The 52,638-nt window shown below is 61.8% G+C and carries 35 protein-coding genes; 9 read left to right on the top strand and 26 right to left on the bottom strand.

Features of this window, described 5'->3' with window-relative positions; all coding sequences use genetic code 11:
* From HU811_RS05095 to HU811_RS05110, 4 genes are all read left to right on the top strand, one after another.
* On the top strand, positions 1-1,870 hold a 1,870-nt coding region (locus HU811_RS05095), incomplete at its 5' end, for a condensation domain-containing protein (protein WP_225248389.1).
* Between the two features lie 93 nt (positions 1,871-1,963).
* On the top strand, positions 1,964-12,175 hold the full coding sequence (locus HU811_RS05100) for a non-ribosomal peptide synthetase (RefSeq protein ID WP_186654440.1): 10,212 nt from the start codon (positions 1,964-1,966) through the stop codon (positions 12,173-12,175).
* On the top strand, positions 12,172-16,014 hold the full coding sequence (locus tag HU811_RS05105; RefSeq protein ID WP_186654442.1) for a non-ribosomal peptide synthetase: 3,843 nt from the start codon (positions 12,172-12,174) through the stop codon (positions 16,012-16,014). Before HU811_RS05100 ends, HU811_RS05105 begins: the two co-directional genes overlap by 4 nt.
* 1 nt (position 16,015) lies before the next feature.
* On the top strand, positions 16,016-17,665 hold the full coding sequence (locus HU811_RS05110) for a cyclic peptide export ABC transporter (RefSeq protein WP_186654444.1): 1,650 nt from the start codon (positions 16,016-16,018) through the stop codon (positions 17,663-17,665).
* Between the two features lie 211 nt (positions 17,666-17,876).
* On the opposite strand, the gene fhuF is transcribed toward HU811_RS05110, so the two are convergent.
* Positions 17,877-18,566, bottom strand: coding sequence for a siderophore-iron reductase FhuF (gene fhuF / locus HU811_RS05115; protein ID WP_186654445.1), 690 nt, complete (start codon positions 18,564-18,566; stop codon positions 17,877-17,879).
* Between the two features lie 199 nt (positions 18,567-18,765).
* Between fhuF and HU811_RS05120 the strand changes: the two genes are divergently transcribed.
* Positions 18,766-20,469, top strand: coding sequence for an ABC transporter ATP-binding protein/permease (locus tag HU811_RS05120; RefSeq protein WP_186654447.1), 1,704 nt, complete (start codon positions 18,766-18,768; stop codon positions 20,467-20,469).
* 79 nt (positions 20,470-20,548) lie between these two features.
* On the opposite strand, the gene HU811_RS05125 is transcribed toward HU811_RS05120, so the two are convergent.
* From HU811_RS05125 to HU811_RS05140, 4 genes are read right to left on the bottom strand one after another with little or no spacing between them, the layout of a single operon-like run.
* The gene (locus HU811_RS05125) at positions 20,549-21,838 is read right to left on the bottom strand and encodes an NAD(P)/FAD-dependent oxidoreductase (RefSeq protein ID WP_186654448.1); all 1,290 of its coding nucleotides are present in this window, start codon (positions 21,836-21,838) and stop codon (positions 20,549-20,551) included.
* A complete protein-coding gene (locus tag HU811_RS05130; RefSeq protein WP_186654449.1) occupies positions 21,835-22,581 on the bottom strand; it encodes an amino acid ABC transporter ATP-binding protein in 747 nt (248 codons plus the stop codon). The genes HU811_RS05125 and HU811_RS05130 overlap by 4 nt, the downstream gene beginning before the upstream one ends.
* Positions 22,578-23,234 (bottom strand): amino acid ABC transporter permease, encoded by a 657-nt coding sequence (locus HU811_RS05135; protein ID WP_092396295.1) that lies wholly within the window; start codon positions 23,232-23,234, stop codon positions 22,578-22,580. The genes HU811_RS05130 and HU811_RS05135 overlap by 4 nt, the downstream gene beginning before the upstream one ends.
* Before the next feature lie 60 nt (positions 23,235-23,294).
* On the bottom strand, positions 23,295-24,053 hold the full coding sequence (locus HU811_RS05140) for an ABC transporter substrate-binding protein (protein WP_186654450.1): 759 nt from the start codon (positions 24,051-24,053) through the stop codon (positions 23,295-23,297).
* A 164-nt stretch (positions 24,054-24,217) separates the two neighbouring features.
* Between HU811_RS05140 and HU811_RS05145 the strand changes: the two genes are divergently transcribed.
* Together HU811_RS05145 and HU811_RS05150 are read left to right on the top strand one after the other, a co-directional pair.
* Positions 24,218-24,994, top strand: coding sequence for an IclR family transcriptional regulator (locus HU811_RS05145; RefSeq protein WP_186654451.1), 777 nt, complete (start codon positions 24,218-24,220; stop codon positions 24,992-24,994).
* A gap of 220 nt (positions 24,995-25,214) precedes the next feature.
* Complete coding sequence (locus tag HU811_RS05150) at positions 25,215-25,826, top strand: TetR/AcrR family transcriptional regulator (protein ID WP_092396289.1); 612 nt, start codon at positions 25,215-25,217, stop codon at positions 25,824-25,826.
* Between the two features lie 85 nt (positions 25,827-25,911).
* Here the strand turns inward: HU811_RS05150 and HU811_RS05155 are convergent, their stop codons facing one another.
* From HU811_RS05155 to HU811_RS05180, 6 genes are all read right to left on the bottom strand, one after another.
* Positions 25,912-27,015, bottom strand: a complete 1,104-nt coding sequence (locus HU811_RS05155; RefSeq protein ID WP_186654453.1) for a polyamine ABC transporter substrate-binding protein — start codon at positions 27,013-27,015, stop codon at positions 25,912-25,914.
* 39 nt (positions 27,016-27,054) lie between these two features.
* Positions 27,055-28,392, bottom strand: a complete 1,338-nt coding sequence (locus HU811_RS05160) for an alginate export family protein (protein WP_092396285.1) — start codon at positions 28,390-28,392, stop codon at positions 27,055-27,057.
* A gap of 120 nt (positions 28,393-28,512) precedes the next feature.
* Positions 28,513-29,775 (bottom strand): serine hydrolase domain-containing protein, encoded by a 1,263-nt coding sequence (locus HU811_RS05165; protein WP_186654454.1) that lies wholly within the window; start codon positions 29,773-29,775, stop codon positions 28,513-28,515.
* Between the two features lie 205 nt (positions 29,776-29,980).
* Complete coding sequence (gene fabF, locus HU811_RS05170; protein ID WP_186654457.1) at positions 29,981-31,273, bottom strand: beta-ketoacyl-ACP synthase II; 1,293 nt, start codon at positions 31,271-31,273, stop codon at positions 29,981-29,983.
* A gap of 56 nt (positions 31,274-31,329) precedes the next feature.
* Positions 31,330-34,410, bottom strand: a complete 3,081-nt coding sequence (locus tag HU811_RS05175; RefSeq protein WP_186654458.1) for an efflux RND transporter permease subunit — start codon at positions 34,408-34,410, stop codon at positions 31,330-31,332.
* Complete coding sequence (locus HU811_RS05180) at positions 34,407-35,516, bottom strand: efflux RND transporter periplasmic adaptor subunit (protein ID WP_186654461.1); 1,110 nt, start codon at positions 35,514-35,516, stop codon at positions 34,407-34,409. The genes HU811_RS05175 and HU811_RS05180 overlap by 4 nt, the downstream gene beginning before the upstream one ends.
* Positions 35,517-35,737: 221 nt before the next feature.
* Here HU811_RS05180 and HU811_RS05185 point away from each other — a divergent pair, with 221 nt between their 5' ends.
* Positions 35,738-37,198: an efflux transporter outer membrane subunit gene (locus HU811_RS05185; RefSeq protein ID WP_186654463.1), complete on the top strand. Its 1,461-nt coding sequence runs from the start codon at positions 35,738-35,740 to the stop codon at positions 37,196-37,198.
* Positions 37,199-37,267: 69 nt separating this feature from the next.
* On the top strand, positions 37,268-38,053 hold the full coding sequence (locus HU811_RS05190; protein WP_186654465.1) for an SDR family NAD(P)-dependent oxidoreductase: 786 nt from the start codon (positions 37,268-37,270) through the stop codon (positions 38,051-38,053).
* 102 nt (positions 38,054-38,155) lie between these two features.
* Here HU811_RS05190 and HU811_RS05195 read toward each other — a convergent pair whose 3' ends face one another.
* From HU811_RS05195 to HU811_RS05265, 15 genes are all read right to left on the bottom strand, one after another.
* Complete coding sequence (locus HU811_RS05195) at positions 38,156-39,427, bottom strand: OmpP1/FadL family transporter (protein ID WP_186654467.1); 1,272 nt, start codon at positions 39,425-39,427, stop codon at positions 38,156-38,158.
* A gap of 50 nt (positions 39,428-39,477) precedes the next feature.
* Positions 39,478-40,257 (bottom strand): thioesterase family protein, encoded by a 780-nt coding sequence (locus tag HU811_RS05200; protein WP_092454822.1) that lies wholly within the window; start codon positions 40,255-40,257, stop codon positions 39,478-39,480.
* 299 nt (positions 40,258-40,556) lie between these two features.
* On the bottom strand, positions 40,557-41,171 hold the full coding sequence (locus HU811_RS05205; RefSeq protein WP_092454824.1) for a TetR/AcrR family transcriptional regulator: 615 nt from the start codon (positions 41,169-41,171) through the stop codon (positions 40,557-40,559).
* A gap of 245 nt (positions 41,172-41,416) precedes the next feature.
* Positions 41,417-44,335, bottom strand: coding sequence for a type III effector HrpK domain-containing protein (locus HU811_RS05210; RefSeq protein WP_186654468.1), 2,919 nt, complete (start codon positions 44,333-44,335; stop codon positions 41,417-41,419).
* A 195-nt stretch (positions 44,336-44,530) separates the two neighbouring features.
* Positions 44,531-45,577 (bottom strand): EscU/YscU/HrcU family type III secretion system export apparatus switch protein, encoded by a 1,047-nt coding sequence (locus HU811_RS05215; protein ID WP_186654469.1) that lies wholly within the window; start codon positions 45,575-45,577, stop codon positions 44,531-44,533.
* On the bottom strand, positions 45,567-46,415 hold the full coding sequence (gene sctT, locus HU811_RS05220) for a type III secretion system export apparatus subunit SctT (RefSeq protein ID WP_186654470.1): 849 nt from the start codon (positions 46,413-46,415) through the stop codon (positions 45,567-45,569). Before sctT ends, HU811_RS05215 begins: the two co-directional genes overlap by 11 nt.
* Positions 46,416-46,420: 5 nt before the next feature.
* Entirely contained in the window at positions 46,421-46,690 is a 270-nt protein-coding gene (sctS, locus tag HU811_RS05225) for a type III secretion system export apparatus subunit SctS (protein ID WP_186654472.1), read from the bottom strand.
* Positions 46,690-47,349 (bottom strand): type III secretion system export apparatus subunit SctR, encoded by a 660-nt coding sequence (gene sctR / locus HU811_RS05230; protein WP_186654473.1) that lies wholly within the window; start codon positions 47,347-47,349, stop codon positions 46,690-46,692. Before sctR ends, sctS begins: the two co-directional genes overlap by 1 nt.
* Positions 47,346-48,404 (bottom strand): type III secretion system cytoplasmic ring protein SctQ, encoded by a 1,059-nt coding sequence (gene sctQ / locus HU811_RS05235; protein ID WP_367616231.1) that lies wholly within the window; start codon positions 48,402-48,404, stop codon positions 47,346-47,348. Before sctQ ends, sctR begins: the two co-directional genes overlap by 4 nt.
* Positions 48,401-48,877 carry a YscO family type III secretion system apparatus protein gene (locus HU811_RS05240; protein ID WP_186654475.1) on the bottom strand — a complete coding sequence of 159 codons (477 nt, stop codon included), beginning with the start codon at positions 48,875-48,877 and terminating at the stop codon, positions 48,401-48,403. Before HU811_RS05240 ends, sctQ begins: the two co-directional genes overlap by 4 nt.
* Positions 48,878-48,893: 16 nt before the next feature.
* Positions 48,894-50,207, bottom strand: coding sequence for a FliI/YscN family ATPase (locus HU811_RS05245; protein WP_431191929.1), 1,314 nt, complete (start codon positions 50,205-50,207; stop codon positions 48,894-48,896).
* Positions 50,208-50,212: 5 nt separating this feature from the next.
* A complete protein-coding gene (sctL, locus tag HU811_RS05250) occupies positions 50,213-50,806 on the bottom strand; it encodes a type III secretion system stator protein SctL (protein ID WP_186654480.1) in 594 nt (197 codons plus the stop codon).
* Entirely contained in the window at positions 50,803-51,444 is a 642-nt protein-coding gene (locus HU811_RS05255) for a type III secretion protein (RefSeq protein ID WP_186654482.1), read from the bottom strand. The genes sctL and HU811_RS05255 overlap by 4 nt, the downstream gene beginning before the upstream one ends.
* Positions 51,441-52,223 carry a type III secretion system inner membrane ring lipoprotein SctJ gene (gene sctJ, locus HU811_RS05260; protein ID WP_186654484.1) on the bottom strand — a complete coding sequence of 261 codons (783 nt, stop codon included), beginning with the start codon at positions 52,221-52,223 and terminating at the stop codon, positions 51,441-51,443. The genes HU811_RS05255 and sctJ overlap by 4 nt, the downstream gene beginning before the upstream one ends.
* Before the next feature lie 4 nt (positions 52,224-52,227).
* Positions 52,228-52,587: a hypothetical protein gene (locus tag HU811_RS05265; RefSeq protein ID WP_186654488.1), complete on the bottom strand. Its 360-nt coding sequence runs from the start codon at positions 52,585-52,587 to the stop codon at positions 52,228-52,230.
* Between the last annotated feature and the right edge of the window lie 51 nt (positions 52,588-52,638).

Consider the following 52,638-nt stretch of genomic DNA (forward strand, 5'->3'; position numbering starts at 1 on the left):
CCATCAGGTGAAGTTGCGCGGCCAGCGCATCGAACTGGGGGAAATCGACTCAGCGCTGCTGAACCTGCCGGCCATCACCGGCGCCTGCACGCTGGTCATCGACAACCGCCTGGTAGCGTTCTACAGCAGTAGCACCGCGCAGTCGGACCTCGACAGCCAGCTCGCGGCCGAACTGCCGGCCTACATGGTGCCGGCGGTATGGGTGCAAATCCCGGCCCTGCCCCTGAGCACCAACGGCAAGATCGACCGCAAGGCCCTGGCCGCCCTGCCCTTGCCAAACACCCAGAAAGACTACGCGGCACCGCGCAACGAGCTGGAACGCCTGCTCTGCCAGATGTTCGGCGAACTGCTCGGCGACACCTTGACCGGCGGCCGTGAAGTCGGCACCTCGGACAGTTTCTTTGCCCTGGGTGGTGACTCGATCCTCGGCCTGAAACTGATCTCGCGCCTGCGTGAACAGGGCTATTCGCTCACGCCACGGGACCTGTTCCGTTCGCCGACCCCGGCGGCGCTGGCCCACGTGACCACGACACTGTTGACCCAGGCCGAGCAAGGCGACGTGACCGGGCCAATGCCGCTGATGCCGTTGCACCAGTGGTTCTTCGACCAGCAGCAGGTCCAGGCCGCACACTGGAACCAATCGGTGCTGGCCGACAGCGACCGTCGCCTGGAACCAGTCATCGTGCAAGCCACGCTGGACCGGCTGGTGGCCCACCACGACGCCCTGCGCTTGCGTTTCACCAACATCGACGGGCAATGGCAGGCGCACATCGCGCTGGTGGCCCCGGCCCAACTGACCCGCTGCGAACACCCGGAACAATTGCTGCACGTCGCGCAAAGCCTGGACCTGCAACACGGCCCGCTGTTCGCCGCGGCCCTGCTGGAGGGCACGCCGCAGCGCCTGTACCTGGTGGCCCATCACCTGGTGGTCGATGCGGTGTCCTGGACGCCGCTGCTGGAAGACTTCCAACAGCTGTACGCCGCCCTGGAGCGTGGCGAGCAGCCGACGTTGCCGGCAAAAACCACCTCGTATCGTCAATGGGCCGAGCACCTGCAAGCCCATGCCGTGAAGGCTGCTACCGAGCATCGCTACTGGACTGCCCAGACCTCTGCGAACCCACCGCCCATGGCCACGGTCGCCGAGCGCCAGACACTGGCGGCCCGCTGGGAGGCCAGCCGCACGCAGCAATGGCTGACCGAGTCCCACGCGGCCTACCGCACGCAACCGGAGGAACTGCTGATCGCCGCCCTCGCCGCGACCCTGGCCGAGGTCGAACAGCGCGGCGATATCGTGGTGGACCTTGAGCGCCACGGACGTGACGCACCGTTTGCCGGGCTGGACGTCGGCCGCACCGTCGGCTGGTTCACCACGCTGTACCCACTGCGAGTGAACGCCCGCGGTGCCGCGGGCGAGCAGGTGCGCAACGCCAAGCAAGCCTTGCGTGACGTACCCGGCCAAGGCCTTGGCTACGGCTTGCTGCGTCAGCGCGGCGAGTTGCCGGCCAGCCACGGCGATGTGCTGTTCAACTACCTGGGGCATGAGCAAACGCCAGCGGGCTGGTTGCGCGCCAGCAGCCTGACCCCGCCGCCGGAGGTGGCCCCGGTGAACCGAGTGACCCATGCCCGTGAAGTGGTGGCCTGGCTGGAGGACGGCGTGTTGCGTGTCGAATGGCACAGCGTCACGCCGAACGCCGACAGCCGTTTGCCCGCTCGTCTGCTGGAACATTTGCAGGCGCTGGTCGAGCACTGCCTCGACCCGCAGGCCGGTTCGCTGATGCCAGCGGATTTCCCGCTGGCCAAGGCGCTGAACCAGAAGTCCCTGGACAAGCTGCTGGGCAAACTCAAGACCAAACCCAATTCCCAAAGCTAGCGAGCGACGCCGCGCCCGCGCAGGTCTCGGACCGGCGCGGCGCCCTGATCGACTCACTTGAGTTTTCAAGACTTTGAAATGGACCAAACAAGCATGAACAACATCGAAGACATCTACTCCCTTTCGCCGACCCAGCACGGCCTGTTGTTCCACAGCGTCTACGAACCGGATTCGCGGGTGTATTACCAGCAGTTGAGCCTGGACATGAACGGCCCGCTGCAATTGAGCGCTTTTCGTGGTGCCTGGCAGGCGCTGATGCAGCGTCACGCGGTGCTGCGCAGTGCGTTTCTCTGGGAAGAACTGGACGATGCCTATCAGGTGGTGCAACAGGACGTTGAGTTGCCCTTGACTGAACTGGACTGGCAGGACCGCGCCGAGCCCCAGGCCGCACTCGAACAGTTGGCACTGGAACAGCGGGCGCAGCCTCTGGAGCTCAATGACTCACCGCTGATGCGCGTATGCCTGGTGCGTCTGGCACCTGAGCGCTGGCACCTGATCTGGACCTTCCATCACATCCTCATGGACGGTTGGAGCGTCGGTATCGCCGTGCAGGAGTGGCTGGCGCTGTACTACGAACTCGCCCATGGCCGCCCCGCCAACCTGGCGCCTACCCGCCCTTATCGGGACTACATCGCCTGGCTGGCGGAACAGGACATGGCCGCCACCGAAAGCTTCTGGCGCGAACAGTTGCAGGACGTGAGCGAGCCGACCCCACTGCCCACCTTCGCCGTACGCCAGCCAGCGCCTGCCGGGGCACCGTTCGCCGAACGGGAAAGCCTGCTGAGCGCCAGCGAAACCGAGCAACTGGCGCACTTCGCCCGCCAGCATGACCTGACCATCAACACGCTGATCCAGGGCGCTTGGGCGCTGCTGCTGGGCCAACACGCCGGGCGTGACGACGTGGTCTATGGCGTCACCGTCGCCGGACGTCCGGAGAACCTGGCGGCGGTGGACAGCACCGTCGGACTGTTCATCAACACGTTGCCGCTGCGCGTGCAATGGGCCGACGAGCCAACCCTGGTGGACTGGCTGCAACACTTGCAGCAAGCCAACAGCGATCTGCGCCACCACGCCTACCTGCCGCTGGGCAAACTCAAGTCGATGACGCGCATCGCGGCTGAACAGGCGCTGTTCGACTCAATCCTGGTGTTCGAGAACTTCCCGGTCACCGACGCACTGAACCAGGACACCGGAGGCTTGAGTTTCAGTGCCCCGAGCAGCGACCAGCAGGCCGATGGCATTACCCTCACCCAAGGCCGCAACCACTTCCCGTTGGCGCTGATCGTGGTGCCGGACAAACAACTGCACTACCTGATCAGCTACGACCGCAGTCGCTTCAGCGATGCCGAGGTCGCGGTGCTGTCGGCACAATTGCGTGCGATCCTGTTGGCGATGACGGCGCACGCGCAGTGCCGGGTCAGCGAGCTTGAATGGCTGAGCCCTGAAGAACGCCAGCAATTGCTCGTGCAGGGTCGTGGTGTGCAACTGCCGGTGCCCCCTGCGTGTCTGCACCAGCGCTTCGAACAACAGGTGGCCGCCCACCCGCAACAGCTGGCGGTGCGCGACCGTCAGAGCGCCCTGACTTACCGTGAACTGGATCAGCAGGCCAACCGCCTCAGCCAGTACTTGCGTGCCCAGGGCATCGGCCACGACAGCGTGGTGGCACTGGCTCTGGAACGCAGCGCCGAGTTCGTGATCGCCCTGCTGGCCACCCTCAAGGCCGGCGCCGCCTACCTGCCGCTGGACCTCAAGCAGCCTGCCGGGCGCCTGGCGGACGTGCTGGTGGACAGCCGCGCCGCACTGCTGATCGGTGCCGCCGCTTCACCTCTGCTCAAAGGCCTGGTCGAGCACACCCCGACACTCTGGCTGGCGGAACAGGCCGACGCCATCGCCTCCCAGCCAGACACGCCACCTGCCGTGGTCCACAGCCCGACCGATGCTGCCTACGTGATCTACACCTCGGGCTCCACCGGCACCCCCAAGGGCGTGGTGGTCGAGCACCAGTCCATCGTCGATTACCTGACGGCAGTGCACGCAGTGCTCAACCCGCCACCGGCGGCTCGCTACGGCTTGCTGTCCAGCGTCGCCGCCGACCTGGGCCACACCCAACTGTTCGGCGCCCTGTGCAGCGGCGCCAGCTTGTTGCTAGTGGATGAAGACAGCGGTTTCAGCCCTCTGGCACTGGCCGAACTCTTCGTCCAACACCCAGTGGATGTGCTGAAAATCACCCCCAGCCATCTGGCCGGCCTGTTGCAGGCGTTGCCCGATGCCCGCCTGCTGCCCCGCGCCCTGCTGGTCTTCGGTGGCGACGCCCTCAGCCCGGCGCTGCTGGAACAGGTCAACCGCCTGGCGCCAGGGCTCAGGGTGTTCAACCACTATGGGCCGAGCGAAGCGACAGTCGGGGCGATTGCCACCGAGTTGCCGGCGGGCCTGCGCAGCATCGCCCTCGGCCGGCCACTGCCGAACCGTCAACTGCAAGTGGTCGATGCCAACGGCCGCCTGGTGCCCACCGGGGTATCCGGCGAACTGCTGATCAACGGCGCCCTGGCCCGGGGCTACCTGCACCGCCCGGACCTGACCGCCGAACGCTTCCATCTCGACGCCGATCAGCAACGCTGGTACCGCACCGGCGACCGCGTACGCTGGCAAGTGGACGGCCAACTGGCGTTCCTCGGTCGGGTCGACAGTCAGGTCAAAATCCGCGGCAACCGCCTGGAGCTGGGCGAAGTCGAAGCGCAGCTCAAGCGCCTGTCGCCGCTGATCGAACAGGCGCTGGTCCGTGCCGTGGAACTGGACGGCAGTTTGCGCCTGGTGGCCTACCTGGTCGCCAGCCAGTCGCTGTCCGCCACGAAACTGCGCAATGACCTGAGTGCGCGGGTGCCGGACTACATGGTGCCGGCGCACTTCATCACCCTCGACGAACTGCCCCTGACCCGCAACGGCAAGGTCGATGTCCAGCGCTTGCCGCTCCCGCAAAAACCCACAGACGACAGCGCCACCCACGTCGCGCCGCGCAATGAAGTCGAAACGCAGCTGGCCGCCATTTGGCAGGACGTCCTGAAGCTGGAACGTGTCGGCGTGCACGACAACTTCTTCGCCCTGGGCGGCGATTCGATCATCAACTTGCAGATCATCGCCCGCGCCAACCAGCAAGGGCTGAAACTCACGCCCCGCCAGCTCTTCGAGAACCGCACCATCGCCGATATCGCCCGGGTGCTGGGCGCCGATGCCAGCCATGGCGTGGCGCACGCCATCGCCGATGGCTATGAACTGCCGCTGGCCGCCGGGCAACTGGCGCGCCTGCAACAAGGGCCGTTGCACGCCACCTGGCGTTGCGTGGCGCTGACCCAGGCCATCGACAGCGAGCTGCTGAGCCAGGCCATCGCGGCGTTGCAGCAACACCACCAGGCCCTGCGCCTGGCGCTCAAGGCCCTGCCGGAGGGCCAGTGGCAGCAACGGGTGCTGGTCGCGGCCAAGGCCCCGGTCATCGCCACCGAAAAACTGGAGGCCTGCGCCCCGGCGCAACTGCAAGCCCTGGCCCAGGCCGGTGTCGACGCGCTGGAACTGGACGCTGGCCAAACCCTGCATGCCCGCCTGCTGGAGGTGGACGGCAAACACGGCCTGCTGCTGGCCGCTCATCCGCTGTGCCTGGACGAGGCCTCCTGGTCGCTGCTGCTGACCGACCTCAACCTGGCCTTGGCGCAACTGCGCTATCAGCGGCCGGTGCGCCTGTCCTACACCGGCGGCGATTTCACTCAGTGGACGCGGCACCAGCAGGCTCATGCACAGGGCGATGCCCTGGACGACGCCTGGGAACACTGGCTGCAATACGCCGGCGTGGAAACGCTGCAACTGCCTGACAGCCAGCAGCCGGCCAGCGTGGTCGAGCAAGCCTTGCCGGCCGCCACCTCAGGTGAGCTCAAGCGTTTGGGCGAAGTGCTGCAACTAGACTGGCACAGCCTGTTGGCCACTGCCGTGGTCGAACAGTGCCGTGAACTGTGCGGCAATGGCCTGGTTGCGCTGAGCGTGCACGATGCCCGTCCAAGCGCCGAGCGCCTGCCGGTAAATGCGCCGATTGCCGTGGCCGACCTCGACCCGGCACGCATCATGGGGCCATTGGCCCTGGCGGTGCCGTACTTCCTCCAGTCCGAAGGCGACAGCCTGCTGCAACGCTTGCAGGCCCTGACCGCGCAAATGCGCGCCTACCCGCAGCACGGCGTCGACTATGGCGCCCTGCGCTACCTGTCGGACAATACCTACCTGCAAGAACCGCTGCGCGATCTGCCGGCGGCATCGGTGGCCATTCGCTGGCTCGGCAACCTCGACAGCCATCGCGAAGAGCGTGGCATCCTGGCCCAGGTCGAAGCCGCAAGCCCAGCGACAGCTTCGACTTGCCCGCTGACCCTGGACGCCTGGTGGCAGGATGCCTGCCTGCACTTGCGCAGCCAGGGCACCCTCGCCGCCGACTGGGCACCGCGCCTTGCACAACGTTTGAGCGACCTCGCCGGGCTCGCCACCGCAGCCGACCTGCGCCCCGCCAGCCAGGCATTCGCGCTGTGCCACAAGCAAGCGGCAACCCTGGCATCCGAACCGCTGGACTGGTCGAACATCGAAGACGTCTACCCGCTGTCGTCCATGCAACAGGGCATGCTGTTGCACACCCTGTTGCAACCCCACAGCGGCATCTACCTGATGCAGCAACGCTACAGCTGGGACGGGGTCTTGCAGCGCCCGGCAATGGAAGCCGCTTGGCAGCTGTTCCTTGAGCGCCATCCCATGATGCGGACCGCCTTCTGGTGGCAGGACGATCATGAGCCGCTGCAATGCGTGTACCGCCAAACGCCTCGGGCGTTCGACTGGCAGGACCTGCGCCACCTCGATGAAGAACAGCAGCGTCTGGCGATGGACCAGGCCCTCGAAGCACAGCGCCTGCAGGGTTTCGACATGGCCTGTGCGCCGCTGACCCACCTGCGGGTGTTCCAACTCGATGAGCGACGCTTCGCCGTGGTGCGCAGTTTCCACCACATCCTGACCGACGCCTGGTGCTTCGGCCTGCTGATGGAAGACCTGTTGGCGATCTACCAGGCCATCGTGCGCCAGGAGCCTGTGGCCCGTGCGCGCCTGCGCTCGTTCCGCGGCTACATGAGTTGGCTGGAACGCCATGACATGGCCGCCGCCCATGCATTCTGGCAGGCCGAAATGGCCGGTTTCAGCGAACCGACGCCACTGCATGTGGACAGCCCCGTGGCGCGCCCGGAGCAAGCGCCGGAACAGGTCGGCGACGTCGACCAGACCCTGAGCATCGCCCAGACTCAGCGGTTGCAGCAGCTGTGCCAGCAATACCAACTGACCCCCAACACCTGGATCCAGGGCGCCTGGGCGCTGTTGCTGTCGCGCTACAGCGGCAACCGCGATGTGCTGTTCGGCGTGACCGTCGCCGGCCGCCCGACTGACTTGGCCGGTGTCGAAGAAATGGTCGGGTTGTTCATCAACAGCTTGCCACTGCGCATCGATGTCGACCCCGAGGCGCCAGTGGCCGACTGGTTGCAGGCGCTGCTGTCCCACAACGCGCAATTGCGCGAACACGAAAGCGCTTCGCTGGTGGACATCCAGCGTTGCAGCCAAGTGCCGCGCGGCCAGCAGTTGTTCGACAGCCTGGTGGTGTTCGAGAACGCGCCGCTGGACATCAGCAGCGTGAAACTGGATGCCTTCAGCATCGACATCTATGAAGACCGGGTGCACACCAACTTCCCGATGACGGTGGTGCTGTACCCCGGCGACCGCCTGGGCATTCGCCTGTCCTACGACAGCATGCGTTTTTGCACTGACACCGTGCAGCGCATGCTCGGCCATCTGGTGCAGCTGCTTTCGGGCATGCTGGAGACGCCGCAAGCGCCACTGGGCAGCCTGCACATGCTGCCCGAGGCGGAACGCCGGCAGTTGCAGATCGACTGCAACCGCAGCGACGTCGACTTCCCGCTGGAGCGCGGCTATGCGGCGCTGTTCGCCGAACAAGTGCGCAACCGTCCACAACACCTCGCTGCCGTATGCCAGGGGCAATCGCTGACCTACGCCGAACTGGACCGCCGCGCCAACAGCGTCGCCCATGCGCTGCAAGCGGCCGGTGCCGGCCCGGAAACCCTGGTGGCGCTGTTCGCCGAGCGAGGCTTGGCCTTGCTGACGATGATGATCGCCACCCTCAAGGTCGGCGCGGCGTTCCAGGCCCTGGACATCCAACAGCCCCACGCACGCCTGGCGGAGTTGCTGGACCTGGGTGAAGCACCGCTGTTGCTGGTCTGCGAGCACGCGAGCTCGACGCTGGACAAGGTCCTGCCGCAGATGCGCCAGCAACCCACCTGCCTGATCGCCCAGGCGCTCTGGCAAGGCCGCGAACAGCCGCCAGTCACCTATGCGCACAACCCGGATCAACTGGCCTACGTGATCTTCACCTCGGGTTCCACCGGCACGCCAAAAGGGGTCATGGTTGAACAACGCGGGATGCTCAACAACATGTTCGGCAAGGTCCCGAGCCTGGGCCTGGGTGAGCACGACAGGATTGCCCAGACGGCTTCGGCGGCGTTCGATATCAGCGTGTGGCAGTTCCTCGCCGCACCGCTGTTCGGCGCCACCGTGCACATTCTTCCCGATGCCCAGGCCCACGATCCTGTGGCCCTGCTCGATGCGGTTCAAGAGCAGCAACTGACACTGCTGGAAACCGTGCCGGCGCTGATTCGCGGCATGCTCCAGGAAAGCCAGGCGCACCACTCCCTGGCGAGCCTGCGCTGGCTGCTGCCCACCGGTGAGGCATTGCCGCCGGCCCTGGCGCGGGACTGGTTCGCCCGCTTCCCGGCGATCCCGTTGATGAACGCCTACGGTCCCGCCGAATGCTCGGACGACGTCGCCTTCTACCCCATCACCGAAGCTCCTTCCGACGACTGCCTGCACATGCCCATCGGCAAGCCGACCGCCAATAACCAGGTGTTCGTTCTCGATTCGGCGCTGCGCCTGGTCCCTGTCGGTGTACCCGGCGAATTGTGCATCGGTGGTGTCGGCGTCGGTCGCGGTTACCTGCGCGACCCGCAACGCACCCGCGAAGCCTTTGTTGCGCACCCGTTCCAGGCCGATGCGCGCCTGTATCGCAGCGGTGATATCGGCCGGATGCGCGCCGATGGCGTGATCGAATACCTCGGGCGGCGCGACCAGCAAGTGAAGATCCGTGGCCACCGCATCGAACTGGGTGAGATCGAAAATCGCCTGATGCAACACCCGGCGGTGGACAGCGCGGCGGTGCTGGCACTGCCCGACGCACGCGGGGCGTTGCAACTGGTGGCCTGGTATGTGCTCGACGACACGGCCAACCTGGGCGGCGAGTCCGCGCAACAGGTCTTGAGCGCTTACCTGGGCCAGCAACTGGCAAGCTACATGGTTCCGGCCCGTTGGCTGGCCCTTGCGCAGTTGCCGCTGAACACCAATGGCAAGGTCGACCGTCGCGCCCTCGCCGCCCTGGGTGTGCCCCAGGACGAAACGGCGCAGGCGCAATGCCTGGCACCGCGCACGCCGACCGAACAGGTCCTGGCCGAGCTGTGGCAGGAGATTCTCGGCCTGGAGACCGTCGGTGTGCACGACGACTTTTTCGCCATCGGCGGTCACTCGTTGCTGGCCACCCAGGTGTTGTCGAGGATTCGCCGACGGTTGAACGTAAACCTGCCGCTGCGCACGCTGTTCGAGCGTGGCACCTTGGAACAATTGGCCGAAGCGGTCGATCAGCAGCGCGATGCCCAGACCGAGACCGAGACCGACGGCCACAGCGAGATTGCCCTGGCGCCACGCAACCAGCCATTGCCGCTGTCCTACAGTCAGCAACGGTTGTGGTTCCTGGATCGCTTCGAAGGCCCCAGCGCCGCCTACAACATGACCACCACTATCAGGCTGCGTGGTGCGCTGGACATCGCGGCGCTGCAAGGGGCCTTGCAGGCGGTGTTCGAACGCCATGAGTCCTTGCGCACGGCGTTCCATCTCCACGGCGACCAGCCTTGCCAGGTCATCAGCCCGGCACCGCGGGTTGACCTGACACCGACCGAACTGAGTCACCTGGACCACGAGGAACAGGCGCAAACCCTGCAACGCCTGATCGATGAACAGGCGGCACGCCCGTTCGATCTGCAACAGGCGCCGATGTTGCGCGCCAGCCTGCTGCGCCTGGGCACCGACGATCATGTGCTGCAACTGGTGCTGCATCATATCGCCACCGATGCCTGGTCCATGGGCATCCTCATGCAGGAGCTGATCGTCGGGTATCAGGCCCGCACCAGCGGCTCGACACCGGTGCTGCCGGTGTTGCCGATCCAGTTCGCCGACTATGCCTACTGGCAACGCAGCGAAGCCCAACAGCGCCTGCTGGCACGGGCCATCGACTACTGGCGCCGTCAGCTCGACGGCGCGCCAACGCTGATCCCGCTGCCGCTTGATCAGCCACGGCCGACGCGTCCCGACTATCAGGGGGCGGCCCTGGAGCAACGTTTCACACCGGCCCAGGCACAGGTGCTCAAAGCCTATGCTCAACAGCAGCGGGCGACGCTGTTCATGGTCCTGCTCAATGCCTTCAACAGCCTGTTGCAACGGGCCACCGGGATCCACGACTTTATCGTCGGCACCGACCTGGCCAACCGCGAACATCCGTCCCTGGAACATCTCATCGGGTTCTTCGTCAACGTGCTGCCGATCCGTGCCCGTCTGAGCGAGGGCGAAACCTTTGACGCCCGTCTGCAACGTCTGCGCGAGGATTGCCTGTCGGCGTTCCAGCACCAGCAGGTGCCGTTCGACAAACTGGTCGAGGAGCTGCAACCGCCGCGTACACCAGGGGTCAATCCGCTGGTCCAGGTGCTGTTCGTCATGCAAAACACGCCCAGCGGCAATGCCAGCCTGCCGGACCTTGAGGTGGAACACCTGGTGTCACGCCAGGAAAGCAGCAAATTCGACCTCGCCGTGTTTGTCGAAGAGGACGAAGATCAAGGCCTGAACGTGCGCTGGGTGTATCGCACCAGCGTGTTGCAGGAGCCGACCATCCAGCGCCTCGAACAAGGCTTCGAGAGCCTGTTGGAGCAGATCGTCTCGGCCCCAGGGCAAGCGCTGGACCATTGGTCGTGGCGCCTTGAGGGTGGCAACGCCAGCACACCGTCCCTGCCGGATTCGTCGCTCGATGAGGCCACGGCACGCAGCGCCCGCAAGCAGTCCAAATTGAGCAAGCTCAAGCAGACCCGTGCAACCGCTGTGAGCCAGGTGGCCCATGAGCAGGTCCGTACCCGCACCCTTAACGCCGGGCAAGCCTTGCCGTTGGTGATCGAGCCGTTGCTCGGCGACCTGGACCCGGTGCACTGGGCGCTGCAAGCGCGGGAATGGATCAATGCACAGCTGCTGACCCACGGTGGCCTGCTGTTCCGGGGTTTCAACCTGCCGGATGTTGGCGCTTTCGAACAGTTCGCCCAGGCCATCGAACCCGACCTCTACGGGACCTATGGCGACCTGCCGAAAAACAAGTCAGGCAAGAACATCTACCACTCCACACCGTACCCGGAACAGCACATGATTCTCTTCCACAACGAGAGCTCCCATCTGCCGCAGTGGCCACGCAAGCAGTGGTTCTATTGCGAAACGCCGGCGCCGCGTGGCGGTTGCACGCCCATCGTCGATTGCCGGCAGGTGTTGGCGCGCTTACCCGAGGACATCGTCGCTCGCTTCAAGGCCCTGGGGCTGCTGTACGTGCGGCACTTCACCGACAAGCTGGACGTGCGCTGGCAGGACTTCTTCAAGACCGAACAGCGCGAGGAAGTCGAGCGCCAATGCCTGGCGTCGGGTATGCGCTGGGAATGGCTGGGGGCCGACAACCTGCGGATCGCCCAGCACTGCCCGGCCATCGTCGAGCATCCCGAAACCTTGGAACTGTCGTTCTTCAACCAGGTGCAACTGCACCACACCGCCTGCCTGGAGCCGGAAGTGCGCAGCAATCTGATCAGCCTGTTCGGCCCCGGACATTTGCCCCGCAACGTGTACTACGGCGATGGCAGCGTGATCGAAGACGCAGTGATGCAAGTGATCGGCGAGGCTTATGAAAACTGCGCGGTACGTTTCAGTTGGCAAAAGGGTGACATGGTGATGCTGGACAATATGTTGGTGGCCCACGCTCGGGATCCCTTCGAGGGTGAGCGCAAGATCTGTGTCGCCATGGGCCAGATGATGCGTCGCGAACAATTGACCGGTTGCCTGCCCGAAGCACAGCCGGCGTTGGTTGCAGAGGTGCAGGCATGAGCGCCTTTGAAACTCGCGAAGAAGCCTTCGCCCTCTCGCCCCAACAACGCAGCCAGTGGTTGGCGGGGTTGCCAGCGGCGCGCCTGGAACTGGAAATAAAAGGCCCGTTGGCCCTGGAGCGTCTGCACCAACGACTCGCCGCCCTAAGTGTGTGTCACGAGGCCCTGCGCCTGCGAGTACGGCCAGAGCCGGGCTTGCTGATGCCCTTGCAAGTGGTTGAATCCACGGTCATGGGCGCGGACGCCATCAGCGTCGAGGTGCAAGCGGTCGACGGCGATCGGCAGCGGGTGACGCTGCACCTGCCGGCGCTGAGCGCGGATCGCGGGACGTTGCTGCGCTTGGCGCAGGCATTGGGCTCGGTAGAGGCACCATCGGTGGATGACGAGGCGATGACCTATACCCAGTACAGCGCCTGGCTCTACGAATTGCAGGCCGATGAAGACGCCGAGCCTGGCCGGCGTTTCTGGGCCAGCCAGGCCTTGGACGAAGCGGCCGCCAGCGAGTTGCTCTACCGTGAGGTACGCAGCGAGCGCTCCGACGCCCCGGTGACCACTCGCTTGAGCGCCAACCCACAGCTGAGCATGGCCCTGGAAAGCTTTTGCCAACGTCACGACGCATCGCCCGAGCAAGTCCTGATGACGGCCTGGGGCGTGCTGTTGCAGCGCCTGAGTAGCGGCGACAGCCCGGCACTGACGTTGAACTGGGTCCACGATTGTCGCGACGACTATGAAGAACTCGCCGATTGCTGGGGATTGTTTGCCAAGCCCCTGCCCCTGCGCTGGCAACCGGCGGCGAACAGCCATTTTGCCCAGGCGCTGGCGAACCTGCAGGTGCTCTGCGAGCAAGCCACCGAATGGCAAGAATACTGCGGCGTCAGCGCTGCACTGCCGGCCGACACTTTGCAGTACGGCTTCCAGTGGGGTGGGCAGTTGCCCGATCGGCTCGACACCTTGGGCAGCATGGTGTCGACGCTCACGGTGCTGGACGCACAGGCCATCCCCGCGGGCATGGAGCTGCTGCTGGTGGCCGAAACGACCGCTGGCGGCTATCGCCTGAACCTCTGCCACCTGCCGGGCCGCTACAGCGAACAGGCCGCCCTGGTCCTGCTGGAGCAACTCCAATCGCTGCTGCTCGATGCCCTCGCCAACCCAGGTAAGCCCCTGGCCGAACTGTCAGTGCAGGCGCCGAGTTTTACCGCAACGCTGGCCGCCCTGCAGGCGCCATCCGCCCCTGCGGTACTGCCGTTTACCAGCGTGCCGGCGGGTTTCGATAAATGTGCCGCGCAGTTTCCAGAACACTTGGCCCTGCGCGACCCCAATGGGCAACTGAGCTATGCCCAATTACAGGCCCGCAGCAACCAACTGGCGCATTACCTGCGCGCCCAAGGTGTGGGTCGCGAAGATCGCGTGGCGCTGTACCTGGATCGCTCGACACAGATGGTCCTGGCCATGCTCGCCGTGCTCAAGAGCGGCGCGGCGTTCGTTCCCCTGGATGTGCATCAGCCGGCACAACGCTCGTTGGCGATCCTGCAACAAGCCCAGCCGACCTTCATTCTCAGCGGCTCAGCCGGCAGTGCCCCCGCGTTGCCGGGCATCGGCAACCTCGACCTGCGCGATGAAGCGGCCTGGCAGCAAGCGCCAACGACTGCAACCAACGTCGAGCTCCAAGGACAGGACGCGGCCTACGTGCTGTTCACTTCCGGCAGCACCGGTACGCCCAAAGGCGTCATCGTCGAGCACGGGCAGCTGGCCAGTTATGTCGCCAGCGTATCCCGGCGCTTGCAACTGGCCGCAGGCGAACGCAGCGCAGTGGTCACCTCACTGGCGGCCGACCTGGGCTACACGTTGCTGTTCCCGGCCCTGCTCAGAGGCGGCGAATTGCACCTGCTGGACAAGGAAACGGCCATGGACGCCCAGGCCTGGGCAGCCTGGCAGGCGCAGTACCCGATCGACCACTTGAAGATCGTGCCGTCGTTGCTCGACGCCTGGTTGATTCACGCCCAAAGCGCTGCCGTGTTGCCGCGCAAGCAATTGATCCTCGGTGGCGAAAGCTGCTCGCGGCGCCTGCTGCAAAGCATTCGCAGCCTTGCTCCGGCGCTAACGGTCTTCAACCATTACGGCCCGACCGAAACCACCGTTGGGGTGGTGATGCACAAAGCCGATCCGAGCGTGGATTATCGTCGCCTGCCCCTCAGCGACCGCCTCGACGGCATGCGCCTGTACCTGCTCGACGAGCAGCAAGCGTTGGCCGCCCCAGGGCAAAGTGCCGAGCTGTATATCGCCGGCCCGCAACTGGCCCGCGGGTACCTGGACAGGCAACAAAGCGCCGGGCGTTTTATCGAACTGGCACATCGGCCAGGCGAACGCCTCTATCGCACCGGCGACATGGCCCGCTATCGCCATGACGGCAGCCTGGAAATCACCGGGCGGGCCGACCGCCAGGTGAAAATCCGGGGGTTCCGCGTGGAGCTCGATGAAATCCAGGCGCAGCTGACCAACCTTCCCGGAGTGGCCCAGGCCGCGGTGGAATGCATCCCCCGGGGCGAGCTCGGCCAGCAACTGTTCGCCTTCATGACCCTGGCGCCCGGGCATTCGACCACAGTCGCCAGGCTGCATGGCCAGGCCCAGGATTGCTTGCCGGACTACATGCTGCCCACCCTGCGGATCGTCGAAGCCTTGCCCCTGATGGGCAACGGCAAGCTTGACCGCAAGACCTTGCAGCAATGGGCTGACAAAGTCCTCGACACGGTCGGCAGTGCCTTGCCACGCACGCCACTGGAAGCCCTGCTCGCCGAGGTCTGGGCACAGGTGCTGGGCCTGGAGCGAGTGGGCATCGACGATGACTTCTTCGAGTTGGGCGGCCACTCCCTGGCGGCGGTGACGCTTGCCAGTCGCCTGCAGACCGCGCTGTCGGCACCGGTGACGGTCAATGCGGTGTTCAACGCCCCGAGCGTCTCGGCATTTGCAGCATTGGTGCAGGCCGAGCTCAAACTCTCGCCGTTGGTGCGGTTGTCGGCGCCAAACGTCGACGCCGTACAACCTCCCAACCTGTTCTGCTTCCACCCCTCCACCGGCCACGTGCAGGATTACCGCACGCTGCTGGCGCCGCTGTCGACCTGGCATTTGTGGGGCTTGCAGGCGGCGTACCTGAGCGACGACAGCACAACGTTGGGCGGCGATATCGAGAGCCTTGCCGCGCTCTATGTCGAGCACCTGCGCCAACAGCAACCACAGGGGCCTTACCACCTGCTGGGCTTCTCCCTCGGTGGTCTGCTGGCGATTGCCGCAGCCGCTCGCCTGGAAAGCCAGGGCCAAGCAGTGGCGTTTCTCGGTATCATCGACTCGCAGTACCAGCATCAAGCGCCAGAAGACAGTGTCGAGGCGCTGCTGGAATCAGCCTCCCAAGCGCTGACACCGGACAGCCAGACCGTGTTGCGCCAGTTGCCGCCGCCGATCATGACCGCATTGCGGGAGCAACTGGACGCCCTGCCCCCAGCGGCACGCCTGCCGGAGCTGGTGCAGTGGGCACGCCAGCAAGGCCTGCAACTCGATGGCGACAGTTGGGAGCATTTGCAAACGCGCCTGCGCTACCAACAACACACGCAGCATCTGCTGGCGACCTTCAAGCCTGCCCGGCTAAGCTGCCCGGTGCATGTCTGGTGGGCCAGCGACACCCTGGCCCAGGCTGACTTCGCCGACCCGCAGTGGGAAGACCTGAGCAGCGGGCCGTTGACCCGCGAGGTCATCACGGCGCAACACCTGACCATCCTTGAGCAACGCGCCTTGCACGAACAGTTGGCGGCGCGTCTCACGGCCATTGCTACACACGGAGCGGTTTGAAATGGATCTGTTGTTACTCATGGCTAAACGCTCCTGGCGCGCACTGCTGGTGGCGACCCTGACGGGGTTGATTTGCGGCCTTGCGGCAGCCGGTCTGATCGCCAACATCAACCACAGCCTGGAGGTGTTCGATAAGCTGCGCCCGGTGGATGGCCTGCTCTTCGCCGGCCTGGTGGTGTTGGTCGCGGTGTCGCGGATAATCTCCGACATCAGCCTGTTGCGCCTGGGCCAGGCGGCCGTCAACGACATGCGCCTGCACCTGAGCGCCAAGCTGATCGACACGCCTTACGCGCAATTGCAGCGCCTGGGCAAGCATCGCCTGCTGGCGATGCTCACCGACGATACCCAGACCATCAGCCAGGCGGTGGAGTTGGTGCCGATCCTGCTGGTCAACGTCGGGATCATCGCCGCGTGCCTCGGCTACCTGGGTTGGCTCAGCATGCCATTGCTCGGCCTGACGCTGCTGCTGATCGTGCTGGGCAGCCTGAGCTTTCACTGGCCGCAACGCCGGGCGCTGACCTCGATCTCCCGTGCTCGCGAGCTCAAGGACCAGTTGTTCAATCAGTACCGCCTGCTCACCGATGGCAGCAAGGAACTGCAACTCAACCATCCACGCCGGCAGCATTTCTTCACCCGCCTGCTGATACCGGTGAGCCAGCAATACCGCCGCGATTTTGTACGGGGCATGAGCATCTACGCCCTGGTCCTGAACTGGGGCAATGCCGTGTTCTACATGCTGATCGGTGTGGTGTTGTTCGCCGCGCCGCATTTCATCGACCTGAGCGCGAGCCTGGTCACCGGCTATATCCTGGCGATCCTCTACATGATCACGCCGTTGTCGGAGCTGATGCACGCCTTGCCGACCCTCGGTCGGGCCAGCGTGGCCCTGAACAAGATCCGCGCCCTGGAAGGCGAGATGCAAACCGCCGACGAGACCGTCGAGACGATCTCACCGACCCAGGTTCGCAGCCTGGTGTGCCGCCAGGTCACCCATACTTACTACCGCGAGCGCGAAGACGGTCATTTTACCCTGGGGCCCATCGACCTCACCCTCAATGCCGGCGAAGTGGTGTTCATCACCGGCGGTAACGGCAGCGGCAAGACCACCCTGGCGTTGTTGCTGACCGGGCTGTACCGGCCGGAAAGCGGCGACGTCATGCTCGATGAGCAAGTGTCCTCAAGCAATGACAATCACCATTACCGACAGCACTTCTCAGCGATCTTCACCGACTTCTGCCTGTTCGAAAACCTGTTCGATGGCGACGATCCGCACCTGGTGAAACAGGCACAGGACTACCTGGTGCATCTGCAACTGGACCACAAGGTGCAAATCGAGGACGGCAAACTGACGACACTGGCGTTGTCCACCGGGCAACGCAAGCGCCTGGCGCTGCTCAGTGCGTACCTGGATGATCGCCCCTGCTACCTGTTCGACGAATGGGCGGCCGACCAGGACCCGGTGTTCAAGCACTTCTTCTACACCCGGATCCTGCCGGACCTGCGCGAACGCGGCAAACTACTGATCGTCATCTCCCACGACGACGCCTACTTCGGCCTGGCCGACCGGTTGATCCGCATCGAACATGGCAAGCTCAGCGAAGCCGCAGCCTGCGTCGAGGCTTCGTCTCAGGCCACGATGCTGTCCAACTGAGCGAACACACCTTCAGGGCTGCTTCGCAGCCCAACGGGGATACATCCCCTCGCCACAACTGTGCGCAGGCCGGGAATCCGAGGAATCGCGATTCTTGCATAGCCCTCCCCAAGCTGGAGTGGGCCCAACAATCTCAGGCAAACAGGCTTGGTTTTGTGGCGAGGGGATTTATCCCCGCTGGGCTGGGCTGCAGCCCCTTTGTGAGCGCCGCTCAACCGTCTTCATAGATGTAATGCAGGTAGCTCACCTGCTCCGCCAGCGGCAGGCGGTGCAGCTTGGGGCAGGATTCGCAGAGCACCGGCGGTTGGCCTTCGACCGGCTCGTGCAATTGGTAATGCAGGCAACAATGCCGGCGCAATGGCAAGCAGGGGCAAATCTGCGGCGCCGGTGATTCGACCATGCGTTGCAGACCTCGCAGCTTCAAGCGCCCGTTGTTCACCGTGACCTGTTCCAGCCACCGGTGCGCCTCGGCAAAGCCGTCCCTGGACAGGTCAGGGTCAATCCTGGCGAAGGCACCGTCCCAGATAGCAACGAAGTTGCCCCACAATATTTTCGGGGCCAGGCCACCGGCGGCGGCCAATGTGCTGAACAGTGGCGCCAAGTGCTCGTGGATCAACCGCGACCAATACACCGCACGGCCATCCGCGTCCAAGGCTGACAGTCCGGCGGCCAGGCCCAGCGCCGACGGCTGACCGTCGTCGTGTATCAGCAAGGCCTCCTCGCCCCAGAACTCGATCGCGCAGCCACGCGTCAGCACACAGGCCAGGGTGGCCGGCAAGACGATACTCATGTAGTTCATCGACCACTGCGAAACCACGGCGGCGCGGTTCACCCCTGGGTAACGCAAGGCAAACCGGGTCAGCAAGGGTTGCAGTACGGCAGGGTCGGCAAGCTGGCTCAACGCGATGGCAGGCTGATCACCAGATTCCTGCCGAATGACACGCTGTATCGGCGGCCAGGCCTGGTTAAGCCATTCTGGAAATTCGATAACGGGGCTCCCGTGGCTTTCCCTAATTAATGCAAACGATTAGCATTGGCTGATCCTATCCTCCCTCCCCTGCAAACTCAACGTCGTTAGCGACCAGGCTCATCAAGACCACATGCACACACTCCGCAATTTCTGGCGTCTCGCGCGGCCTTTCTGGGCATCCGAGGAAAAGTACCCGGCCCTGTTGCTGCTGTTGGCCACTGTGCTGATGACCCTATGCCTGGTCGGGGTCAACATCCTCACCAACTTCTGGAACCTGCATTTCTATAATGCCTTGCAGGCCCTGGACTACCACGGCTTTCTGATCGGCAGCCTGCAATTCATCCTGCTGCAGATCGGAACCGCCGCCTTCACCGTGGGCGCGTTCCACTTCCAGCAGAAGCTGACCATCCGCTGGCGGCGCTGGGCCACCCGCAACATGCTGGATCAATGGCTGGACAGCCAGCGCTACCAAAAGCTGAAGCTGACCGAAACCGAGGTCGACAACCCCGATCAGCGGATCGCCGAAGACATCGACCTGTTCATCGTCAAGTCGCTCAAATTGAGCCTGGGCCTGTTGACGTCGGTGGTGTCGCTGTTTTCCTTCCTGCATATCCTCTGGCAGGCCTCAAGCCTGGTCAGCGTGCCGTTCAACGACCAGTCCATCATCATTCCGGGACTGCTGGTATGGGTCGCCCTGGTGTATGCGCTCCTGGGCACCGGCCTGGCCTTCTGGCTGGGGCGCGCGCTGCCCAGCCTCAACTTCATGCAGCAGCGACGTGAAGCGGATTTTCGTTTTTCGCTCATCCGCCTGCGGGAGAACGCTGACTCGGTAGCGCAATACCGCGGCGAAGTCGTAGAGAACGAACGCTTCAACCACCGCCTGGAGGCGGCGCTGGAAAACTTCTGGGCGCTGGTGAAAAAACAGAAGCTGATCATGGGCTACTCGACCTTCTACTTGCGCAGCGCGACGGTCATTCCGATGTTCATCATGGCGCCACAGTTCTTCGCCGGCGCCTTTCCCCTCGGTCGCCTGACACAGATCAGCGCGGCCTTCGGCGAAGTGCACGCCGCCATCGCCTACCTGGTGAGCGTCTTCCCGGAGCTGTCGGAATGGAAGTCGGTGATCGACCGCTTGATCGGCTTCCAGGAGCGCTTGGATAACGTTGAGGTCAAGTCTCAGGTCAGGCTCGAACAACAGGCCGACGGTCTCGACATCAAGGGCCTGGACATCTGGCTGCCGAACGGCCGACCGTTGTTCAAAGACTTCAATCTGTCGCTCAAGCCCGGTGACAGCCTGATGATCCGCGCGCCGTCCGGCTACGGCAAATCAACGCTGATCCGCACGATTACCGGGCTGTGGCATCACGCTCGTGGCTCAAGCTGTTATGACCGTGAGCGTGCCCTGACGCTTGCGCAAAAACCCTATCTGCCGTTGGGCAGTCTGCGTGAAGCGCTGTGGTACCCCAACCCACCCCGTCGCGAAGAAGATGCCGCACTGCGCCAGGCCATGGAGCAAGTCGGCCTGCAACACCTAAGCGATCTGTTGGAGCAGGAGCGGGACTGGACGCAGACGCTCAGCGTCGGCGAACAGCAACGCTGTGCGTTCGTCAGGGCCCTGCTGGCCCGCCCGACGGTGCTGTTCCTCGACGAGAGCAGTTCGGCACTGGACTCGACCAACGAGGCGCGCTGCTATCAACTGCTCAAAGAGACGCTGCCGGAAACGATCCTGATCAGCGTCGGACACAATGCTTCGCTTGAGCGCTTCCATTGGCAAGTCCTGGAACTGCAAAGCGAAGCACGGTGGGTGCATCGGAAGGTCAAGCAACCGGTGTGAGTTCGCAGAGCGCCGGTTTTGGCGATGAGTTTAGTGCCTTCACCACCCATGAGCAGAACGCTCCAGCCCCAGCCAAGTATTAAAACAAGGCATCCAGTACCCGGTAATAGCTAATCCCGGCGGCAAGATAAAGCCGCTGCAAAGCATGAAAGGGAATCTGGCGCAGTGGCATGACCGGAAACGGGAAATCCTGCGTCGTCCCCGACAGCTTCGCTGCCAGATGCCTGCCTAACGCCGTGGACAGGGCAATGCCGCGACCGTTGTAGCCGAGCAGGACTGACAGCCCCGGTGCGGGATCATGCACATGCGGTAGAAAACTTTGTGTCAGAGCGACCCGACCACTCCAGCGGTATTCGACCGGCACATCCGCCACTTGCGGAAACAGCGCACCCAACGAACGCTCCAGATGCGCCCAGTCACGCTGTCGGGAAGGCTCCGAGAAGGGGCCCCGCCCTCCCAGAAGCAAACGCCCCTGTGCATCCTGCTTGAAATACAGCAGCAAGCGTCGTGAGTCCGAACAGACCTCGCCACCGGGCAAGATGGTCTTGCGTATCGCCGGTGGCAGCGGATGGGTCGCGATGATGAAGCTGTTGGCCGCGACGACGGTCTGGCGTAATCCGGGCCACAGGTCGTCGGTATAGCCATCGGTGGCCAACAACACCCGCTGCGCACTGATCCTGGCCCCTTGCGCAGTAGACACAGTCCACCCCGATTGCTGTCGCTGCAACCCCGTGACACGGCTGTGGCCGTGGATCATCGCGCCCAGCCCCATTGCGGCCTTTGCCAGGCCACGGGCGTAACTCAGTGGATGCAAACTGCCGGCCCGCGGATCAACCCAGCCGCCCAGATAGTTCTCGGTACCAATACGTTGACTGACCGCGGCTCGGTCCAGTAGCTCCACCTTGACTCCGCGGCGTTGCCATTGCGCGGCGCGCTGCTCGATGACCTCCATCGCGGTGGCCGAACAGGCGGGTTGAATCCAGCCTTTTTGGCTCGCATCACACTCGATGCCGTACTGGCGGACCAACGAAAACACTTCGTCAGCGGCTGAACCGGCCACATCGAGCATCGCTTCGGCTCGGGCCGGACCGAATTTGGCGTGCAATTGATCGGGGTCGAATTTCAGCCCCGGGATCACTTGTCCACCGTTGCGCCCCGAAGCCCCCCAACCCGGCTCGCCGGCATCCAGCACACAGACACTGACACCTGCTTCGGCCAAGCGCAAAGCTGTGACCAAACCGGTGTAACCGGCACCGACAATGGCGACATCCACCTGTTTATCTTCGGCCAGCGCCGGCGTTTGCACCGCGGGTGTCGCAGTCGCGGCCCAGAGAGAGGCCGGCAGTTGAGGTGCGAAAGGTACGTTCACGCCTGCACCTCACCGCTGTGATTGAGCAGTCGGCGAAGAAAGTCCTGAGTGCGTGGATGCGCCGGGGTGCTCAGAACCTCCCCCGCCGGACCTGACTCGACGATCTTGCCGCTGTGAAGAAAACAGACCTTATCGGCCACGTCTCGAGCGAACGCCATCTCGTGCGTCACCACGATCATGGTCATGCCTTCATCGGCTAGATTGCGCATCACCGCCAACACTTCGCCGACCAGCTCCGGATCGAGCGCTGAGGTCGGTTCGTCGAAGAGGATCGCCTGAGGGTTCATCGCCAACGCCCTGGCAATGGCGACACGTTGCTGCTGACCTCCGGACAGTTCGTCCGGGTAGGCATTCATCCGATGGGACAAGCCAACCTTTTCCATCAACGCCTCAGCATTCCTGCGAGCAGCCTGAGGGTTTTCCTTCTTCACATAGATCGGCCCCTCCATGACATTTTCCAAGGCCGTGCGATGCGGGAACAAATTGAAGCGCTGAAAAACCATTGCCACCCGGCTGCGAATGTCGTGGATGGTCCGGGTATTGCGCTCGACACGTTCGTCGTTGACCAGAACGTCGCCCTGATCATAACTTTCCAGGCCGTTGATACAGCGCAGCAACGTGGACTTCCCCGACCCCGAAGGGCCGATCAGGCACACCACTTCACCACTTTTAACCTGCAAGTCGATGCCTTCGAGGACCGCCACGCTGCCGTAACTCTTGTAAACGCCCTTGATCTCTATCATGACGTTCTCCGAGTGCTGAAGCGTGCTTCCAAACGACGTAGCGCAAAGGACAGCGGCAGGCTCATCGCAAGGTAAAGCAATGCCACCAGGGTGTAGACCGTCATGTTCTCGAAGGTTGAAGAGGCGATCAGTTGTCCCGCGCGAGTCATCTCGGCCACGGTGATGGTGGAGACCAACGAGGAATCCTTGAGCATCATGACCAGCGTATTGCCATAAGGCGGTAAAGCAATGCGAAATGCCTGGGGCAGCACCACTCGCCGCATCACCATCGCACCACGCATGCCCAAGGATTCCGCTGCCTCGATCTGTCCTTGCTGAATAGCCTGGATACCGGCCCGGAAGTTCTCCGCCTGATACGCCGAATAAGCGATTCCCAGACCAATGACACCGGCCTGCATTGCGGTCAGCTGGATGCCAAATTCCGGCAGGACGAAATAGATATAGAACAGCTGCACGATGATCGGCAGACCACGAATGATGTTCACCACGCTGATGGCGAACAAGGCGATCGTGCGTATCTTCGAAACCATCATCAGGGCAAAGAGCAGCCCTATCAGCGAGCTGAGTACAAACGAACCCGCCGTTACCTGAAGAGTGACCACCGCCCCTTTGAGCAGGATAGGGAGGAAGTCCAAAACATTCTGGAGAATCATAAAGCTACCCACAGGACAATGAGTGGACCCGCCTGCCGACGCAGGCGGTCGACAAAACCGTCAGTTGAGTTTCCACTTCTCGATGATTCGTTCGAGCGAACCGTCAGCCTTGATCGCAGCGATGCCTTTGTTGACCTGCGCCAGTGTTGCGCTGTCCGCCTTGCGCACGATCAGGCAAACGTCCCCCATCACCACAGGCTGATAACTCTGTACCAGGTGCACCTTGTTCTGTGTGCCCTGAGCCAGTTGGTAGGCCACGATCGGGCGATCGGCGAAGCCTGCCTTGATACGGCCAAGCGCCAGGTCACGCATCAGATCAGGGATCGAGTCATAGCCACGGACCTCCTTGAAGACACCACGCTTGTTCAGCTCATCGATGAACACAGTACCGACCTGGGCGCCGACTACCTCACCGGCAAAATCTTCCATGCGGGTGTACTGGGTCTGGTCGTCGGCTTTGACGATAAGCCCCTCGCCATAGCTGAAGACCGGATCGGAATACTGCACCACCTTTTCCCGCGCCGGCGTCCGGAGCATGGCGGCGGAGATCAGGTCGATCTTGTTTGAAGTCAGTGACGGAATAAGCGAAGCAAAAGTGGTCTGCTGGATCTCCACCTCGAAGCCGCCAGCCTTGGCCACCGCCTGCGCGGCGTCGACCATCATGCCCTGGATGCTCTGGCTTTTGACGTCGAGAAAGGTGAAGGGAATACCCGTCGCGGTTGCGCCAACCTTGTAGACGGGCTCGGCGACGACATTGGCTGAAGCGATGCCAGTAGCCAGAGCGACAACGAACGTGAATGCACGAAAGCGAGTAAGCATGGCGTATCTCCCATTGGACGTTTTTGTTTGTCTTAAGTCCGGTAAGGGTTGCCCCAATGAATGGCAGGAGGCTCAAAATGACTATAAACGATTTACTAAAATCGTAAAGAGATTTATAAATATCGAATATCGATATTTATAAATCAATAAAACAAGGATTCCCCATGAGCGATAACCCTCATCCCCTCTTCAATCAGTCACTGGAAAAAGGTCTGGCCGTGTTACGGGCTTTCAACGCATCCCGGCGCACGATGAATCTGGCGGATATCGCGCAAGCGGCAGAGATCAACAAAAGCTCCGCGCAACGCATGATTCACACCCTCGAAGAGCTGGGTTACGTGCGCAAGCATCCGCAGACCAAGCGCTTTCAACTGACCCCGAAAGTCATGGAAATCGGCTACAACTACCTGGCCGCCGACACGCTGGTTGACGTGGCCAATCCGTTCCTTGCCGAGCTGGCGCAGGCTACCGGGGAAACGACCAATCTGACCGAGCCCGACGGACTGGACATGGTTTACGTTGCACGCTTCGTAGCGCCGAAATTCATCCCTATCCACATGCCCATCGGCAGTCGGATACCGATGTACTGCACCGGTTCTGGACGAGCCTTTCTAAGTGCCCAGCCAGACGACGAACTCGCTGCCGCACTGCAAGCCAGCGACCGCAAACGACATACCCAATACACACTGACCGAGATTGCCGACATCATTGAGCAAATCGAGGCCACGCGGCGCAGGGGGTACGCCATAAACAGGGAAGAGCTGTTCCTGGGCGACATGTCCATAGCTGCGCCCATCATTGGCAGTCAGGGCCTGCCGGTGGCGGCGGTGCATGTGGTGGTGCCCAGCAGTCGCTGGACCATGGAGGAAGCCGAGCGCAAGCTGGCGCCCGCGGTTATCGAGTGTGCACGGGCGATTCGCTCGTCAATACGAACCCTGTAGCCGATGAATCTTTTTGCGGCAGTCTGAAGGCGAGGCATGCTGAGTCGTGCGCGAACTGCTTTCGCCGTGCTGGAGGGTTGTCCGATGCAAGGCAAGCCGACTGCGCGTTTGAGTGCACCGCTACAAAAATGAGCGCTTTAAAGTTTTTACCCCATAAAGTATTTTTGCAGCACTGACTGGGGCCAGATGTGCCCTACTCTTGACCTGACAAGGAACTTGCGTGAGCGGACTGCGAGAACGGCAAAGGCTCGAACGGCGCCAAGCCATCAGTAAAGCGGCGATCGAACTGTTCGAACGCCAGGGCTTCCAGAACACCACCATCGAGCAGATCGCCAACCAGGCGGGCGTTTCGGCGCCCACGGTATTCAAGTACTTCGGCAACAAGCAGGAAATCATTCTGGAAATCCTCCATGAGGCTGACCGACGCGCCCTGCACGATACCCGCCGCCTGATCCCGGCCATGGACGACCCGGTGGACGCCCTCTGCTACCTGGAAAAACTCCTCACCGATTATGCCCTCCAAGTCATGCACCCCAGCCTGTGGCGCGAGCTGTTACCGCTGATCCTGTTCGGCGGCCAAAGTGAATTGCCCGAAGGCTACCGCGCCATGAACGATGCTCTGCGCGCTGAAATCAGCGGTCTGCTGCGCGAGTTGCAACAGGCCGGCAAACTGCGCGCCGACCTGGACGTCGACCTGGCGGCGTTCCTGCTCAACGACTACGCGCACCTGCAACTGCTGCGCCTGGTCAGCCAGACACCGCCGGACATCGAATCCCACTCCAGCCAGGTGCGACGCATCACCGCCCTGCTATTCCAAGGCATGCGTACCTGACCCTGGCGGGCATCCTGGTCGCTGAAATCACCACCCAGGATCGGCTAATTGCGGCGACGCAACCATAGCCACGCCGCCGCACTGTTCAGCGGTTGGTCTTGATGGTGGTCCAGACACGGGTGCGGATACGCTCCATCGCCGCCGGCATCGGCTGCAGCGGGAACAGGGTTTTGCGCGCCTCTTCAGGAATGTACATGTTGGGATCGTTGCGAATCTCGGCATTGACCAATTGCGTCGAATCCTTATTGGGGTTCGGGTAGCCGATCCGGTTGCTGATCATGGCGATCACTTCCGGGCGAAGGATGTAGTTGATAAACGCGTGAGCCTCGTCTGCATGCGGCGCATTGATCGGCACCACCATCACATCCGACCACATTGGTGCCCCCTCCTTGGGCAATGCCATGGCGACCTTGACGCCCTTGCCTGTCGCGTCCGCCAACCGCTTGGCCAAGGCCACGCCGCCAGACCAGCCTACCGCCACGCAGACCTCATCGTTAGCCAGGTCCATGCCGTATCGCGAGGAGTTGAAGTAGGTGATATCGGGGCGGATTTTCAGCATCAACTGCTGCGCCTGGGCGTAGTCCTCACGTTTCTGGCTGTTAGGGTCCAGGCCCAGGTAGTGCAAGGCGATGGGCAGGATCTCGTTGCCTGCGTCGAGGAAGCCGACGCCGCAGCCGGCCATTTTTTTCAGGTTCTCTTCCTTGAAGATCATGTCCCAGGTGTTCATCTGCACATCCGCGCCAAAGATCTTCTGGACCTTGTCGACGTTGTAGCCGATCAGCGTAGTGCCCCACAGATACGGCACAGCGTAACGATTGCCGGGGTCGCCCACCGCCTCCAGGGAGGTCATGAACTGCGTATCGAGGTGTTGCCAGTTGGGCAACTGGCTGCGGTCCAACGGTTCGATGGCGCCGGCGGCGATCAGATGGCTGATGTTAGAGCTGCTGGGAAACACCACATCGTAGCCGGAGTTGCCGGTCAACAACTTGGATTGCAGGGTCTCGACACTGTCGAACACATCATATATCGGACGAATGCCGGTCTCTTGCTCGAAGTTCTTGAGGACTTCGGCTGGCAGGTACTCGATCCAGTTATAGATGCGCACCGTGCGCTCTTCGGCCAAGCACCAGCCGCTGCACAGCCAAGTGATGGCGACGCCCGACAAGGTATTACGCAAAGACTTGTTCATGCTCAAACACTCCTACGCGGCCGCGATGGCTCGCGGCGCTCAATAACGGTAGGTGAAGTAGAGTTCCAGGGCATCGAAGTTCCGGTCATTGCCGAAGATTTGCTTGGCCGCCGCCAGGGGTTTGACCCAGTTGTACGACAGTGAGGTGTAGAAGGACGGCGTTGGGGTCCAGTCGAGAAATACCACGCTTTCATCGGCAAAGCGCCGATCACTGACTGCAGCACCCATGTAGTTTTTCTCGTCGAGCCAGAACTGATAGTGGATCGCGCCCAGGGTCAGGGTTTGGCTCAGGTGCGTCTTGAGCGAGAACTGCTGGACGTTTTCGTTGCTGTTGAACAACAGGTAGTTGCCAACCACGTCGCCGACCAGCCAGGTACTCCAGTCGATGAAGCCTTTACTCAGCGGGTCCCAGGCCTTTTGCCGATTGTCACCTGGGTTGTCGTCACCGGAAAAGCTCGCGTAGCGGTAACCGAGGATCGGCGTCAGCGGCACGTCGCCAAAGGCATAGTCGGCCTGGGCGTACCAGGCGTTGGCCGCATAGTCGACGCCCTCACCACTGCCGCGCTCCACAGCGTATTCGGCGTTCAGGGTCAAGGCTGCGACACCCGGCACCTTGGTATTGAGCGCGCGCAGGTTGTAGACCTGCATGCCGTCGCGCCGTCGTGGCAGCGTGCTGCCGCGCGGGCCGAGGGCGTTGACCTTGAGCGCCATCGCGCCGAGGGTGACTTGGTCGTCGAGGTTGTAGTCGAGATTGAACCCGGTCATGCGAAAGTCACCCAGGTCGTCGTCGGTGCGTAAACTGAAGACCTGACTTTTCAGCGCACCCTGCTCCCAGGCCAGGATGGCCGAATCCTTGAAAGCTGTACGCGGACCGAGCCAGTAGGCGCCGTCGTTGAACTGGTCGAGGTTGCCATCCATAACGATGAAACCGGTGCCGACCATATAGTTCTGGCGCCCGGCGGTAAGCTTCCACTCGCCGACCTGCACGCCGGCAAACATCTCCTCGCTGGCCACCTGGCCATCGGAGCTTCGGGTAAAACCACCCGCGTCGCCATCACCGAAGGTGGTGGCGGCCACCACCGACGCGCCGCCGAGCAGGTTGACGTCCGGGGTCAGGGCGTAATCGAACTTGATGCCGGGTTTAACGTAAAACTCCTGCCAACCGATACGGCTGCCGTCATTGCGGCCGTTGCGCTGGTCGACCCGGCCACTGCCGAAGTTGACGTTGCGCGTGGTGATGGTCGCACCGCCAGCGGTGAGGTTGAGCTCGCCCTTGAGGTCGCCGTCCTCGAAGGCGTAGCCCGCCAGGGCAACCTGGGCGCTCAGGGGCAGACAGACCGCCGCCAGCGCGCGGGTAGAACGCATCGTGAAATACATCGTGAAGCTCCTGTGTAGTTATTGTTGTTACAGGGCAGTTGCAGACGGCACAGCACGCCGCCAACACCTGGGCAAGCCAGGTGGAATCCAGACGCTGGATCGTTATTGTTGGAAGTGGCGTCAGCGCGTCAGATGCGCAGCAATGGCGCGCAGCATGCGCACGCTGTCGGCATCGAACGGGCCGACCGCCTCCGGCAGCGACGACTGCTTGACGATCACCACTTTGGAAGGCTTGTCGATGAACAGGTATTGGCCATGGATGCCACCCGCCATCAGGGCCTGACTGTGGTCGTTGAACACATACCACTGGCTGCGGTAGGACGCGCCGGGCGTCCACGCCGAAAACTCGGGGTTAGCCGCATAGATCGCCGGAGACGCGCCACTGGCGATACGCCCGATGGCCTCGCTGGACAACAGTTGCGAACCTGCGTGCCGGCCGTCATTGGCCAGCAAACGACCAAAGCGTGCCATGTCACGAAGGGTGGCGCTGAAGCCGGCACCCGCCACGCTGCGCCCCCAGGGGTCGGCCATGAAATAGCCGTCGCGCTCACAACCCAGCCGGCTCCAGACCGCTTGCAACAATTGCGCGCAGGACCTGCCCGAGGCACATTCCATCACCCAGGCCAGGGCCTCGGTGGTGGCGGTCACGTAATGGAAAAACCCACCGTGCTCACCTCGCTTTCGCAACGACGGCAGGTATTGGTAAAGGGATTCGAATTCGCTGTATTGGCTTGGCGCCGGGTTGAAACCGCAGGCATAACCGTATTGCGAACTCTCGGACGCCGGGTCGTCATAGACCTCGCTGTAGTCGACCCCCACAGCCATGTCGAACAGCTGACGCACGCTCGCATCACCGAAGGCGCTGCCTGCCAGCTCGGGCACGTAGCTGCTGACCTGGCGCGTCGGGTCGAGCACGGCATCGCTGATCAACTGTTCGCCCAGCACGCCGATCAGCGACTTGGTCACCGAAAACATGACGTGGCGATCGTCAGGACGCTGACCGTTGAAATAACGCTCGAACAGCACCTGATCACCTCGCATCACCAGAAAGCCATCAGTGTGACTGGCCCTCAGATGATCAAGCACGCTAATGCTCAGGCCGCAAACGCTGTCAAAATGCAGCTCATCCAGCGCCTGGGGCGCTTCGGCCAAGGGGTCGCATGGGCCCCGCCCAGCCTGCACTTCAATGGATGGGCGCAACTGAGACAGATGGCGAAACCCCCAGCGGTTGAAGGGCGGGCGCATCCAGTTTTCCCAAGTCACACGCTGCTCCGGCGCAGCGGGAAACCCTTGCATCAAGCGCGGAACGACCGGCTCGACCAGTGAAGATTCATTGACCTCTACGTAAAGCCTGACGAGTAAGGGGACGGCGTTCTGGCTCATCTATGTGATCCTGGAAATGACTCTGCGTGGGAGCAGATGCAGGAAAACAATTACCCCTATTAAATATTTTAGTCAATAAAATATTTAATCGTCGTTTGATATGTCCACCTCGTCGGCGGAAAATGCCACAGGCCAAAGACCTGTGGTGATGAGGGTCAAATCCTTTGATATACAAGCCGAAGCGGCCGGAGCCGGTATCGGTTAGTTAGTATTTAGCATCCCAGCAGCGAAACAGGACGCTGGCGTTAACGCCGCCGAACCCGAATCCATTCGAGAGCGCATGGGTGATCGGCATCTTCCGGGCATTGAGGGCGACCAGATCGAGCCCCTCTGCGGCCTCGTCGGGATGCAGCAGGTTCAGCGTTGGCGGGACGACTTGATCACGCAGCGCGAGCACTGTGAAGATCGCTTCAATGCCCCCCGCCGCCCCCAGAAGGTGCCCGGTGGCGGACTTGGTCGAGGTGATAGCCACGCCGGAGTCAGTCCCGAACACCGAGCGAATCGCTGCCAACTCCCCGTTGTCGCCCACCTGTGTGGAGGTCGCGTGGGCATTGATATGCTGCACGTCGGTGGGGCTGACCCCCGCCTGGCACAGAGCCTGCTGCATGGCACGCCGTGCGCCGCTGCCGTCTTCCGGGCCTGCGGTCAGGTGATAGGCATCGGCGCTGGTGCCATAGCCGACCAGTTCGGCCAGGGGCTTGGCACCTCGAGCCAAGGCATGCTCCAGCGACTCGATCACCAGCAGCCCGGCCCCTTCGGCCATGACAAAACCGTCACGGTCACGATCAAAGGGACGCGAGGCCTCCTGAGGGCGTTCGGCAAAGCCCGTGGACAGCGCGCGGGCGGCGGCAAAACATCCCAGGGTCACACGGTCTATCGCCGCTTCGGTACCGCCACATATGGCGATATCCGCCTCACCGCTTCTGATGAGCCTGGCCGCATCGCCAATGGCTTGCACCCCGGCAGCACAAGCCGTTACAGGCGCACCGAGAGGCCCCTTGAGCGCATGCCGGATGGAAACGTGTCCGGCCGCCATGTTGGCGAGAAAGGCCGGCGCGGTGAATGGCGACAAGCGGCGCGGCCCACGTGCATCGGTAGTGCGTACAGCGTCAGCAATTGCGCCAAAGCCACCGACGCCCGATGAAATGATCGTCGCGGTGCGTTCCTGGTCTGAGGCTTGCGTCGGATGCCAGCCTGCCTGCGCCAGGGCTTCATCGGCAGCGACCAGGGCGAACTCGATGAAACGGTCCATCTTCTTGCGATCCTTGACCGAGATAAAGCGCTCGGGGTCATACCCCGCAACGGCATCCTCTTGCAGAGACGGCACCTGGCCGCCCACCGCAACGCCGGTACCTTCGGTGATATCGCCAGACAGGTTACGAATACCGGAACGTCCTGCCAGCAACCTCTGCCAGACTTCTTCCACTGCACAACCCAGGGGGCTGACAATGCCCATGCCTGTGACGACGATTCGCTTTTGACCTTCGGCAGTCATCATAAAAACCTCTTCATTTCTCAGTCGACATCCACTGACAACAGCAGGCGTTTGCTGGCTTACGCCAGCCTCGCTGTTTCAGTTTGGACCTGTTTGTCAGGATGGATCTTGAACCAGATGGAATACATCGCCGGCAGAAACACCAGCGTCATGATGGTGCCGACGAAGGTCCCTCCGATCAGCGTGTAGGCCAGCGTCCCCCAGAAGACGGAATGCGTCAGGGGGATGAATGCCAGGATGGCCGCCAGCGCCGTCAGCAGCACCGGCCGGGCCCGTTGCACGGTGGCCTCGATCACCGCGTGGAACGGGTCCAGCCCCTCTTGCGCGTTGTGGTGGATTTGCCCAATCAAAATCAGCGTATTGCGCATCAGAATGCCCGACAGTGCGATCAGCCCGACCAGAGCGTTGATACCAAACGGCTGCTGGAAGATCAGTAAGGTCGGCACCACCCCAATCAATCCCAGCGGCGCGGTGAAGAACACCATGACCATCGCCGAGACCGAGCGTACCTGGAGGATGATGATCAGCAACGTCAGGGCAACCATGATCGGCAGCAGCGGAACGATCGCCTGGCCAGCCTTGCCCGACTCCTCGATGGCCCCCGCCTGCTCGATCCGGTACCCGTCAGGAAGGGTGTCCATGAGCGGCTGCAGTTGTTTGAGGATTGCGCTCGATACGTCCGGTGGCTGCAAGCCTTCGGCAATGTCGCCGCGTACGGTAATGGTCGGCGTGCGATCACGCCGCCGCAGGATAGGATCCTCCATGCGCACATCAACCTCGCCGACCTGGGACAGCGGAACACGCTGCCCCGCCGCGCCCACCAGGGTAAAACCTTCTATCTTGGCGGGATCGAGTCGAATATCACCCGCGGCGCGACCGACAACTTGCACCGAACGGATGTCCTCGCGAACCGCCGTAATCGGCACCCCCGTGAGCAGGAACTGCAACTGCTGGGCGACGGCATTCGAGGTCAGACCCACCGCCTGCAAGCGATCTTGATCCAAGCTGAAATGGAGCGTCGGCGTCAGTGGTCCCCAGTCGGTATTGACGGTCCGCATCATCGGGCTCGCCTGCATGACGTCCTGTACCCGGCCGGCGATCTCGCGCAACGTTGACGGATCGGGGCCCATGACCCGGTAGGCCACGGGGAATGGCGAATACGGACCAAACACCAGTTGAGTCACCCGCACCCGCGCCTGCGGGGCGAGCCCTTCGGCGACCGCTTCGCGAAGACGGAACTTGAGGGTTTCACGGGCCTCCTGGCTGCTCGTCAGCACCACAATCTTGGCGAAGGATGGGTCAGGGAGCTCCGGCGCCATCGCCAGGTAGAAGCGCGGCGCACCTTGACCGATATAGGCGGTGATGATTTTCGCCTCATCCTGCTTTTGCAACCAGGCCTCGACCTTGGCCGTGGCGGCGCTGGTCTGCTCGATGGAGGTTCCATAGGGCATCTGCACCTCGACCATCACCTCGGGACGGTCTGAGGTCGGGAAGAATTGCTTCTTGACCAGACCCATGCCGAGCATCGCCACGACAAATGTCGCGACCACGGTGCCGGCCACCCACCATTTGCGCGCGATGACGCGAGTCAGGACCTGGCGAAAACGATTGTAATGACGCGTGTTGTAGATCGCCGCGTGACCACCCTCGACCGGTTTGATGTCTGGCAATAGCTTCACCCCAAGGTAAGGGGTAAAAGCCACCGCGACGACCCAGGAGGCGATCAGGGCGATGCCCACGATCCAGAACATGTTGCTGGTGTATTCGCCGGCGGTCGATTGCGCAAAGCCGTTGGGCATGAAGCCAATCGCCGTCACCAGCGTACCGGACAGCATCGGCGCAGCGGTGTGGCTCCAGGCATACGCGGACGCTTTGATCCGGTCGTAGCCCTCCTCCATTTTTACCACCATCATTTCGATCGCGATGATCGCGTCGTCCACCAACAGCCCGAGCGCCAGGATCAGCGAACCCAGGGTGATCCGGTCGAAGTTCTTGCCGGTGGCCGCCATCACCACAAACACGATCGCCAATGTCAACGGTACGGCGGCTGCGACCACAACGCCTACACGCCAGCCCATGCTGAGAAAGCAAACGAGCATGACCACCAGCAGCGCGACAAAAAATTTGACCATGAACTCACCGACGGCCGAGTCAATGTTCACGGCTTGATCGGTGACCTTGGTCAGCGTCATGCCCAGTGGCATACCTTCATTGATCTTGGTCGTCTCGGCGTCCAGTGCCTTGCCCAGGTCCAGGCCGTTCCAGCCCTCGCGCATGATGATCCCCAGCAGCAGCGCCTCTTCGCCGTTATTGCGAACCAGGAAAGTGGCCGGATCTTCATATCCGCGCTCGACTGTCGCGACGTCCGAGAGCTTCAGCGTGCGCCCCTGGATCGTAAGCGGTGTATCGCGAATTTTCGCCAATTTATCGAAGGCACCGTCCACCCGCAGGACGACTTGCGGCCCTTTGGTTTCGATAGAGCCAGCAGGCGTGAGCAGATTCTGGCTGTTCAGCGCGGCGAAGATGTCCTGGGGCGAGACGCCCAAGGTGGCCAAGCGATCATGGGAGAACGACACAAAGATTCGCTCGGGCTGCTCACCGATGATGTTGACCTTCTTCACGCCCGCCACGTGCAACAGGCGCTGGCGCAACGCTTCGGCATCTCGCACCAGCAGGCGCTGCGGCTCGCCTTTGGCCTTCAGGGCGAACAGCGCGAAGGTCACGTCCGAATACTCGTCATTGACCATCGGCCCGATGACACCCGCCGGCAGTCGGGTGGCCTCATCGTCGAGTTTCTTGCGCGCCTGATAGAACTCCTCCTGCACTTGCGAGGGCGGCGTGCGATCAACCAGTGAGACCATGGTGAAAGCCAGACCTGGACGGGTGTAGGTTTCCGAGCGGTCGTACCATTTCAGTTCTTGCAGGCGCTTTTCCAGCGGCTCGGCGACTTGGTCCTGCATCTCCTGGGCGGTCGCGCCCGGCCAGGCAGTGATGACGGTCAATTGCTTGACCGTAAACGGCGGGTCCTCGGCACGCCCTAACTGGAAGAACGCCAAGGTACCCGCGACGGCAATCAGGAAGATCAGGAACACGGTAATGGAGCGCTCGCGAACGGCGAGTGCCGATAAATTGAGGCTCATTGACGGCCCCCGGCAACCTTCACGTCATCCTGTTGGCTCAGCCGCACTTCCTCGCCATCGCGCAGTAGATGCGCGCCCAGCGCGACAATGCGCTCGCCAACCTTGAGTTCACCTGCAACTCGGGCAGCGTCGTCGCTCAAGCCCAGGACCTGAACAGGTCGCCAGCTGACTTTCGCCGGTTCGCCGGCAATGACCCATACACCGGTTCCCTTGCCCGGGTCATAAAGGGCTGCGATCGGAACTTGCAGGACCGGCCCTTGCGCGGCGTCTTCGGCGATCCGAAGGGTGACGGTCGAACCCAGCGGCGCATTGGCCAGCCCGCCCGCCAATACATACCGCGCCTCAAAGGTGCGCGTCACAGGGTCAGCCGAATCCGACAGCAGCCTCAGCTTGGCAGTGACAGCAGCCGAGGTGTTGCCGTAAAGCGTCGCTTGCGCGGTGGACCCTGTGGCCGGACGCAATGTCTCAGGCAATTGCACGATGGCTTCGCGCTGACCGGCCCGTGCCAGTCGAACCACCGGCTGCCCAGGACTGACCACCTGCCCGGGTTCGACGAGTGTCTCCATGACAACGCCATCGGCGTCCGCCAGCAGTACGGCATAGCCCGACGCATTCCGGGCCACGTCAGCCTGAGCTTGCGCGGCGCTGAGTTGCGCCTTCGCGGTATCGGCGGCGGCTTTGATCTGGTCGTAGCCGGACGCGGAAATGGCACCCGCGGCGACCAGTTCGCGATAACGGGCCTCGTCATCGGCGGTCTGTTTGGCTCGGGCTTTGGCGGCAGTGACAGCTTCTTGCTGCGCGCGTGCTTGCAAGCCTAAGTCGATGGGGTCCAGACGCATGAGCGGCTGCCCCCGCTTAACGGCCTGACCGGTATCGACCAGCCGCTCAAGCACCTTGCCCGACACTCGAAAACCCAGGTCACTCTGGACGCGAGCCGCCACGACTCCGGTGAATGAACGCCAGAGGCCGGACGAGTCCTGAACTTCAGAGACCCTCACCAAAGGGGCGAGCGTGCGCGGATCTTTGGCGGTGGAAGAGTCGCCACACGCCGTCAGGACGAGAGGCAACAAGCAAGCGGCAAGGGTGACAGGTCGAAGCCGGCGCATAGATTCCCTACTTGAAGAATAGAAACAGGTGTCACATTCTCTGGCGCGTGACCAATACTGTCAATGGTCACAACCATTGTGACCAAAGTCTGTATCGCAGCTCTCTCAGCACTCCTGCGAACTGAGCCTCCACGGATAGCAACCACCTATGAGGAGTCCATTGACAGGAAGTGACCAATATATAATATGGTCACAAATCAATCTCCACTTCAGGAATTTCCATGTCGCCACTCCACCCCGCTGCTCTGATACTGAGTGCCAGCTTGATGGCAGGCTGCGCGGTGGGTCCGGACTATCACCGTCCAGACACCGCGCTATCGGACCGTTTCCTCGGTCAGCTATCTGTTGAACAGCGGCCCGCGACGCTGCCGGCCAGTCTCGTAGCGTGGTGGGAAGGCTTTGATGATCCGGCGTTAACCGAATTCGTCACCAAGGCACTTGAACAGAACCTGGACCTGGCGCAAGCCTCGGCGCGCGTCGCGCAGGCGCGGGCCGGCCTGGGTGCGGCCAATGCTGCTCTGCTGCCCTCGGGCAATATCAGCGGCCAGGCTGCGCGCGCCTATCAGTCAGTCGAAACCCCACTCGGCCAAGTGCTGAATTCAACGCCTGGCTATGATCGGTATGGAAGCGCTTACGAACTCAACCTCGGGGCCAGTTGGGAGGTCGATTTGTTTGGCAGCCTGCGACGGTCACGCGAGGCCGCCCTGGCCGAATACCAGGCATCCGCAGCGGGCGCCACAGCCATCCGCCTGGCCGTCGCTGCACAGACCGCCGACATCTACATCACTGTTCGCGGATTGCAGACCCGTTTGGGCATTGCCAACCAACAGGTCAAAACGCAGCAGGAACTGCTGGAGAAGGTCCAACTGCTCTACAGCAAGGGCCTCGCCGCCAGCTATCAGGTTCGCCAGACCGAAGGCGCCTTGGCACAGGTCCAAGCAACAGTTCCGGTCCTGCAAATTGGCCTGGATGCTGCGATGAACGCACTGGATATCATGCTCGGCACGCCGCCCGGCACGCATCGCACACAACTGGCCAATGCGCGGAGCATTCCTCTGGCACCCCAGATAACCGCTATGGGAACCCCTGCCGATCTGCTGCGCCGCCGGCCCGATCTCATCGTGGCCGAGCGCCGTCTAGCGGCCGCCAATGCACGTATCGCAGAGGCCGTTGCTGAGTACTATCCAAAATTCTCCCTCAGCGCGTTGCTCGGTAGCGCCACCGCCGTATCCGCCGGCAACCTTTTCACCGGGGGCGCCAGCCAGTCGGCGGGTGTATTGGGACTACGCTGGAGGCTCTTCGATTTTGGCCGTATCAACGCGCAAATCGATCAAGCCAAGGGACAGGAAGCCGAGGCCCTGGCCGCTTATCGCCAGTCCGCGCTGCGTGCCAGCGAGGATGTCGAGAACGCGTTCTCCTCGTTGGTCAATCGCGAAGCCCAGGCGACCACCCTCACCGCAGCAGAGACGGCCCTGACTCAGGCCCGTCAATCCTCGTTCATTGCCTATGAGAAAGGCACCGCTAGCCTCATCGACGTCCTGCAAGCCGACGAAACACTGCTGCGGGCTTCCGATGCCCGAGCGCAAGCGCGAACCGAATCGGCACGAGCGGCGGTCGCAGCGTTCAGGGCACTGGGCGGTGGCTGGCAGCCTTCTCACGCCGAGCCTGTGGCAACTCGATGACGTAACCAGGTGACGTGGCACCGCCTGCGCGCCCTCCTCCTTAAGCTAAAACCAGCAGAGAACAGCGATATGAAAACGAACGATAACTCTTGGGTGCTCATCACGGGCGCATCGAGTGGATTTGGCGAGGAGTTTGCCCGGCAATATGCAGCCCAAGGGAAATCACTGGTTCTGGTAGCACGCCGATTGGATAAACTCCAAGCGCTGTCGGCGCAGTTGCACGAACGCTTCGGCGTTGAGGTGCTCGTCGAGCAAGTCGACCTGTCCTCGATTCCGGCGATCATCGAACTGTATCAGCGACTGAACGAGCGTGGCGTCGTGATCGATGTGCTCATCAACAATGCCGGCCATGGCTTGCAGGGTCCTTTCCTGGATCACCCCCTGGAACAATCCTTGGCCATGGTCGATTTGGACATCGCCAGCCTGACAGCCCTGACGCGCCTCTTCGCGACTGACATGCGGGCCCGAAAACGCGGACATATCCTGATGGTTGCCAGCCTGCTGGCCTTCCAGGGCGTGAAGAATTTCGCCGTTTACTCTGCCGCGAAGGCCTATGTGCTTCGCTTCTCTGACGCGCTTCATCGTGAACTCAAAACCGACGGCGTCGTGGTAACCGCACTTTGCCCCGGGATGTCGGACACCGGATTTGCACAAAGCGCCAGGCAAAAGCTCACACCGACCCTGAAAATGGTGATGATGCAGCCCCAGCCCGTTGTCGCTGCGGGGATCCGTGCGCTGCAAGCCGGACGCATGAGTGTCGTTCCAGGCTTTGGCAACAAAGCGATTACGGTCTTGACCTGGGCCACGCCTCGCCGGTTTCACCAAGGCATCATGGCGCACGTCATGGGCGTCTGAGTGGGCGATGTGGAGGCCTTCCCGAAGGGAAAGAAATGCGTACAAAAAGGCCGGAGGCAACCTGTGCTCCCGGCCTTTTCTTTATCGTAAAGCGGCAATCAATCAGAAGCGATAGCTGACAGAAGCACCGAGGCCGCTGGCACTGTTCTTATACGTGGAGCTGTAGGCGCCCCGGGTGGCTGAGGTGTGATTGACCTGCACGCTCTCTTCCCACAGATAAGAATAGGCAACGTCGATCGTGACATCGTCCACCGGCGTCCAGCCTGCACCGAAGCTGATCACCGTCCGGTCGCCCGTGGGAATACGTGGCCCGCGGTCGGTGTTGTTGGCGGGCGACTGGTCGACCGACAGGCCTGCGCGAAGCACCCACTGGTTGTTCAACCGGTACGCCGTACCGATGGCGTGGGCCCACGTGTCATGCCAGTTCTGCTCTTCGGCAACGGTGCTCAGCGAGCCACTGAGCAAAGGAGGCAAACCCGAGTTCTGGATGACCAGTTCCTTGAAGCGACTCCAGCGTGTCCAGGTGCTCCCCGCATAAAGCGTCCAGTCATCGTTGAGCTGATGAGTCACCGAGAAGTCCACCGACTCCGGTGTATCCACATCCAGCGAAGCGTCATAGCTCTGGCCGCTGACGCCCAGCAAGCTGAAGACTCCACCAGTAACCTTAGTCTTGGCGTCCAAGTGGTAACTGACTTTGGAGTGGTACGTCAGACCCACTCGGGTTCGGTCGGTAGCCTGCACCAGGATCCCCGCGTTGAAACCCAGGGCCGTGTCGTCGCCGGTGCTTTTGAGTTTTCCATCATTGCGCCCAGGGCTGAGAGGATTGGGCACCATCCCGGACAACTCACCGCTGATACGGTTGATGGTAGGACCGAACCCGATCGACACTTTGTCGTTAAAGGCATAGCTGATAGTGGGCTGGAACGTGAGGGTCGTGACCTCGCTTTTGTTGGCGTAATAACGCCCGGCGAAACCGCTGCCATAGTCGGTAATCAGGCCGAAAGGAACATAAAAACCAACACCGAACGCCCAGTGCTCATCAATGGGTTTGACGTAGTAACCCATCGGCACCGTGGTCGCTGGCACCATATCGCCGTCCTGCTGGCCACCGAAAGTGCTGCGAGTCTGGCTGATGTCGGACCTGGCGAACAGCGTCGCCGCCCCCAGACTGACCTGCTCCCTCTTCAAGCGAGACATGCCCGCCGGATTGCCAAAAACGGTGCTCGCATCTTCAGCAGAAGACGAGCGACCGGCAAACCCGGATCCCATCCCACTGATGCTTTGCTCATTAAGCGCGAAACCGCTCGCCAGCACATGAGAAGTTGCGAGCGCAACAGCGAGACCCAGCGGGGTCTTGAGCCATATTTTTTTCATTATTAAAACTCTTAAAAGCAGTAGCTGAGGTGAATGGAGCGGGTGTTGTGTTATGTGAAAATTGCCACGGTCTGGCGCGCCCAAAGCACTCGTCGACCGCTTTCGTCCCAGATTTCCATATCTTGCAATGAGTAACCTTCCAGCGCCTGCTGGCTGAAAGAACTGATAAGAAACCATTCACCAGCAACGGCCGGCTGCGGTAGATCAATCATCCAGGACGCAGAGCTGATGGCGGCGGGTTCGGTGAAGCAGGTCATGGCGGCCGGCGGCAAACTGTCAGCGAGCGCAACCAAGGCGACGGCCGGGTCCACGCCCTGTGCATCCAGGTGCCGCACCCACATCAACAGTTCGGGATTTTCTGCGCCAGATACTGGCAATGAACCGCCCGCCGCGCGCATCTCGAAGTTATGGGCGCAAGCCGGCGCGACGTTGCTATCCAGAACCAGCGTGGGGTATTTGGATGGCCCCTCTACAAGCGGTCTTCCCCAGGAGTTGTGGGTGATTTTGCTCGCGCGCGGCTGAGCGAATAACAGCGTGGTGCGCAGCGCCAAGTCATCGCCCGACATACAGTCGACCGCTACCGAGGTAACTGACCGCCCTTGACGCAACACGCTGGCCTGGAATGTCTGAGCCTGTGTGACAGGACCAATGAACGACACCTGGGCTGACCTGAACGGCGGAAAATCTGTCGGACACTCACGCAAAACCGCTTGCAGCGACAGCGCCGCAGACAGACCGCCAAAGACCGTGCGCCCCTGCAGCCAGTTGGGTGGTGCAACAAAAGGTGAGTGTGGATCGAATTGCTGCAGCATCTGGGCAAAGCTGGTCATATCAACGCTCCCCTGAACTGACTGATAGTGATCCCCACGAAGCAGCACGCAGGCGTCGCCCCCACCCAGTTGTAACGGGTGGATGGCATCGGTGAAGACCTGACCTGAAGAAAAGCGCAGGTCTGCGGCGGCGCTGGATCATGGCGATCTCTTGAGAACTGATTCGCCATACTTATTCAAGTGACCATTTGTGTCAACAGTCACAACCCAGGCAAATGAACACCTTCACTCAGAAGGTGAAATCACAGGGGACCCATGCGGCGATAAGTTGCAATGGCAATGCAGCCCTCAGCCTGAACTCAGGGCATGAGGCTACGCAGGATAAGATTGGAGGTGAGCGTTGGGGCATCCTCGATGCGATCGAGGTTGTACTGCAACAGCAACGGATTGACGAAAGGCTGGAGCGCCAGATGTATCGCGTCTACCGTCTCGTCCAGTGGCGTCCTGCGCTCGAACTCACCGAGTTCCCGACCCTCCCGTACGATCTGCAGAACAAAATCTTTGATCTGGGCATTATAAACCTGCGAACTTGGCCAACGCTCCGAGGCCGAGAACGCGGCGATGTCGTAGAGCTTGCGGTCGTTGAAGAACAGGTCCGCGCCCGTGACCATCAGTGTTTTGACCATGCGTCTAAAGCGCTCCGTGGGTGAGAGGCCTTCCACCTTGATGGCCTGCTCCACGGCGGCAACGATTTGCGCCAGACAATTTTTGCAGATGGCTTCGCCGATGGCCTGCTTGGACTCAAAAAACTTGTAGATGTACGCCTTGGAAAACCCAATGGCCTTGGCCAAGTCGGACACCGTGGTCTTGCCGTAACCGTATTGACTGAAATGTTCGTTGGCCGCCGCGACAATTTGGTCTCGGATGTCATGGTCAACGGGGCCACGGACGCTGGGGGAGTTTGGCTGGTTCATGCAATCAGCTTACTGACCTCGGAGGCGGATGACAACTTGTGACTGATCTGCAATTCAGTCACAAACCGACGATATTATGAAACCGTCGCCACCGCACCTGAACACTGACATTTCGGTAGAGCTCGCGCCCATTGACGGCAGGGGCTGCACATTAAGCTGAACGAGCAGGGATTGATCGACCGCCTCCACCCGGGTACGGATTCCGGTGGAGGGCAAGAGCACATCTGGCAAGCTTGGGACAGGCCTCAGTCAGTTTGCGGCCAATCCTCGTCGGGAACGTCGTAGATATCACCGCCCTCCACGCCATCGATTTCGTACTGTGTCAGATAGTCGCCGAGCAGGTCGCCGAAGTGGTCCTGCTGCGTCTGTCGCTTGCCCTCCGCAATAAGGCCCGGAAGCAAGAGCGCAACCGCGCCGACGCCCGCAGCCACGGTGCCTAGGACTCCAGCCAGCGGGGCCATCGCCGCCCTGACTGCCAGATGACCTAAAAGGCCTGCGCCGCCCTCGATCGCTGATGCCAGGCCCGCCAACGACGCCAGTGCGCCTGACGTGATGCTGATACCACCACTGACGAGGTCGCCCTTGCGAATCGACTGAACCCCATCAAAGATTCCGTACGCACCCGCAACGATGCCGGCCAAACCGCCGATACCCTTGGCACCGCTTTCAAATTTGTCGGCAGTGCCAGTGAGTGATTTTATGGGGTCGTCGAAAAAGGCTCTGATTTTCGGATCAAGATCAGTGTTTCCTTTGTTTTTCAGGTAGCTTTTCAGGTTCTTGGCACCACCCTCGGTGAGCAGGGTCGTCGTCATGACCGATCCGGTGGTGATGTCTATGATGTTTCGTTCGGTCAGGTTTGAGCCATTCTGAGCGCCTTTGGCGATCGTCACGCCAGCCATGAAGATGCCGCTAACGCCATGCAGTACCCCTTTGTCAGACAAGTTCTTGAGGTCGGGGTTGAGCCAGGACGACTTCAATTCCGCCAGCGACTTGGTGCCTTGGCGCAGAATGTCCCAATTCGAACGGATACCCGCGACGATCTGATCGGCCGTTGCGACGGTGCCATCCGGATTGGTCACGAGTTCTGGATTGGACTGGATAAGCGTCTCGGCCATCGTCCTGACTTTTGCCTCGTCAAGCTCGTCACCGCCATTGATACCCAGGGCTTGCTTGACATCCTCGAAGGTGCCGTCTTTCATGGCGTTGTCGCGCCCGATCCGGCTGAAATTGTCGTTCAACTGTGGGTCTAAACCTGCGGTGACGCTGGGATCCAGCGCCGCGTTGTAGAGCGCGACCTCCGCGGAGAAGGTGCCGACCGCTTCTTCGAAGGTGCCCGTTTCCATCAGTTCTTCCAGTCGCGTCCCGGAAGCTAGCGACTGCTCGTAATAATCCTGGAACGCCTGGGCATGCTGAGAGGCAGCGAGCCCCTTCTGAATTTCTACCCGATCATTGATGCCGAGCGCTTCCTGATAAAGCGTTGCCGTCGAGAAGTATTCGGCCAGCACCGCCTGTTGGTCGGTGCTGCCGTCTTTCGTATGCTTTTCCCATAGCGCATCAAGAGCTGCACCGGACTTGATGTCATCGTAGTTTTTTTGCACCGAGTCCTTTAACCCAGGAACTGCCTCAAATAGATTGGCCATCTGCGTCGAGGTGGTTTCATTAAGAAACTTGACCACCTCGGGATCACTTTGTAGCTGCTCAATGTGGCTGTTGACATCGGCAAGCAGCTTGTTGGGATCTGGATGGCTGCGAACAGCGTTGGCGATGGACACCTTACCGTAGTCGTCACTCCACATACCTGCAGCCGCACCGTCGATGATCAACTGTTGCGCCTTGAGCAGATCCTGTAACACCGCGGCGCGCTGTTCGACGGAATAGTTGCCTGGGTTTTCGAAGACGTCCCTGCCCAGGTCACTGGTATCGATGCCGGAGACCGAGTTGGTATTCGCTACCTGATTAAGGAATAGCAGTGCGTCCCCAGAGGTCTTGGGGCTGGTATTCTTCAGCCAGTTTTGGATATCGTTCTTGCCGAGCTTTCCATCAGGTCTGCTCTCCAATGGTTTCCCAGCGGTTTCGAGCATTTCGAACGCCCCCGTCTGCGACCAAAAAGTCAGGGCTTGCTTCAAGTCATCGCTGATGTTCGGGTTTTCATCCAGGTATTTGTGCAAGGCCTCGCGCGACAGATGTTTACCGCTATCGGTCCGATCGCTGATCTCGTCAAAGTTCTCCAGCAGCAGCGCCGAATGCTTCGCAAGCTCTAGGGAGGTTGCGTCAGCATTCGGGGAAGCGTTCAGAAAGTCGTTATAGGCGCCGATGTCGTCGGCTTTGACAGCAACAGGGCGTAGCCACGCATTCAGATCGTTGCTGCTGATTTTGCCGTCGGCCTTGTTGTTGTGTGCCTTGGTATCAAGCAGGTCAAAAAACCCTTTGTTATCGAGCAGAAACTGTGCCGCCTCGCGTTCTTGCGCGCTTCGATTTTCATCGACAGCGAACTTCCTCAAATCCTTATCACTGACAATACTGTCGGAGCCATTCCAGTCGTCCCATCGATCACGAACCGTTTCGATGATCTCGCTGTTCTGCTCGTAAAACTTGCTCTGGTAGCCTTCCTGTTTCCAAACCAGCTGGTTGTAGAGGTCGGGCGTCACATCCTTCGAGACATTGATCTTTTCGCCATTGATAGTCAGGCGGATAAAGCCAGTGTGCTCATCCGGGGGCAGGATGTCTGCGCTCGCCAGTTCTTCTGCTGATAGAAGCGCGCCATCGCCGCGCAATGCAAAGCCTTCGTCGTTGCCCTTTTGCAACGCATCAACCTGGTCGAAGTAATCAGGCGTCGCTTCCTTGCTGATAGTGATTTCATTGCCCTCTTTGTCCCGGGCTGTGTAGGCCACCACCTCGTCATTTACCAGCCATGCCGTGAGGTTCTCGAGATCCTGGAGCGGTACGGTTTCGTCGTTGCGCAGCGTGCGTCCGTGTTGCTGCTTCAGCGCTTCGATCAAGGTGCCAAGCGTTTCTCGCACCGCCACGCCTACCGCACCGCCCAGGTCAGACTTTTTATCGCTGACGTGCTTGCGGGCCGTGCCAAGTATTTTCTCAAAGCGCTGACCCACTCCAGAATCAGGGAATTGGTTATCTACGGGGCGGACATTGCTGTCGATTCGCAAGGGGACGTTCTCCTGATCATAGAGCCGATAGCGCTAGGGGAATCAACTATTACCGTTGCACATGACAGGGGGATGACTTGGCTGGGCGGCTACGACGCAGAGGTGGACGCAGGGAGAGAACCGGCGCTGCAGCCGCTCTAACGCAGCGCTTGCTCTCCATTTCGTAACATTTTCCACGTTTGCACCGCCCCACCCTCAAATCAAGCGTGCGGCCACCAGGATATCCGCCACGGCCTGGAAGGTATTGTCCGGCACCGGGTCCCCCGGCACAGCCCGTCGGGCGATTTCATTGGCCAGGACGCTATCAAGGCTATGGGCGATCCCCAGGCCCGAGGCCTGCGCGAGCATCTGCGCCGCCTCTTCGAACTCGGCCTTGCATACCACTACCGGCACCGGGGTTTCACCGCGCACGTAACGGATGCCCACCACCCAGCCACTCGCGGAGCCGACCATCAACGACGCACGGTTCACCCCCAGCTTGGTAGCCAGGGCTTGCATTTCGCGGCGTTGGCGCTGGCGTTCCTGTTTGATCATCGGATCGCCGTCGCTGTCCTTGCGTTCGCGCTTCTGTTCGCTGAGGGTCATTTTCATGTCGCGACCGAACAACCAGCGTTGCATCAGCACGTCTACCGCACCGACCAGCAAGAAGGCGGCCAGCACCGTGAATACCAGCGGTTTAAGCACCAGGTAGAAGGTCGATTCGATGCAGCCAGCACCGCAGCGCGATGACTCCATCAGCGCCTGTAACGCCATGCGCCCGACCACGTAGAAGGCCAGGCCCAGGAGCACGACCTTGACCACGCCCTTCAGGAATTCGACGAAGCTGCGCATCGAAAAAATGCGTTTGAAACCTTCGGACGGGTTGATGCGCTTGATGTCTGGCTTGATCGGTTCGACCGAGAACACCACGCCACGCATGGTGATGATGTTGGTCAGGATCACCGTCCCCACGGTCACGGCCACCACCGGCAGGGTGAGGTTGATCAGCAATTGCTCGGCGGTGTCCAGCACGCGTGGCCAGACGCTGTGAAAGGGCTCGATGTAGATCAGCGCGATCAGGTCCAGCAACGCGGTGATCTGTGCCTGGGCCTTGGGCACCATGATCGAGATGCACAGCGTGCAGAACAGGATGACCATGCCCGAGACCAGGTCTTGACTCTTCGACACCTGGCCTTTCTTGCGCGCTTCGCGAAGCTTTTTGTCCGTGGCCGGTTGTGATTTTTCTTCGCTGCTATCGCTCATCGGTGCTTCCCATGGTAAAGGGAGCTCCTGCCGAGTCTGTCAGGGTCTTGAGTAACTCCACGACGCCACGGAATTCGCCGAGTTGCTCGATCATCACCGGGACCAGGAAGCCGATGTAGACCACCATCAAGATAGTGAAAAACAGATTTTTCACCGGCAACGACAGGTCGAAAATGTGCAGGTTGGGGGCCATGCGCGACAGGTAGGCGAGCATCAGGTCGGTGACCAGCATGCAGATGATTAGCGGCCCGACCATGATCACGCCGATACGAGTCACCTGGTCGAGGATTTGTAGCACCGCCAGCAACGCCGAGCTGGCGAACAAAGGCGTGAAGGCAGTCGCGGGCCATAACAGGTAGCTGTGGTAATAGCCGTCGACCAACATGATGAAGCCACTGGACATGAAGAACAGAGCGATCAGCATCACCGTCAGCAAGGTAGCCATGACACTGGATTCACCCGATGACAAAGGGTCCACCAACTGAGCCATGGTCGAGCCACGTTGCAGGTCGACCAACTCGCCGGCCACTTCCGCGGCCCAGAACGGGATACCGAACAGCAGGCCGATGAGGATGCCGATCAAAAATTCCTTGATCAATAAGCCGGCCAGGAAAAAACCGCCATGTTCTGGCAATGCCGTGAAAGCGCCGTACACCGGCACGAACATGGGGATGGCAATGGACACCGCCACGCAACTGCGAATCATGCCGGTCAGGCCCAGGCGGTTGAATGCCGGGGTGATCACCACCACGCCCATGGCGCGACTGGCGGACAGCGCCGCCGAGCTGATCACCGGGTAGGCGACTTCGATGAACTGGTTGGCAAGCTCGATATTCATGCCACTCAGCGCGTCCACAACGGGAAGTTGTCCAGCACCTGGTTTCCCAGTTCAAGCACCTGGCTGGCCAGTAGCGGCCCCACGAACACGATCGTCAGCAGCACTGCCACCAGCTTGACCGCCTGTGGCAGGGTCTGGTCCTGGATCTGGGTCAGGGCCTGCAACAAGCCCACCCCCAGGCCAACGATGATCGCGACAACCAGCGCCGGAGCGGATAAAAGCAACACCGTCATCAGCGCCTGATTCATCAACGAAAGAAATACGTCCTGGCCCATTACGTCACCCCGTAGCTCAGAATCAGGCCATGCATCAAGCGCGACCAGCCGCTCAAGGCAACGAAAAGAAAGAGCTTCAGCGGTATCGAAATCAGCGTCGGTGAAACCATGGACATCCCCATGGCCATCAACACGTTGGCCACCAGCAGATCCACCACCAGAAACGGGACGTACAACAGAAAACCGATTTCGAAAGCACGGGTCAGCTCGGAGCTGACGAACGCCGGCACCAGCACCACAAGGTCATCGTCGCGCAGGTCGGCCCGGGCTTCGGGAGACCAGATGGTCTCAGTGGCCTGGATGAAAAAACCGCGCTCATTTTCGTTGGCGAAACGCGAAAGGTGCGCCTGTAATGGCGGCCTCAGGGCATCACCGAAGGCGGTGAGCTGCTCGATACTTTCGATGTTGAGATCGCGCCCCTGCACCTGTCGGTACATGTCACCTATCAATGGCGTGGTGACGTAGACCGACAGGATCAACGCGATGCCGTACAGCACCATGTTGGGCGGTGTCTGTTGCACGCCCAGAGCGTTGCGGATCAGGAACAGCACCACGGAGATTTTCATGAAACCGGTCAGGGTCACTACCGCCAACGGGATCAAGCCAATGGTGGCGACGACAACGATGATTTCAATCAGGTTGGGCTGGTAGCCATTCATGATGTGGCGATACTCAACACGCGCACGCCCAGGCCCGGACCGATCCTGACCAGTTGCCCCAGCCCGACGCGCCGCCCGTTGACCATCAGGTCCACGCTGTCCTGGCGTTGTTCGGTGAACGACAGCAGGCTGCCCTCCCCCAGTTCACGCAGTTGCGCCAGGGTCAACTCGATGCTGCCGGCCTGACAGACCATTTTCAACGGCAGGTCGTCCAGGCGCGTATCCAGGCTTTGCCCGTCCGGTGCTTCATTCATGGTGGGTGCTTCGCTCACAGGGAATTCCTTGGGAAAGTTGACGCGCATCGGTGTTTCAAGCAGTTTCAGCGTGGTGCCGTCCTGACCCGCCCGGGCGTACAGACGCTGGTTCACCGCCAGCCGCACCTGGGCCGTGGGCCAAGGATCGAGCATCACCACGTCACCAGGGTTGAGGCTGTACAGCTCGCCGACGCTCAGTTCGGCTTCGCCGGCCTCGACCGCCAGCCACAGACGCAGGTCTGTCAGTGCATGGGGAGCTGGCGATGCATGCTGGTCGAGCCATTGCGCGATCTGTTCGCCGGCCTTGGCGCTCAGGTGCAGCGCTACCGGCATCGACGAACCGCCGAGTTCAACCCGGGTTGCCAGATGCAACGGGCAGGGTTGCACGGCCAGGACGGCAAGGGCCGGGTCGGCGCGGTCAATCAAATTGATGGTTTGCCCGGTCAGGTGCTCCAGGGGTTCGATCAGGCTCAGCAACGCCAGCTCCAGCAGCATCGCGCCAGGCAAGGTGTGCAGGTCCAGAGCAACGGGCAGGCCCAGGGCGTGCAGCGCTTGCGTCGGCAAGTGCAGTCTGATGGCCGACGCATCGTCTTGCTCGCCAAGCCCCAGCAACAGCTCAATCGCCGTAGCGTCAAGCTCGACAATGCAACCCCAGTTCACGCTAATGGCCTGGCCCGCACATTCGCCACTCCAGGCTTCGCGGTTGCGATGCAGGCGGTTGTGCAGGTCTACCCATCGGAGGTCGAACGATCTCAATTGCTCGACAAAGGGAGCCCCGGCGGGGTCATGGCGACCGTTCACGTACGCCCTCCAGTGGCCACACGAGGAATTTCGTCGGCCTCCAGCCGGTGTTCGTCGACACGGCGCTCCAAGCGCTCGCGGTCGTCGAGCAAGGTGTCGCAGGCTTGCGCCTGACGCTGTCGGGCCGCGTGGGCAACCCGGAACACTTCGCGCGTTTGCTCGTGGACTGCCAGGGTGCGGGCCATTTCGCTGACGCTGACTTCCAACTGCCGTTGCCCCCCCTCGTACAACACCTCTAAATGCTCCTGGGCCGCGTGCCAGTTGCTGATCGACACCCCCGCTCCGATCAACCCGTAGATGCGCTCGGCTTCGCGGGCCAGGGCCTCACGATGCAGGCGCAGCTTTTCCTTGGCATCGTCCAGAGCGACGTGGGTTTCCCGACAGCGCTGCTGTTGAGCGGCCAGTTGGCTGGACGCACGTTGTTCACGTAACTGGCGCAAGGCTTGAAGGTTGCGCATGTCATTGGTTTTCATCGGGCCTCCAGGGTTGTCATGCCATGACCCTGCGCATGTGCTTCAGGGTTTCATCGGGGCTGCTTGGCTCGTTGGCGCCTTGGCGCAAGAACGCTTCGATAGCGGCATGCCGCGCAATCGCCTCGTCGGCCAGCGGGTCGCTCCCGGCCGCGTATTCGCCGACGCGGATCAGCATTTCGATCTCGTTACGCCGCGCCATCAACTCGCGCATACGCATGGCCAGGTGGCGCTGCTCGTCGCCACACACTTGGTCCATCAATCGGCTACGGCTTTGCAGCACATCCACCGCCGGGAAAAAGTTGCGTTGCGCCAGGTCGGCGCTGAGCACGATGTGTCCGTCGAGGATTGAGCGGGTTTCCTCGGCCACCGGATCCATCGAAGCGTCGCCTTCGGTAAGCACGGTATACAACCCGGTGATACTGCCGGTCTCGCCGGGACCGGCGCGCTCAAGCAAGCGCGGCAAGGCCGAGAAGAAGGATGGCGGGTAACCGCGACGGGTCGGCGGCTCGCCTACAGCCAGGCCGATTTCGCGCTGGGCCCGGGCAAAGCGGGTCAGGCTATCCATCAGCAACAGCACGTTGCGGCCCTGGTCACGGTGATATTCGGCCAACGCGGTGGCAACGAAGGCCGCACGCACCCGCTCGGCGGCCGGGCGGTCGGAGGTGGCGACCACGGCAACGGTACGCCGCCGGGCCTCGGCGCCCATCTGCACATCGAGCAATTCACGCACTTCACGGCCTCGCTCACCGATCAGGGCGATGATGATCACGTCGGCATTGGTATTGCGCACGATGCTGGCCAGCAGCGACGACTTGCCCACCCCCGGCTCACCGAAGATGCCCATGCGCTGGCCCTGGGCCAGGGTCAGCATGCCGTCGATGCTGCGCACCCCCAGGGACATCGGGTGGGCGATCAGTTGACGGCTGAACGGCGCGGGAGGCTCGGCATGCAAGGGATAACGTAACAACCCACCCAGGGGCGGGCTGCCGTCGAGAAACTCACCCATGGGGCTGATCACCCGACCCAACTGCGCATCGCCGACGCTCACCCCAAGGGTCTCGCCGGTGGCGATGATTTCGGTACGGGTCGACAACCCGTCCATCGAACCGATGGGCGAAAGGATCGCCTCGTCATCCTCGAAACCGATGACTTCGGCAGCCAGGCTGCGGCCGCTGCCGGGTTCACGCAGTTGGCACAGCTCCCCAATGTGCACACCGGCGACGCTGGCGCGCAGCAGCACTCCACGGATACTGCGGATGGTGCCTTTCATGGGGCGCGGCCGGGCATTGACCAAGCGTTCGGCCAGGCGCGGCAGCAGATCATGGGGGATGACGATCACGGCTGTGCCTCGTCGGCAAACGGCAGCAGGTTGCGGCGCAGATTGAGCAACTGGGCTTCGAGCCCCAGCTCTACCGAACCTACCGGGCTGCTCAAGCGTGCCTGGCCAGCTTGCAAGCGATCGTCCGGCTCCACGGCAATCGCCGACAGGTCACGCTCTTGCAACTTGAGCTGCTGGCGTACGGCTTCGGCGTCCTGGCGCGAGACAAACAGAGTCAAGGCCTGGTCCTGGCGGAACGCCCCCAACGCCTTGCGGGTACAGCGCACCACACGTTCGGCATCCTTCATGTCATCGAGTATTTCGCGCACAATGCCCAGCGCCAGGTCAGCCAGGGACGTTTCCAGCCCGGCCAGCCACGCATCGATCTTCAGCGAGGTTTCGCCCAGCAGCGCGCTGACCTGTTCGGCACCCTCCTGGCGACCGCTTTCAAACCCTTCTGCATGGGCTTGTTGCAACCAACGCTCGCTGTCTTGCCGGATGGCCTCGGCCTGGTCACGGGCGCCCTGCAGAAAGGCGTAACCGTCGATCCACAGGTCAGCCTGGTCGGCGCGCAGGATACGGACGGCAGGACGGGTCGGGAGTTCGCTCATCGGGCGCCCTGCTCTTCAAGCTGTTGGAGATTCGAAGCGGCGCTGCGCACGATGGCCAGGGCATTCGCAGCAGGTGCGCGAGTCACCGGCTCGCCCTCGGCTTGCAGCTCGGCAAAACGCAGGCACAGCCAAGGTCGCAGACTGGCGGGCTGCGCCTGCAGCCAGGCGGCTATACATCGGGCGCCATCGCGGTCGATGGTTTCAAGCAGTTCGGCCGGCTGGCGCAGTAAGTCGGCACCGCTGCCCAGGGCGCGGTTTGCCAACGCCAAGGCAAACACATCGCTGCCCAGCAAATCGCGCAGTTGGTTGACTGCATCGCCACGGATTTCGCGGCTCAGGGTAGTGCCATGCAGGATCGCGCCACACAGGCGCGGCAAACGCTTGAAGACTTCGGGAGACAGCAGCAGGACCGGCAGATCGACGGCATCGGGCAGTGGTAGGCGATCGGGGGCTTGCAGTTCATGACTGCTGAGCAGCAAACGCAGCAAACGCGCCTGGAAACGCGGCTGTGTGCGCAACGCATCCAGTTGCGCGCTGCCGAGGGTATCCGCAAAGCACGCCCCAAGAGCGTGTGTGCCGACGAAATCCAGTGGTTGCTCAATCAGCTCCCGCCATTGCTGCAACACGGCCTCACTCATTTAACCTCCTCCAGCGTATACAAGGCTTGGGAGGAACGACGCTGCCAGTACTGCCAGCCCAACACGCCGGCCATCGACAGCACGGCCAGCAACAGCACCCCGAACAGCATCCATGCGCGGGTCAGGTTGTCTTCGAGGATCCATATACCCAGGAAGCTGGCCAGGCGCGGCTGTGGATCGGCGCGACCGCTGACGGACGCGGCTTTGATCACAGTGACCGAGACACCTTCGTAACTCAAACCGGAAATGCCGTTGGCCACCAGGGTTTTGATCTGCGGGATCAACGGGTTGATGTCGGTACTGGGGTCGTAGCGCACCAGCACTGAAGCCGACGACGGGGAAATCACCCGTTTGAGCAGGTCATTGTCGGGCAACACCACATGTACCCGGGCAGAGACCACACCGTCGATCAGCGAAACGCTGTGCGAGAGTTCTTCACTGAGCGCATAGACCATCTGCGCCCTTTCCTGCACCGGGGAAGATACCAGGCCATTATTCTTGAACACCGCCCCCATGTTAGAAAAGGTCTGGCCCGGCAAGCCCGCTTCCTCGAGCAGGCTCATGGCTTCGGCAAAGCGCTTCTCGTCCACCACCACGGTGAGCTGGCCATTTTCCTGGACCTTGCGTGAGGCCGGCACACCATCGCGCAGCAGCACTGCAACCATGGCGTTGGCCTCGCGTTCGCTGAGGTTGGTGTACAGGTCGATATCGCAGCCCTGCAGCAAGCTGGCAAAGGTCAGGACAATCATCAGGCGCACGGCATGGCAACGGCGGAACATGGCTTTATTGACCTTTCAAGAGCGTGTTGGCTGCGCCGGAAATCTGCGTCGCGCCACGAACGACCATCTGAGTTTCAATGGAGTAATCGAACATGCGGCCCAATGACTGAACGATGTGGTCGATCTGTTGATCTCCGACCTTTTTTGCCGGCTCGCCCGCGCCGGCACCCGTGGGTAGCGAAGCCAGTTGTTGGCCGCCGGCAGGCGTCACGGCGCTGCCCGCCGTCGGCCCATTCGTCAGCGCATCGGCACGCTTGGCGAAGTTCTGCGAACGGTCAATGAAGCCGTTCAGGCGCTCCATCAGGCCTTCGCCGATTTGCTGTGGGCCGGCCCCGGCAGGCATGCCTTTGGCGCTGTCAGTCATGTGTTCGAACAGATTCTGGGAGGCCTGCAGATCGACCTGCCCCCCCGAAGG

Source organism: Pseudomonas tehranensis (genome assembly GCF_014268615.1).
GTDB classification, from domain to species: Bacteria; Pseudomonadota; Gammaproteobacteria; order Pseudomonadales; family Pseudomonadaceae; genus Aquipseudomonas; species Aquipseudomonas tehranensis.

What these genes read in the sequence shown, in the direction of transcription:
- HU811_RS05100 (WP_186654440.1), top strand. Translation starts at nt 1,964, where the DNA reads ATGAACAACATCGAAGACATCTACTCCCTTTCGCCGACCCAGCACGGC.
- HU811_RS05105 (WP_186654442.1), top strand. Translation starts at nt 12,172, where the DNA reads ATGAGCGCCTTTGAAACTCGCGAAGAAGCCTTCGCCCTCTCGCCCCAA.
- HU811_RS05110 (WP_186654444.1), top strand. Translation starts at nt 16,016, where the DNA reads ATGGATCTGTTGTTACTCATGGCTAAACGCTCCTGGCGCGCACTGCTG.
- HU811_RS05120 (WP_186654447.1), top strand. Translation starts at nt 18,766, where the DNA reads ATGCACACACTCCGCAATTTCTGGCGTCTCGCGCGGCCTTTCTGGGCA.
- HU811_RS05130 (WP_186654449.1), bottom strand. Translation starts at nt 22,581, where the DNA reads ATGATAGAGATCAAGGGCGTTTACAAGAGTTACGGCAGCGTGGCGGTC.
- HU811_RS05135 (WP_092396295.1), bottom strand. Translation starts at nt 23,234, where the DNA reads ATGATTCTCCAGAATGTTTTGGACTTCCTCCCTATCCTGCTCAAAGGG.
- HU811_RS05140 (WP_186654450.1), bottom strand. Translation starts at nt 24,053, where the DNA reads ATGCTTACTCGCTTTCGTGCATTCACGTTCGTTGTCGCTCTGGCTACT.
- HU811_RS05145 (WP_186654451.1), top strand. Translation starts at nt 24,218, where the DNA reads ATGAGCGATAACCCTCATCCCCTCTTCAATCAGTCACTGGAAAAAGGT.
- HU811_RS05155 (WP_186654453.1), bottom strand. Translation starts at nt 27,015, where the DNA reads ATGAACAAGTCTTTGCGTAATACCTTGTCGGGCGTCGCCATCACTTGG.
- HU811_RS05160 (WP_092396285.1), bottom strand. Translation starts at nt 28,392, where the DNA reads ATGTATTTCACGATGCGTTCTACCCGCGCGCTGGCGGCGGTCTGTCTG.
- HU811_RS05165 (WP_186654454.1), bottom strand. Translation starts at nt 29,775, where the DNA reads ATGAGCCAGAACGCCGTCCCCTTACTCGTCAGGCTTTACGTAGAGGTC.
- fabF (WP_186654457.1), bottom strand. Translation starts at nt 31,273, where the DNA reads ATGATGACTGCCGAAGGTCAAAAGCGAATCGTCGTCACAGGCATGGGC.
- HU811_RS05175 (WP_186654458.1), bottom strand. Translation starts at nt 34,410, where the DNA reads ATGAGCCTCAATTTATCGGCACTCGCCGTTCGCGAGCGCTCCATTACC.
- HU811_RS05180 (WP_186654461.1), bottom strand. Translation starts at nt 35,516, where the DNA reads ATGCGCCGGCTTCGACCTGTCACCCTTGCCGCTTGCTTGTTGCCTCTC.
- HU811_RS05185 (WP_186654463.1), top strand. Translation starts at nt 35,738, where the DNA reads ATGTCGCCACTCCACCCCGCTGCTCTGATACTGAGTGCCAGCTTGATG.
- HU811_RS05190 (WP_186654465.1), top strand. Translation starts at nt 37,268, where the DNA reads ATGAAAACGAACGATAACTCTTGGGTGCTCATCACGGGCGCATCGAGT.
- HU811_RS05195 (WP_186654467.1), bottom strand. Translation starts at nt 39,427, where the DNA reads ATGAAAAAAATATGGCTCAAGACCCCGCTGGGTCTCGCTGTTGCGCTC.
- HU811_RS05200 (WP_092454822.1), bottom strand. Translation starts at nt 40,257, where the DNA reads ATGACCAGCTTTGCCCAGATGCTGCAGCAATTCGATCCACACTCACCT.
- HU811_RS05205 (WP_092454824.1), bottom strand. Translation starts at nt 41,171, where the DNA reads ATGAACCAGCCAAACTCCCCCAGCGTCCGTGGCCCCGTTGACCATGAC.
- HU811_RS05215 (WP_186654469.1), bottom strand. Translation starts at nt 45,577, where the DNA reads ATGAGCGATAGCAGCGAAGAAAAATCACAACCGGCCACGGACAAAAAG.
- sctT (WP_186654470.1), bottom strand. Translation starts at nt 46,415, where the DNA reads ATGAATATCGAGCTTGCCAACCAGTTCATCGAAGTCGCCTACCCGGTG.
- sctS (WP_186654472.1), bottom strand. Translation starts at nt 46,690, where the DNA reads ATGGGCCAGGACGTATTTCTTTCGTTGATGAATCAGGCGCTGATGACG.
- sctR (WP_186654473.1), bottom strand. Translation starts at nt 47,349, where the DNA reads ATGAATGGCTACCAGCCCAACCTGATTGAAATCATCGTTGTCGTCGCC.
- HU811_RS05240 (WP_186654475.1), bottom strand. Translation starts at nt 48,877, where the DNA reads ATGAAAACCAATGACATGCGCAACCTTCAAGCCTTGCGCCAGTTACGT.
- sctL (WP_186654480.1), bottom strand. Translation starts at nt 50,806, where the DNA reads ATGAGCGAACTCCCGACCCGTCCTGCCGTCCGTATCCTGCGCGCCGAC.
- HU811_RS05255 (WP_186654482.1), bottom strand. Translation starts at nt 51,444, where the DNA reads ATGAGTGAGGCCGTGTTGCAGCAATGGCGGGAGCTGATTGAGCAACCA.
- sctJ (WP_186654484.1), bottom strand. Translation starts at nt 52,223, where the DNA reads ATGTTCCGCCGTTGCCATGCCGTGCGCCTGATGATTGTCCTGACCTTT.
- HU811_RS05265 (WP_186654488.1), bottom strand. Translation starts at nt 52,587, where the DNA reads ATGACTGACAGCGCCAAAGGCATGCCTGCCGGGGCCGGCCCACAGCAA.